This window comes from Pontibacter anaerobius (genome assembly GCF_026241195.1).
Lineage (GTDB): Bacteria > Bacteroidota > Bacteroidia > Cytophagales > Hymenobacteraceae > Pontibacter > Pontibacter anaerobius.
The window spans coordinates 346030-403700 of the sequence record NZ_JAPFQO010000003.1; the positions used below are offsets into that span (position 1 = coordinate 346030).

The following is a 57671-nucleotide window of genomic DNA, read 5'->3' on the forward strand; positions in this document are numbered from 1 at the left end:
AGGTGATGCACGTGGCTGAGAAGCAGGACGCCATGAACGAGTGGGGCTCTATTGTAGCACTGTCGTACATAGCGGCGCAGCGTGTGTTCCCTGATTACACCGACATGTCGCATGCCAAGGCGGTGCTGGAGTCTATTGCCCGCAACTATGGCTACCGCTTCGGAAAGATGAAGAAGGTGCGTGTAAACACGGTTTCTCAGTCTCCGACCAAAACTACAGCCGGTACTGGCGTAGGCGGTTTCGACGCGTTCTACGATTATGCCGATAAGATGTCGCCGCTGGGTAACGCCTCTGCCGAAGATTGCGCCAATTACACCATCACCCTGTTCTCAGACCTTACCCGTATGGTAACCATGCAGAACCTGATGCACGACGGCGGTTTCTCCTACATGGGTATCTCTGAGGATATCGTGGACATGATCTCCAAGTAACTTGAATATTGGGGCATAACGCTCTAATCCTGAAGTATAAAAAAGTCCCCTGCCATACTTTGGTAGGGGACTTTTGTTTCTGAGCTGTTCCTTCGCTCGCGTCCCGCGAGTGTGAGTTATGGAGAGGCCTCCGGCCGACCTATACTTCTATAAAGTATAAATGCATGCTCATCAGAGCGTGGCGAGACGCCACCGGATACAGTACACTCGCTTCCCGCAAGCGAGGGGATTAGATCACACGTTGTTGGGGCATCTCCAAATTTATACCTATTCCTCCTCCCGGTGCACGGCGTTAAAGTCGAAGGCGGGGATGCAGATAGACCAGTACTCGGTTTCGTGGTCAAAGGGGTTGGAGTAGCGGATGCGGGCACCAGCCTTTATAAGTATAGACTCGCCTGCTTTTACCTCCATCTCCTCACCGTCAATCTCAATCAGCTTTTTGCCGCGCGTAACGATGGTAATTTCATCAAACTCCGGCGTCTGGTGTGGCTCGCCCCAGTGCGGGGGCGCTATCATGTGGGCCACGCTGAAGGCATTGGTGTGCGTAGAGGCGTTCCCGAAATGCTCCTCAATCAGTTTTCCGTCGGTGGTAGGCACCCGGAAAGGCTTGGTCTGCTTAAAGTATTTTTTCTCGCTCATAATTGTTGCTCTTGAAGTATAACTTACTGCTTATCTTCGCAGGCGCCCTGGGTGTAGGAGGTAACGCCGGCTTTGTCGGCCATGCAGGGGTTGCTGTAGGTCTTGCCGTCGCAGCCACACACAGGGTCGTACTGCATGGTGCAGATAGCATCAGGGTCTATTTTGGCGGGGTCGATGCAGGTGCTTTGCGGCGTGCTGTTATTAACGCAGGAGGCCAGGCTGGCGAACACAAAAACGGAAGCGGCAATTACTTTTTTCATAGTATAGGATTAATTAGATTATCTACGTAAACGGCAGAAATGCGGGCTTAAACTAACCTGTAAGGGCTCACGCCGTATGTATCTGCAAGTACAAAAATATAGAAATTAGAACGGATTCAGCCTGTCTTTTGGTGTGATCTGTTTGAACCCTATTTTTACAAGATAACAGTTAACAAAAAACTATGAATCAGATCAATAAAGACAGTGACAAGATATTAATAGCCACGCTTGCCGGTATAGGGTTAGGCGTAGCGGCAGGGGTGCTGTTAGCGCCGAAAAACGGACGCGATGCCAGAGAAGAACTGATGCGCCATCTAAACAGAGCCAGCGATGAGGTGAACAGCAACGTAAAACGCTGGACGGCCAACCTGAAGAGCAAGCGCAGCAAAGACAACGGAACGCCTCCGCAGGAAGACTATGACCTGGTGATGCACGGCTCCTGGGATGACGTTAGAAGACAACTCCGCAATAACTACTCTGAACTGACCGAGGAGGACCTGGAGTATCAGCAAGGGCAGGAGAGTGAGCTGATGGATCGCCTGCAGCGCAAAATAGGTAAAACCAGAGACGAGATTCAGCGCATGCTGTCTGACCTCAACTTTAAACTGTAAGGTGCTGCAAACAAACAATTTCCGATCAGGTTTATGCTTCTGGAGCAACTATAATAGAATCTTTTAGTATAGGTATAACTTAATGCTATATTAATCGTTATATCACCACACGATAGTTAAATTGATTTTAAGATTTAAATAATAACAAAAGACTATGAAAGACAATAGCGGAAAAGTTTTGCTGGCTATGCTGGCTGGCGCCAGTGCCGGTGTAATCGCAGGTTTACTGATGGCCCCAGATACAGGCGAGGTTACCCGTAACAGCGTTAAGAAATGGGCCGGCAAAATGAGCAAAGACCTGGAGAAAAACCTTCAGGATGGTTTAGAAGAGATCAAGAAGATGAGCGGCGATACGTTTGGCAAGTCTGCAGAAGCCAATAGAGGTGCTAACAAAAGTGGCAGCACTGGCAGCACGACAACAGGCGGTACGACTACTGGCACCACAGGTGGCTCCGCAACAGGCAGCACTGGCGGAAACGCTTAAGCAGCATTAACCGAGGCGCTACTATAGCCAAAGCTGTGGCTTTTATACTATGGCTTGCTGAGGAGGTTATTTGTAACGCCTGCGGAAGCGCCTGTCCCAAAAGGGCAGGCGCTTTTGTTTTTAGGAGTAGCTATGTCAACTTAAAACGCTTGTTCGCGTTATAAAATACATAGTGATGCCTTCTTAGGAAGGCTTTTATGTATCAATAAAAACAAGAACCAAACTATGAGAACTCATATGGAATGCCGCTCCCTAGGCGAGCACAAGTCTAATTACAGCACACATGAGTCTGTACGCCAGATAAGACAAAAAGGAACCAACCAGAGAAGCAATATAAGAAAGAGCAACAGTGGGGGAGGCGGCCAGGTAGTTGCCGGGCTTATCGCAGGTGCCGCCGCAGGTGTAATCGCCGGTATGATGCTGGCTCCTGAAAAGGGCACTGTGATGCGTAAAAAAGTATCAGACCAGGCTACCAAACTGGGCGACCAGGTGAACAAAGGCTACAGCAGCACCAAAGGCAAAGTTAGCGACTGGACAAGCAAGATGAAGAGTGACAAATCTCGCAGCCAGACTGAGGGAAATGTAAAGAAAAGCCCTTACACGGACACTAACAAGTGGGATGACCAGGAGAGCAGAAACATGGCCAACACAGCCAGAAATACCCCTGGCGTATAAAGGTCTCAAGTATAAAAGCAAAAGCCGCTCTATAAAACTTCAGAGCGGCTTTTTTATGTTTAAAAGCGAGAGTTACTTCTTCTCTTCTTCTTTCTTGTCCTGCTTTTCCGGCTTCATCTGCGGGAAGAACAGCACATCCTGGATCGACTGGGAGTTGGTCATGATCATGCTCAGGCGGTCGATGCCCACACCCAGGCCAGCTGTTGGCGGCATACCATACTCCAGTGCACGCAGGAAGTCTTCGTCAAGGGCCATGGCCTCTACGTCGCCGCGGCGGGCCAGCTCCAGCTGCTCCTCAAAGCGGGCACGCTGGTCAACCGGGTCGTTCAGCTCTGAGAAAGCGTTGCAAATCTCCTTACCGTTGCAGATCGCCTCGAAGCGCTCTACCAGGCCTGGCTTGCTGCGGTGTTTCTTTGCCAGCGGGCTCATCTCCACTGGGTAATCCGTAATGAAAGTTGGCTGGATCAGGTATGGCTCCGATGTCTCCCCAAAAATCTCGTCTATCAGCTTGGCCTTACCCATGGTTGGGTCGGTATGGATGCCCAGTTTCTCTGCTGTCTGGCGCAGTTCCGCCTCATCCATGTTAGAGATATCGATCTTCGTGAAGTGCTCAATAGCCTCGAACATAGTATAGCGCTTCCATGGCCGCTGGAAATCGATGATGTTGTCACCAACCTGTACTTTAGTGGTGCCGTGTAGCGCCAGGGCTACTTTCTCCACCATTTCCTCCACCAACTCCATCATCCAGTTATAGTCCTTGTAAGTAACGTAAAGCTCCATTACGGTGAATTCCGGATTGTGGAAGCGGCTCATGCCTTCGTTGCGGAAGTCTTTGGCAAACTCGAACACGCCATCAAAGCCACCTACTATCAGGCGCTTTAAGTATAGCTCGTTGGCGATGCGCAGGTACAGCGTCATGTCCAGTGTGTTGTGGTGCGTTTTAAACGGACGGGCCGCCGCGCCACCGTGGATAGGCTGCAGGATCGGGGTTTCCACCTCCAGGTAGCCTTTATCTGACAGGAAGCCACGCATGGTGTTTACCAGCTTGGTGCGTTTTTGGAACGTTTCGCGCACATGCGGGTTCACGATCAGGTCTACATAGCGCTGGCGGTAGCGCAGCTCCGGGTCGTTAAAGGCATCGTATACATGCTCCACGCCGTTCTCATCCACCTCGCGCTTTACAATTGGCAGCGGCCTCAGCGATTTGGCCAGCACTGTAAGTTCGGTAACGTGCACCGAAATCTCGCCCACCTGGGTCACGAAGGCATAGCCTTTGATGCCGATAAAGTCGCCGATGTCGAGCATCTTCTTGAACACCGTGTTGTACAGGTCCTTGTTCTCGCCCGGTGCAACATCATCGCGCGACACGTAAATCTGGATACGGCCTGTGCTGTCCATGAGCTCTGCAAACGAGGCTTTACCCATAATACGGCGGCTCATCAGGCGGCCTGCCAGGCTTACTTCCTGATAGTTGCCCTTCTCCTTATCAAAATTATCCTTTATCTCCTTGGCCGTGGCCGTAACTTCAAATGTCTCAGAGGGATAAGGGTTGATGCCCATTTTCTCCAGCTCTTCGCGCTCATGGCGTCTGCGTAGTTCCTGTTCGCTCAGTTGCATGCGATTTATACTATAAGTGATGTGTTCAGATCAAGCTGCAAAATTCGGAAATAATCGGCAGCTTTTAAAGGGGAACCAATGATTAAAAGTGATTTAACTGATTTGAGCGATTACGGCGTTCCTGATTTGCGCTTGTGCTGAACGGATAAGACGGAATTGTGGCCTTAAGAAGTATAAGTTTAGTTAGGATTCCAGTTATTAGATCCTGCCTATGGAGACCCGGTTCGCTTTCTTTTTTCTGCTATTCTGTCATGATCAAGAAATAAATCAAAACCCTTCATCACCGGTACAAAAGAAAAGCTCCTGCAAGTATAACCTGCAGGAGCCAAAGAAGAAGGGAAAGTATACATTATGCCGCCTGGCCCAGCTCGAAATCCTGGTCGCCGAGCAGCGGTTTGATTTGCTGTTGCAGCCTGGCTTCCACAAAGGAGCCTTGTAGGTATTTGGGTAACTGCTGCACCAAATCCTCATACTTTTGTAGGCCAACTGCCTGTGCTACATAACATTCGTGTATACCGTTCAGGTAGCTCACAATCTGCAGCAGCGACTCATGGAAAAGCTTAAAATCTATATCGGCCAGCACAAAGCGCTCAATCTCCCGGTGGGTGGAGGAGATGCGCAGGCGAGCCATCAAATCAAACAGGGTAGTATAGCCTACGCGCCACGTTAGCTGCTGCCAGTGCTGCGGGCTAAATTTCTGAAGCACCTCACCGCTCTTGCTGCTGCGTATGGCTGTGGCGGCGTTGGCCTGCACCTGCTGCCTCACGGCCTTAGCCTTTTGGCGGCGCGTAGTGCATAAAAACTGCCCGATCTGTGCCTGTGCTTCCAGCTCCTTGCCCGCAATCTGCAGGCCCGGCTTGTAGTGCGCCAACGGCAGGCGGTGTACCTTAAAATCATCGTAGTGGCCTGAGGCGTAGAAGCCCATTGCTCTCGGGTAGGCATTCTTTACTACCAAACGACCTGCCTCGCGTAGTATCCAGGCTTCGTTGCTGGTCTTCACATCGCGGGTATACAGAAAGGCCTGCAAGCCGGCAAACACGGCATAGTAAGCCTGCGGGAAAGTCCAGTGCAGGGCGTTACGCATATAAGCCTCATCGCCGAGTTCGGCGGTGGCACGCAGCGCGTACTCTGTACTCCAGCTGTTTAGTAGCAGCCGCTTTACTGCCTCCAGGTCCTGCTCGTTCAGCTCCGGCTTTTGCTCATGCAGTAGCGGCAGCTGCCCCGGCGCAATAGTACCTGCGTGCTGGATGTGGTAATTTATAGCAAAAAAGTAGTTTAGAAACACCTGTGCAGGTATGGATTTCTGCCATACTTTATCGGTATTTTGTGTTCCCTCCGGATACAGGGAAAGCACCTTCTCTTCATCTCTCTCTTTCATATATACTAAACAAATCTGAGGCTGCATCAGTTGCATAAAATCATGAAAATACCCTCTATTTTTTGATTTTAGTTGTCTGTAAACCAGTGGTTTATGTAGTAATTTGTAGTTTGCTTAAATAAAGTGCAGGATCAGGTTTTAGACAGGAAATAAGCGCAACGGGAGCTAAGTTTTAAAAGACTTGGAAGAGGTTTAGTGAATTGTACTATACCAGTTTAATTAGCTTCTTTGGGAGGGTGTGGTTGTACTCAGCGGATTCTTAAGAATACAGTAACACAACCTAACCGAATCATGCCTATTTTTGTGGGATATGTCAGGCGCCTTACCTACAGCTTATTTTTATACTTTTCCCTTCTTGGCAGCAGAAGCGCCCGATGCCGTGTTTGTTATCAATCCAAATCTATCCAATATTTTATGAGTAAACATTTACAAAAGCTGGGAGCTCTTGTGGCGGGCTTTGCTTTGTTTGGCAGCACGCAGGTGCTGGGGCAGGCAAATCCGGTGCCGCAAAGCCTCCCTTACAACCAGAACTTTGAGTCTATCAGTGAGGCTGCTGTTAACTATCCTGTCGGAATAGCAGGCTGGCTGGCAGCATACAACAACTCAAAAGAGAAGGCTGAGACTTCAGTTGCTGCCGGTGATGCTATCCTTAAAGTTACCAACAAAGCTGAATCGAGTGGCGGCAACATCTATTTGCATAGTTCCGGAACCAACAGCCAGCTTTATATTCAGCTGACAGGCAACTCCAGCAACGGTTCTAACCAGTTAGCTTCTGCTGTCAATACTGTAGGGGCTGAGCAGGTGGCTGTAAAGTATAAAATAGAATTGCTGAACGATCAGGCAAGATCTGTTGGCGTGGCGCTCCAGTACAGAGTAGGAGAGACAGGTGACTGGGCTACAGTTGATAACTCGGAGTTCACCAGCGTAGAGAAAGCACTAAGCCACTCACAGGAGTTCGATCTTGTACTACCAGTTGCTGCAGCAAACAAAGAGTTGGTGCAGCTGCGCTGGATCACGTTTGAGAATGTGGTAAGTGGCGTTTCGGGTAGCCGGGATGGCATCGGTATCGATAACATCAGCATTTTATCAAGCTCCGATCCTGCACCAGCCGACGAAACAGCTCCGTCTGTGGTAAGTTTCTCGCCAGATAATGGGGCAGAAGGTGCATCCGTTAACAGCAAACTGGTGCTTACGTTTAACGAGCCGGTAGTGGCAGGTGATGCTGGTACTATAACTATCGTGAACACCACAGCCGGCACTACTACTGAGGTAGCAGCGAACGACGCAGGCAAAGTAAATATAAACGGTGGCACCGTTACCATTGGCTATACGTTGGCACCGGAGAGCAGCTACAGTGTAGCTGTAGAAGCCGGTTCGTTTAAGGATGCGGCCGGGAATGCTACTGGCGCAGTAGCGGCTAGTGCCTGGGCTTTCACAACGCAGGGGATAGGTCTTCCAGTGGCTGATAGCTACACAGAGAACTTTGACAACTGCTCTCCAAACGGCAGCACCACGCTTTCCGGCAACTGGATGCACTACAGCGTAGCCGGGTCAGAAACCTGGGCTTGTTCAGAGTATGGCCAGGACAATACCTTTGGTGTGCAGATGAATGGTTATAACGGCGGCGCAAAGCAAAACGAGGACTGGCTTATTTCCCCGGCTTATAATATGCAGGAATTCAACCTGCCGGTAATGTCGGTTAACTACATTACAAAGTATGGCGGGCCCGGGCTGCAGGTAAAAGTGTCTGCTGACTACAGCGGTTCGGGCGATCCGGCTGCTGCCACCTGGACCGACCTGATCACCCTGCCATCAGACAACGCCGATGCTTGGCAGCTGCTGCAGCACATCAACCTGTCGGAATACAAGTCGGCCGGTACCCATATAGCCTTCGTGTATACCTCTACAACCCAGGCTGCCGCCCGCTGGACACTGGATAACTTCAAAATTGAGAATGCCTCCAACATACTTACGGTTGGCCCGCTTAACTTTAATTTTGGACAGGTTAATGTAGGAAGCGCCTCCGACGTATCAGAGTTCACGTTTAGTGCCGTTGGCTATGAGCAGGAGGTTGTGATCACTGCCCCGGCTGGCTTTGAGCTGTCTACAGACAACAGCACTTTTGCCCAGAGCCTAACTTATACTTCGGAGGAGGCTGCGGCCCAGAACAAAGTATACGTGCGCTTTAAGCCTGAAACAGCTGCTGTTTTTGCCGGAGCTGTTTCGTTTGTGAGCGGTACTGCCTTAAACGAGGAGAAAGGTATGCTGCAAGGCTCTTCGCTTAACTCAGACAATACCCTTGATATTGCCACCTGGAACCTGGAGTGGTTTGGGTCAACAAGCAATGGCCCTAGCAATGAGGAACAGCAGTATGCAAACGCCAAAAAGATAATCACCGAACTGGATGCCGATATTATTGCGGTGCAGGAAATTGTGGATGTGGACAAGATAATCCAACTGGCTGAGGAGCTTGGCTACAAGTATGAGGACATGGATACGGAGTGGCTATACAGTAACTCCCAGCGCACCGGCGTACTATACAGGCCGGAGATCCTGAAGGTGAAGAAAGAGAAAACCCTGCTATCCGTGCTTTATGCTGATATCAAAGCAGGAAGAACAACACTGGCTGGTTACCCTGCCAGCAGCTCTACTTTCTGGGCAAGCGGGCGCCTGCCATACCTGGTCCAGTTTGAGGCCAACATCAACGGTGTGCGCCAGTACATCAACATCGTAAACATACACGCCAAGGCAAACAGCGGTGACGACATTACGCAGTATGACCGACGCAAGTATGACGTGCAGGTACTGAAGGACTCGTTAGATGCGCAGTATGCCAACACAAACCTGGTGCTGCTGGGCGATTATAACGACGACATCGATGAGTCTGTAGTGGCTGGCGCAGGAGCTTCGTCTTACAGCATGTATGTGCAGGATGCTAATTACAAAGCCCTGACCTACGAGTTGAGCCAGACGGGCGCCTACAACCTGGTGGGTTCTTACAAGAGCTTTCTGGATCATATCATCATATCTCAAAACTTTGTGGATGAGTATATTGCCAACTCCATTGCCATCCGCAACGACTTCCTGAGCAGCATTGATAACTACGGAAGCACCACCTCAGACCACTTGCCGGTAATGGCCCGTTTCGAGCTTGTTACCAGCGACCCTGAGCAGGAGACACCGACGCCAACAGGCATTGCGGATGCCACCAAAGGCCAATTCAGCGTATACCCTAACCCGGTGCAGCGCTTTGCAAGATTGGTGCTGCCAGAGCGCGTGCGCGGCTTCCAACACATCACGTTGGTTGCTTATGGCATAGATGGGCGTGTACTGTTCTCTGTTAAAGGCTCTCTGGAAGGTGTAGAGCAGGAACTGAACACACAGGTAGGCACTCTGAAGCAAGGTATGTATATTCTGAAAGTTGAGGCTGGAAAAGAGGTGTTCGTAAGCCGAATGCTGAAGAAATAAGTAGCTTTAAACCGTACACTTACTGAAGAAGCCTGCCGCTTAGCGGCAGGCTTCTTTGCGTTTATACTTGCCGCTAAAGTATAACCAAGCATGGCTGAAGGCGGTAAACGAAGTATAAAACTTATACTTGAGATGAATATTACAGATAGACCAGATATAGCCAACAATGCCCATGCAGCTGTACTTATCGGTGCAGGACTAACGAGCTACTTCCTGAACGAGAACAGGCCGAAAACAGCGCTCATACCGCCCCTGGCAGGAGGCGCCTTGCTATTGCTCAGCTCCGGCATCAAGTCCGGCGACAGAACGGTGGCGCATGCGGCAGTGGGCGTAACCTCGCTCCTGAGCGTGATGACGGGTGTACTGTTCTCCAAAGCCATTGCCCCATCCGAAGAAACAAAGCAAAAGTTTAAGCCCGAAGTACGGCAGCGCAGGGCCAGCGTATTCGGGCTTATGACATTAACGGGCTTAGCCGCTGTGGGTGTGTACGTGGCCGGCTTTATCCAGAAAAGGAAGCAGGCGGAAAGAATGGCTTAGAACCCAACTGCGGCATCGTCGCCACGCGGGTCGGCACCGCCCTCCAGCTTACCATCCGGTAGCACCAGTATGGCATCTACCCGGCCAAACTGTCCACGCTGCTTTAAAACATAACCTTTGCTTTGCAGTTCAGCGCGCACCGGGGCAGGTATGGCATCTTCTGTATGCTGGATCTCGTCGGGGAGCCACTGGTGGTGGAAGCGTGGTGCGGCTACTGCCTGTTGCATGGTCATGTCGTGCTCCAGCACGTTCAGGATCGTCTGGAATACCGAAGTGATGATAGTGGAGCCACCTGGCGTACCGACTACCATAAACAGCTTTCCGTCTTTCTCCAGTATGGTTGGGGTCATGGAGCTGAGCATGCGCTTGTTGGGCTGTATGGCATTTGCCTTGCCGCCAACCAGGCCAAACATATTGGGTACGCCCGGCTTGGCGCTGAAGTCATCCATTTCGTTGTTGAGCAGGAAGCCGGCTTCCTCCACCACTACTTTGGAGCCGTAGCCGCCGTTAAGTGTGGTGGTGATGGATACCGCGTTACCAGCAGGGTCTACCACGCTAAAATGTGTTGTCTGCTCTGTTTCATACACAGGCAGCTCACCGGCTTTTACTTCTGATGATGGTGTGGCTTGGGCCATACTCATTGTGCCCATACGGTTTTTCAGGTACTCTTCGTTCAGCAGCTCTTCAAGTGGCACCTCCACAAAGTCGGGGTCGCCGAGGTACTTGGCGCGGTCGGCGTACACGCGGCGCTCGGCCTCCGTCATCACCTGTATGGTTTTAGTGCTTTGCCAGCCATAGTCGCGCAGGTCGTAAGGCGTTACCATCTTGAGAAGCTGCAGCAGCGCTATGCCTCCGCTGGAAGGCGGTGCCATCGAAATAACTTTATAGCCTTTATAGTCGCCCACTACAGGCTCGCGCCAGACAGCGGTATACTTTGCCAGGTCTTCGTGCGTGATGATGCCTGTGCCGCGCTGCATCTCTTTTACCAGCAGGTCAGCGGTCTCGCCTGCATAGAAACCCTCGCGGCCTTTATCGCGGATGCGCTCCAGGGTGCGTGCCAGGTCGAGGTGGCGCAGTGTATCGCCAGCCTGCCATACTTTGTTGCGTACCAGGTAGGGCACGTGTTTGTTGTTCTCCAGGAAAGCTTCCTTGGTGTAGTTAAGGCCGCTTGCTTCTTTCTCGGTAAGCACCACGCCGTTACGGGCCAGGTCTATGGAAGGCTGCACCAACTCTGCCCACGGCAATGAGCCCATTTTCTGATGAATCCTTACCATACCATCCACGGCACCCGGCACACCTACAGCCAAATGGCCATCGGTGCTCAGGCCGTCTACCACATTGCCTAAGCTGTCCTGGTACATGGTTTCTGTGGCTGCCCCGGGTGCGGTCTCCCTGAAATCGAGCGTAGCAATATCGCCGGAGGCACTTCTGCTCACCATAAAACCGCCGCCGCCAATGTTACCTGCCACCGGAAAGGCTACTGCAAGGGCAAATTGCGTGGCTATGGCTGCATCGTAGGCATTGCCGCCTTTTCGCATAACTTCCATACCTATACGCGAGGCATCCGGGTGTGCCGACACCACCATGGCTTTATCGGAGATAACACCACGCGCGGCGGCAGGTGTATCTACAGGTTTTTTGGTGGCACAACCGCTAAACAGGGTAGGGAGCAAGGCAACCAGCAAGAGCCATACGTGGAGCCTGGCCATTCGGGGAGAGTTCAGGAGCATTTTGTCTATGTTGAAGTTTGGGCACTTAAGATATAAAAAACGCCAGCTATTTCACATAGCTGGCGTTTCTGTTACGGAATGACAAAGGCTTACTTCAGGTCTTGCTGGATGATGGCCACGGCCTCCTCCACATACACGTCCTGCTTCAGGCTTTTCATAAACTCTTTGTTGCGGGCAAGTTTAGCAGTGTCGGTGCCGAGGGCTTGCAGGTCTTGCTGCAGGCGTTTTACGTTTAGTACCGGCACCTCTTTCTGTGCTGCTTCCAGGCGTTTGGCTTCAGCCTCTGCCTTTTCTTGCTCTGCTTTATACTTATCCAGCTGCAGTGAGCGGGTAGTGTTGTCAGACTGCTTTTTCAGGCGCTCTGCACTTTGCGCAATCAACCCGAAACTCTCGTTCTGCCCTACGCGCTGCTGGCTATGCGCTTTCACCTGCGACAGGTTAAGCTTGCCGTTGTTCCACACTTTATACTTGGCTGGAGAGATCTCATCAAACGGAAGCGCGAAGTCCTGCTCTTTCTCGCCAAACTCCAGGTAAGCGTAAGCATCCGGCAACACAACATCAGGCGTTACGCCACGCAGCTGCGTGGTGCCGCCGTTAATGCGGTAGAATTTCTGGGTTGTCAGCTTAAGTGCACCGAATGGCTTGTAGGGGTTAAACTGCGCAGGCAGGGCCTCATCCAGCTCAAAGAACTGCTGCACAGTACCTTTGCCAAACGTAGGGCTACCCACAATCACGGCGCGCTTGTAATCCTGCATGGCGGCTGCCAGAATCTCAGAGGCGGAGGCGCTGTTGGAGTTTACCAGTACCACCAGCGGGCCACCATACTGTACCTGCGTGTCGCGGTCGTCAAGCACTACAGCTTTGCCGGAAGCAGTTTTTACCTGCACAACCGGACCTTGCTCTATAAACAGGCCAGCCATTTCCACAGCATCAGCCAGGGAGCCGCCGCCGTTGTTACGCAGGTCCAGGATCAGGCCTTTCATGCCGGCTGTTTTCAGTTTCTCAACCTCCTTCTTTACATCGGCACCGCTAAAACGGCCGTTCTTGTTCTCAAAGTCGGCGTAGAAGCCCGGTAGTTTTATGTAACCGATCTTGTCTTTGTCCTCGATCAGGGCAGACTGTGCATAAGTTTCCTCAAATACGATAACGTCGCGGATAATCGGGATGATTTTGTTAGATCCGTCTGGCTTTTTAACCGTCAGGCGCACCTCTGTACCCTTTTTACCCCGGATATACTGGATCGCATCGTCCAGGCGCATGCCCTCAACCAAAATTGGCTCTTCTGAACCCTGGCCTACTTTCTGGATAATATCGCCTGGCTTCAACTCGCCTTGTAAGTATGACGGGCTTCCTGGTACAATCTCCATTACCCTGATCTGGCCATCACGCTCCTGCAGCGAGGCGCCTATACCTTCCAAGCGGCCGGTAAAGTTGATGTCGAAGTCAGCTTTGGCTTTTGGCGGGAAGTAGCCTGTATGCGGGTCGTACACATTGGTAACGGCGTTGATATACGTGGCACGGTGATCGTCGCGATTGATTTTAGCCAGTCGCTGGTACAGGTCGTCGTAGGTTTTGCGTACTTTCTCACGGGCATCTTTCTCGAGTTGCTCAACAGACTTCTGCTCCGCCTTCGGGTCCTTCTCCAGTTTTTTCTTCTGCTCTTCCTGCATGTCAACCAGGCGTACCAGTGTCTGGTACTTCAGCTGCTTGCGCCATGCCTCCTTCAGTTCCTCCTTGTTCTTGGCGTAGGTAAGCTTCTCGCCATCCAGCTCAATCTGCTCGTTCTGAGAAAAGTCGAATGGCTTGGCCAGTATTTCCTTATAGAAAGCCTCCGAATCTTTCACGCGCTGCTCGTAAATATCGGCAGACAGGTTGAAAAACTGGAACGAACCTTGGCGCAATTCATCGTCTATGGCAGTTTCATACTTACGAAGCTGCTGCACATCGGGCTCCATCAGGAACTTCTTGTTATAGTCGAGGCGCTCCAGGTACAGGTCAAACACCTTCTTGGAGAAGCTATCGTCTACTTTCTCTGGCTGATAGTGGCCGGTGTTAAGCCCCTGCATCAAGGCCTTTATCAGGATCTCGTTCTTACCCTCTGGCGTATCGCCTTTTTTGTAGAGTATGAAGGAGCCTGTAACCAGGATAACAGCCAATACCGACAGTATTATTTTAAAGCGAGTTGTCAATGATATCATCTATTTTATAAGTTGAACTACAGGTTAGATTACAAAAGTAATGCCGCTTATACGCTGCGGAGTAGCTTTAATGTGTAATGTAGGAGAAAAAAACTTTTTATCATAGTGGCTAAGGCCAGCTGCCTACAGCACAAAGCTTTAAAGTACTACATACGTGGCGCAGCAACTAATATTATAACTCATACGCAAGTTTTTTCGTTTCCGTAAGTATAAACCAAACTTTGAATAGCTATGAATAACAACGAAAGAGCGATAGATGTTTTACAGGAACTGAACCAGTTCGTGAATGATAGAATTGAAGGCTACGAACGCGCCGCCAAGAACACGCACGACCCGGCGCACCAGTCTTACTACAAAGACCTGATGAACCAGAGCCGCCAGTTCTCAAACGAGATTAATAGCTCTATCAGCAGCCTGGGCGGTACTACACAGAATAACACCACGGCTAAGGGTAAGATCTTCCGGGGCTGGATGGATGTAAAATCGACTGTGACCGGCAACGATGAAGAGGCCCTGATAAAGTCTAATATTACCGGTGAGGAGTGGGCACAGAAAGCCTACAATGATGCACTGGACCATAGAACCGAGCTTCCGCAGAATGTGGTGCAGCTGGTAGAGAAGCAGAAGCAAGCCTCCATGGCTACCTGCGAGCGCCTGCGCCAGATGGAAAAAGCTGCTGATTAAAAGTATAAGCTTAAACTTAAACTATGAAAGGGTTGCCAACCAATGGCAACCCTTTTTGTTTTACAAAGTATGGCAAAGCGATTTACTGTTTAGAAGAGGAAAGAAGCTACATGAAAAACATACTGATATTCGGGGATAGCCTGACGGCTGGCTACGGTTTACCTGCCGCGCAGGCTTACCCCAGCCTGATACAGGAGCAGCTAAGGCAAGAGGGGTATACGGATTACAAGGTGCTGAACGGTGGCCTCAGCGGCGACACAACAGCCGGTGGCGTGCACCGCATTGACCGCTGGCTGCATGAGCCTATCGCTATTTTTATACTTGCCTTAGGGGCTAACGACGGGCTGCGCGGCATCCCGGCCCGCGAGACAACCCAAAACCTGCAGGAGATCATCCATAAGGTACAGCACAAGTACCCGGAGGTGAAGATCATACTTTCAGGTATGGAGATACCAGACATTGTGCCCGGGCGCTATGCAGCAGAGTTTCGGAAGCTGTTCCGGGAGTTGGCCCTGCAAAACAACATTCATTTTATACCTTTTCTGCTGGAAGGAGTAGCCGGTAACCGCCACCTGAACCTGCCAGATGGAGTGCATCCAAACGCTGAGGGGCAGAAGCTATTGGCGCAACACACATGGGCCAAACTGAAAGAGGTTTTGGCCTATAAAGGATAAACTGCAAGAGGGCGGGAACTAACTTCCCGCCCTCTTGCAGTTTTAAGGTACAAGTATACTTAATTATCGTTCTCCAGGTTCAGGCCTGTATCTCGCCGTTTAAGCTCTACTTCTCTGCCTTTGGCTTGCTCGTACTGTGCACGCAGCTCTTTTAGGGTGTTGCGTGCCCAAAACGAAAACGGTGTCGCTGCGGCTTCATCCACGTCTTTCAGGCCGTCTTCGAACTCCTCAATGGCATCATTCTGTGCTTCTGTAAGCCTGTCCCAGTACTCGCCGTCAAACCCTTCCGCTTTTGCCTCGCGCAGCTTGTTCAGGTGCTCATTTTCTTCCTCCTCCAATTGCTGGGGCAGGGTTACACTATAATCTTGTGCCAGTTTCTGAAGTTCTTCTTGTTTGGTTGTATACCAATCCACCAGGTCCTGGCCATAGGCTTTCAGGCTGTCTGAAGTGCCCTGGGCTGCGGCCATTTTGCCAAGCTCTATTTGCAGCAAATTGTTGCGTGCTGCAAACTTCATCAGCTCTTTGTTGTCTTCCGTAATGGAAGTGTCTGTGGCAGCTGTTGTGGCTGTTTCAGTGGTGGTATCGGTGGTTTGGTCGCCGGAGCCGGAGTCGCAGGAACTAAATAGTAAAGCGCCTGCTGCGCACCAGAGAGCTATCATTTTATTTCTCATAGTCTGTTGTTATATTAGGATATACATTATTATACCCTAAGCATACGAAACTATGGCAAATTGTTTTCTGCACGGGTGTTATCCTGCAGGGCAAGTATGTTGTTAAGCGTTGGAAGTGACAGGGGCTTCGATATAAACCCGACTACCACCTCATACTTCTGGACGCGGTTCAGGTGGTCCTGCTCATCGGAGGAAGTAAACATGGAAATGAAGGTTTTGTGGCGCTCGTTGTACCCTAAGGCATAGTAGCGGTCCAGAAAATCAAATCCATCCATGGTGGGCATACTTATATCCAACAGGATAAGGTCAGGGAAAGCGGTGTTGAACGTGGTTTCTGCATCACGTAAAAAATCAAGCGCTTCAGGCACACTGTGGCACACAGATACCAGGCTGGTTACATCAGCATCCTCCAAAACGATTTGAGAGAACAGGTTATTTATCTGATCATCATCAATGATCAGGATATGGTTGAGTTTATACATTGTAAATCTTTGGCTAAAGTTGGTGCAGGGCACTGCCTCCGGGAAAATCTTTTATCAGAAATAGTGCCACATGCCTGAAACCAAGCATGGATAAGTATACTTGGTTTTGTGTTATAACGACAGAGTTGCGTTCTATTGTATAAGCAATGCCCTAAATAAACTATTTTTGATTCAATTATTTAAGAATAGCTCTTTTTATAAGAAACATAGAAATACTTTATACTTGCTGTGTGTTTTTTAAGTATAGAGCTGTAAACAATCATCTTTAAGGTAAAAAGAAAAGCGCCTGGCACTGCTCTAAGTTGGCAGTACCAGGCGCTTTTTTTTAAGGGGAGTTACCTATTAATAATAGATATGCTCGCCTCTGTTTTTCTGGAAATGCGTATCGAAGTAACGGGCATCTTCCGGGTTGTGAGGCTTAAAGCCCAGCACAATGTTACCCTCTTTTACGCCAGTCTCATATACTTTAGCGCGCTCCTCAGGAATACCGGCACCAATCAGTGCACCGATCAGGCCACCTGTTAAGCCACCAGCACCAGCGCCAGCCAAACCGGCTGCCAAGGGGCCAGCCACTACCAGGCCAAGGCCAGGGATTGCTACCGAAGTACCAATAGCTGCCACGGCACCTACAATGGCACCTAGTGTACCACCAATGGCCGAACCTGCACCTGTACCTTCAAGCGACTTGTTGCCAAGCTCCGTGGTGTCATCTGCGTCCTCGTCTCCGAAGTGGCGCTTTCTGCCCTCGTCAGACATTACTACATTGATTTCATCTTTATCATAGCCGCGTGCACGCAATTCGTCGTAAGCACGCTCTGCACTTTCTCTGTCTCTAAACATGGCGGTCATCATGCCCGCCTTATCAGTTGTGTTTACCATAGCTTTTTTATTTTTGGTTTTTACGTTCATATAAAACCGGCAAGTACAATATAGCATTTGCCGGCTTTGTTAATTATAACGGGTCAGTTGGATTATAGTTACGGGTAACCGGCTTTGGCAACAAGGAGGCTATTTTAGTGCCTGTTGTTATTGCACTGCCTTTGCTATATACTATTCTGATGGTGGGGCCAGCACCCTGTCTATTATATGCACAACTCCGTTTGAGGCCTGCACGTCCGGTACGCGAATACTTGCGTCGCCTACTTTGATGCTATTGCCTTGGCGGGAGACAATAACCTCGTCGCCCTGGGCGGTTAGCATAGGTGTGCCATCTTTCATCTCATCCGTAGATATTCGGTTTGGAAGCACATGCGCCTGGATAATCCTCCTAAGCTCTAGCTTGTTATCAGGGCTTTTTAGGGCCTCTACTGTGCCGGCAGGTAAGGCGGCAAAGGCTTCGTTGGTTGGGGCAAACACGGTGTAAGGGGCAGGGCTCTCCAGTACAGTAACCATATCTGCTGCTTTAATGAGCTCCAGAAAAGTAGAAAGCTCCGGCGTTTGCTGGGCCAGTGCTACAATACTTGGTTTTCGACCCAACGGGTTATCGGCTGAAACCACGTCACGGGCAGGGTCTTCTTCCGACATGTCTGTATCTGGGTCCATAGGGGCTTGTGAGGCGTCTGTTTCAAGCTCTGCCTGCTGGTCTTCCAGCGCGTTAGCGGCGTCGCCCTCAGCACTCACTGTGCTGTTCATACTTGCGTTTGTATCGGAACCGGCACAACTCCAGAAAAGAGATGCTGCCATTAGGGCAAACGGTACTATCTTCAGTTTTTTCATAGTCTATAGGTTTGTTTTATTAATTTTTACATGATTCTGCCGCAAAATGTTAATCAGGTCAGTTCGGTTAGCTAGCAAAGGCAGGCGCCCTTCCACAACAGGAAGGGCGCCTGCCTAATTTCTGTACAAGTTGCCAGCCTAAAACTGATCTATGGTATCCACGATCGGTGCGATCACTTTATCCACTACATGCAGCACCCCGTTAGAAGCGTCTACATCTGCTTTCACAATGCTGGCGCCTCCAATAGTTACACCTGAGCCGCTATCGGCTATATCTACCATAATATACTCTCCTCCGCCGGTTTCTAGGCGCTGGCTGCTGTTAAAACCCGCCGAGTTTACTTTGCCAGGCAGTAAGTGGGCCTGTAGCAGTTTGATCAACTGTGCTTTGTTTTCGGTCTTCATTAGCGTGTTCAGAGAGTCCTGGGGCCATTGGGCGAAGGCCTGGTTGGTTGGGGCAAACACTGTAAAGGGCTCCTCCCGCTGCATCAGGGCGTCAGACAGTTCTGCCTGCTCTACCAATGTTGCAAAAGTAGACAGGTTCGGGTCCATTTTGGCCAGCGTTACTAGGTCGAACTGTGCTGTGTTGGCTACGCTGGTATACATCTGGCTGTAGTCAACATCCCTGGCACTACTGTCTATACTTGCCCCGGTGTGGGCCTCAGTTCCTGTTGTATCACTGGCCATTGTCTGCGCCTCGTTCACGTTCATGTTGTCCTGTGTGGTGTCGCTGGAGCTTGCGCAGCTAAACAGGCCTCCTGACACTATACCTGCAACTATAAGGGTTTGGGGGAATAGCTTTATCATATGCTGAATAGTTAAGTTAAAAGCGATAGCTATACTTTAAACGTGTGGTCTATAAAAAAGAAAGCTCTCTTAAAAATAAGAGAGCTTTCAACGTATCTAAGCTTAGTCAGGTTTAGTACCCAACATTATCGCCTTCCTGCACATCTTCAGGAAGTATAACACTATCGATCACATGGATGACACCATTCGATCCTTCAATGTTAGGGCGAATCACCTGGGCGCCGCCTACACGGATATTGGTATTGTTTACACCCACCTCAACCGGGATATAAGAATCCTCTGACATCTGGATGCGTGAGTTATTCTGGAACTGCATGGAAGATACCTCGCTAGGCAGTACGTGCGCCTGCAATACCCTCATCAACTGGGCTTTATTCTCAGACAGGAGCAGTGATTCCAGTTTCTCCTTAGGTATCTTCGCGAAGGCCTCGTTAGTAGGGGCGAACAGGGTGTATTCTTCTAACCTGTCAAGATCACTTTTCAGGTTAGCCTGTTCCATGAGTGTTACAAAAGTTGACAGGTTTGGTTCCATTTTAGCCAGTTCCAGCACATCGTACTGTTCTGTATCATCAATGTTCTCAAACATGTTATCAATCTCCACGGTGTTTTCCAGGGATAGGGAAGTTGTGGATAAGGTAGCAACTGGGGCAACGGCCACTACAGACTCTTCTACCACTACTGCATCCGCATCTTCAGTGTTACCAGCCATCGTCTGGGTTTCGCTCATGGTCATGTCGCTGTCCATGGCAGTGGTATCGTCCATTGTGTCGCTCGAACTCGCGCAGCCAAAGCCAAACAGCATGGTCGCAGCAAGAGCCATAGGTATGATTGTTCTCTTTTTCATAGCTTTCAGTTTATTATATTAGTGTTCAAAATAATATGGTAGCTCAGAAGCTCTGAGTACCTGTTTCACTTAATAATATAACTGAACTGCGCTGAAAATGTTGAGGTAACCTATTGGTTTTTCATTAGTTAAGAACAATTAAAGGCTGGTTGGACTTAAAGGTTACGCTACTCTGCTAATTAATTATATACTTTCACCACAAATACATGGTCTTGCAGCTTTTTGAGTTGCTGTGGTCTGTTTTGGGCTGAAAGAGTATTATTTTTGGGCAACGTTAACGGCTGCACCTGTCCGGTTATGGCTAGTTCATTGATCAGCTGAAGCAGGTAAGCGGATTTGATGGCAAATGCAGCACCTTCCTGTCCTGCCTGTTTGCCACTGATCACCCCGATCAGGTTACCCTTGTCATCCAGTAGCGGACCACCGCTGTTGCCGGGGTTCAGCGGAATCGAGATCTGGTAAGCCGTGGTATCGCCCTCGAAGCCAGAGGCAGAGCTAAGGGAGCCTTCTCCAAAAACAATATCCTCGCGTGGGTAACCAAGCGTAAACACACGCTCACCCAACTCGCTCTCCGTGTTCTTAAACGTGTAAGGCAGTTTGCCAAACCCTGCAAAATTTCCTTCAGATACCTTAAGTATGGATAGGTCATGTATCTCGTCGCGGTAAATCTCGCTTACTTTATACTTCAGGCCGGCCTTGTTCTCGATCATAATAGAGTCGGCGCCTTCTACTACGTGTGAGCTGGTCACCACATACCCATCGGAGGAGATGGCAAAGCCGGTACCGCTAAAAGCAGCCGGACGCGGCGCAGGTTTGCTGGCGTCGTTTATACCGTTGATAATGGCGGTTTGCGCTTTCTTGAGGCGCTCTACCTCGCGGCGCAACTCTACGTAGCGGGCTGTCTGCTGCTGCACAGGGGCTTTCATCTGCTGCACACTCCAGAGCGTACCAAATACCGAGAGTAACGACACACTGGCAGCCACTGCCACCGTTTGCTTGTGGCGGTTCCAGTATACTGTCCAGCCGTTTGGTGCGGCTGGCTGCTGCTCGGCCTCCATCTGGCTGTGAATATTGTTCAGTTGCTGGCGCAGGTCTCTGCGCTGGCCAAAGCCCTTCAGGGCCTGCAGCATTTGCCTGTGTTCGCGTACCTGCTCAGCCAGGCGTGCATCGGTGCGCAGCAGTGCCTCAAAGCCTGCCCTTTCCTCAGCGGCCATCTGCCCGTTCAGGTAACGTTCAATCTCTTCGTATGCGCGGTATTCTAACATGGTAGTCTTCTCCCAGAAAGTGTTTGCCTGATCAAACTTCAGGCTTATAGGTAGCAAAAAATATCTTCTTCAGGCGTTGCAGGCATTTATACTTCTGGTTCTTGGCTGTGTCGGTGTTGGTGTAGCCAAACTTGTCAGTAATGTCCTGCATGTTCTGCATGCGTATGTAATAATCCTCAATCAGGCTGCGGCACGGCTCGCCGAGCTGCTCCAGCGCATCACCCATCACCCCGAACTGCTTTTCCTGCTCCTCGTGGTGCAGGGTGTCTTCCTCAACGGGTACAAAGCTGTCGGTCTCATCCAGCCGGGTGGCGTAGCGGCCTTTCTCAGCCAGGCGCTTTAGCCAGAGCCTTCTGCACACCGAGTAGAGGTAAGTCTTTATCTGGCAGGTCAGCTCCAGGTTATTGTCCTTTATCTTCTCGTAAAAAACGATAACGCCTTCCTGGTAAATGTCCTTGGCCTCGTCATCGGTTCCGCTGTTACTCAAAATAAAGTGAGAAATCATTGGGAAGTATAGTTTGTACAGGTGGGCCAGCGCTCTTTCGTCGCTGCGCCGGATGCCCTCTATAACCGCCTCATCCGTCTCATACAAACTCTTCTTCATTCCAGTCAAATTTTAATACGCTTGCGGGCGTTTTGTAACCCATCAAAAAAATAATTTTAAAAATTTTCAGAAAGCAGGGTTACCTCTTCCCGTTTTCGGTATGAAGTTCAAAATCGAAACCAAAACACTTAATCACAAACACAAAAATGAAAAATTTATTCAAATTCGCTATCGTAGCCCTTGCTCTTGTTACTTTCACTGCTTGCAACGAAGAAGCAACTACTGAGACTGAAGCTGTTGAGACTGAAGTTGTAGAAGAGACTCCAGTTGTTGAGGAAGAAGTAGTAGTAGAAGAAGATTCTGCTGCTGTTGAGGCTGACTCTGCTACTGTAGTTGAGTAGTTATAAGTAAGGACTACAGCGAATAGCTTATAGTTCCGAAACACATCATCGGGCCTCGTGCATCTGCGCGAGGCCCGATGCTTTTTAGGCCAGCGCAAAACACGCCAGCGCTTGTATAAAAGCAGCAAGGCCAGCTAAAGTATAGCTGGCCTTGCTGCTTTTATACTTTAGCGTTTTGCTGCCTTACGGCGTTCTATTTCACTTTGGATCAGGCTAAACTCGCGGCTGCTCTGCCCGGCTATAGCTGTGTTCTCATTGGCGCGGCGCAGCAGGTAAGGCATCACCTCTACCACCGGGCCGTATGGTACGTACTTGGCTACGTTGTAACCGGCGTTTGCCAGGTTATAGGAGAGGTTGTCGCTCATGCCGAAGAGCTGGGCAAAGTATACGCGCGGGTCGTTCGGGGCAATGTTGTGCTCGGCCATCAGCTCCATCAGCAGGTAACAACTGGCCTCGTTGTGGGTGCCGTTGCAGAAGGCGATGCGGTCAATATGATCCACGCAGAAGCGCAGCGCATTGTCAAACAGCTTATCGCTAGCCTCTTTGGTCGGGTTGATTGGGCTCTCGTACCCTTCCAGCTGCGCGCGCTTTCGCTCCTTCTCCATGTAGGCGCCGCGCACCAGCTTGGCACCCATGTAGTAGCCGCCCTTTATGGCATTCTCGTAATCGCGCTGGAGTACGTCGAGCCTATCGTGGCGGTAGAGTTGGTATGTGTTGTAGATGTTAGCCTTCTCCTTGTTATAGAGCTCCATCATCTCGTAGGTCAGGTTATCGATGGTATCCTGAATCCAGCTTTCCTCCGCATCTATAAACACGCGTACATCGCGTTTGTAACAACGCTCACAGATCTCGTTCACGCGGTCGCGGCCACGCTCAAAGGCGGCACGCTCGGTAACGGAAAGCTCCTGCTTCTTCTGCACCTTCTCCAACAGGTTAATGTCGATCAGGCCGGTGATTTTGAAGACCGAGAACGGGATATTTTTATTGCCGTGGGCTTTCTCGATGCCGTGCAGCAGTTCGTCGCGGGTGGCGTCGAAGCTTTTCTCATCGCCCTCGCCCTCCACCGAGTAATCCAGAATAGTGCCGATGTTATACTTTGCCAGCTCCTGCACCGCGCGCTCCGACTCCTCAATGGTTTCGCCGCCGCAGAAGTGGTTGAAGATAGTTGGCTTGATCAGGAATTTAACGGGGAGATGCAGGTTTAGGGCCGTGTTCAGCAGGGCGCCGCCAGCCTTCACAAAAGTGTTGCTGTTCATGGCCTTAAACAGCAGGTACATCTTAAACAGCTCAGTATCGGATTTGGATGAAAAAGCGACTGCTGTATCGTCGAAAGAGACTTTGGTAATCAGGTTCATGTAAGGTTGTATTAGCGGTGCAAAGATAGTGCTTCGGGCCTAGTACACAACCATAAACAACGGCTGCATCAGGTAAATTTATACTTTGCCGTAAGTATAAACCACACGCACTGTTTTGCTGTTTAGCTTTAAGGGCGATGCTGGCCCGGCCGGCCGGGTTAATTTATACTTTAACGGCTGCCTTTTTTGCGCCGCATCGGCTACCTTTGTAACAATACATGCAATTGATGAAGTTTAATCCTACGAAGTCTTTTTTCACGGAGCTGCAGGCAGGGCAGGGGCACCCGCTTGTAATTGCCGGCCCGTGCAGTGCCGAAACCGAGGAGCAGGTGATGCAAACGGCCGCGGCGCTGAAGCAGCAGAACGTCCACTTGTTCAGGGCCGGTATCTGGAAGCCGCGCACGCGCCCGGGCAGTTTTGAGGGCGTGGGCTCCAAAGGGCTGGCCTGGCTGAACCGCGTAAAGCGTGAGCTGGGGATGCGGGTGGCCATCGAGGTAGCCACCGCCCGCCATGTGGAGGAAGCGTTGAAGCAGGAGATAGATGTGCTCTGGATCGGTGCCCGCACGACCGTGAACCCCTTTGCCGTGCAGGAGATAGCCGATGCGCTGCAAGGTGTGAATGTGCCGGTGATGGTGAAGAACCCCGTGAACCCGGACCTAGCGCTGTGGATCGGGGCCATCGAGCGGATGTACCATGCAGGCGTTACAGATTTAGCGGCCATTCATCGCGGCTTTTCCTCTTACCAGAAATCAAAGTATAGGAATGTGCCGGTGTGGCAGATCCCGATCGAGCTGAAGGCGCGTTACCAGAGCCTGCCGATGATCGTGGACCCTAGCCACATCGGGGGCAAGCGCGACCTGATCTTCCCGGTGTCGCAGAAGGCGCTGGACCTGGGCTACGACGGTATGATGATAGAAACGCACCTGACCCCGGACAAGGCGCTGAGCGATGCGGAGCAGCAGGTAACCCCCGATGCCCTGAAAGCCATACTTGCCAAACTGCAGGTACGTAAAACAAATTACGATGATGCCGAGCTGGTGAATCGGGCCGAGGAACTTCGCCTGCAGATAGACGCTGCCGACCACGACATTATTGCGGCCCTGGGCCGGCGCATGGCGCTGGTGGAGCAGATAGGGGAGTATAAAAAACTGAACAACGTGCAGGTGCTGCAGCTGGAGCGCTGGAAGGAAATCTTCCGGAGCCGCGGCGAGTGGGCCGAGGATGCCGGCCTGAACCATGCCTTCATTGAAGAGCTTTACAAACTGATCCACGTGGAATCCATCCGAAAGCAAACCCAGATTTTAGACGGGGACCGGTGATTAAAGGGAATATCTGGTGATTAAGGAGGTTTTTTTAGATTAAATAAGGTTTCTTAATCAGATATAATAAGCATAATTTATGCATTGAAATTAAACGGATTAAGTTTGATTGACAGATTTCTTAATCAATCCTAATCTATAAAGTCACTTTAATCTGTGGTCTTACTATGACTGAATCGATACATATTGGCCACGATGCGCTGAAGGAACTGCCGGAACTGCTGAAGAACCGGGCGTTCAGCAAGGTGGCGGTGCTGGTGGATGAGAACACGCTGCATCACTGCTACCCTTTGTTGAAGCCATACTTGCCTGAGCACGACCTCATCCAGATTAAGAGCGGCGAGGAACACAAAACGCTGCAAACATGTGAGCAGATCTGGCAGCGCATGACCGAGCTGAACCTGGACCGCTGGTCGGTGCTGGTAAACCTGGGCGGCGGCGTGATCGGCGATATGGGTGGTTTCTGTGCGGCCGTTTTTAAGCGCGGGATTTTCTTTGTGCAGGTGCCCACCACGCTGCTGGCGCAGGTTGATGCCAGTGTGGGCGGCAAAACCGGCATCGACTTTCATGGGCTCAAGAACCATATCGGCGTGTACCAGGAGCCGCAGGCGGTGTTCATAAACCCTGCTTTCCTGCAGACACTGCTGCAGCGCGAACTGAAATCCGGCTATGCCGAGATCATCAAACACTGGCTGATCGCTGACAAGGATGCCTTTATGGAGCAGCGCCACATCGGCTTGTTCACAGAGGATTGGGAGGGGCTCATTCGTCACTCCGTACGTATAAAATCCAGTGTGGTGGAGCAGGACCCGCTGGAGGGCGGCCTGCGCAAGATTCTGAACTTCGGGCATACGGTGGGCCATGCCGTGGAAAGTTACCTGCTTGAGAGGCCAGAGCGCGCGCTGCTGCACGGCGAGGCCGTGGCCGTTGGCATGCTCTGCGAGGCCTGGATCAGCAAAAAGCATGAACTGCTGCAGGCAGATGAACTGGATAAGATCGAGACATTCCTGGTTTCTATTTACGAGAAGGTGAAGCTGTCGGAAGAGGATATCCAGCATATAGCCCAGCTGGCGCTCCAGGACAAGAAGAACACCCGCTCCACCATCAACTGCACCTTGCTGCAAGGCATCGGCAAAGCCGTGTACGACCAGCCCATAACGGTGCAGGAAATCGTTGAATCCTTACGCTACTACACCTTACTATGAGCCAGAGCCTCACCCTTAGCCACCCCACCGGTAAATTGAATGGAAGTATAAAACTGCCGGCTTCCAAAAGCGAGGCCAACCGTGCCCTCATCATTGCGGCGCTGTCGGGACAGGAGTCGCAGCTGCACAACCTTTCCGAAGCCAACGATACCCAACTGTTGCAGCGCCTGCTGCAGAGCGATGCCGAAACCATAGATGCCGAGGACGCCGGCACGGTGATGCGCTTCCTGACCGCCTATTACGCCGTTACCGGCCAGAAAAAGACGCTTACAGGCACGGACCGCATGTGCCAGCGGCCCATTAAAATTCTGGTGGAGGCGCTGCGGAAGTTAGGTGCAAATATAGATTACCTGGGAGAGGAGGGGTATCCACCTTTAAAAATCAATGGTTTTACGGGCACCGGCCAAAAGCACCTGAAAGTCCGCAGCGACATCAGCAGCCAGTATATCTCGGCTTTGCTCATGATTGCGCCCCTGCTGCCAGAGGGGCTGGAGCTGGAACTGGAAGGCAAAATCGGATCGCGGCCATACATTGAGATGACGCTCTCGCTGATGCAGCACTTTGGCGTAAGAGCTGATTTCTCCGGAAACACCATCTCTGTAAAGCCCCAAAAGTATACATGCGCAGCGTTTACGGTAGAGTCCGACTGGTCGGCGGCGAGCTATTGGTACAGTCTGGTGGCGCTGGCAAATGAGGCGGAAATCACCCTGCTGGGCCTGAAAGAGCAATCGTTTCAGGGCGACCGGGCCATTGCGGACATTATGTACCGGCTGGGCGTGTACACCGAGTTTACCGCAGAGGGGGTTCGGCTACTGAAAAAGGAGCACGAGCGGCACATTTCGTTAGACTTCTCGGATTGTCCGGACCTGGCGCAGACCGTGGTGGCTTTGTGTGCCGGCATTGGTGTAACCGTGGATATGACGGGGCTGGAAAGCTTGCGCATAAAAGAAACAGACCGCATTCAGGCCCTTCAGATTGAGGTGCTAAGTATGAATTCGTCGCTGCGGGAGGTTACGCCGGGTGTTTTCCGCCTGGAGCCTGACATCCTCCAGAAAAAGCAACTGAGTTTCCGCACGTACCAGGATCACCGCATGGCCATGGCCTTTGCCCCGCTTGCCCTGCTGCAACCCGTGGAGATTCAGGAGCCGGGCGTGGTGCGCAAATCCTACCCAAGGTTTTGGGAGGACCTGGAGAAGGTGGGTTTTGAGATAAAGTATAAAATATAAAGTATAGCCGGCTTATGCAGGAGCGGAAATTATACGGAGACGCCAGACTTATAAAAGAGCGCCTGAACGAGATGCAGCTGATGGAAGAGGCGGCAGGCGGCTGGGCGGCTGTGTACAAGGATGCCGCTGCGGGCAGGTTCTGGATGAAGTGCTACACCACAGCCGGCGAGCAGTCTGACGGTGGCTACGAGCTGCTTATCAAATTGCCTCTGCCTTCCACAGGCGAGTTGATTGCTGCCGCGCTAGATTCCCCGTTTGAGGATGAGGCCGTGGCTGCTGTAATGCGGTTACTGGAGGAGGAGGCCGTGGAGAAAAAGGATTTTCGGGAGCAGCTGCTGCAGCAACTGGAGGCACCGGACCTGGCAAGTATAACCGATGAACAGAAGCAGCGGCTCCGGAAGATCATCACGCTTACTTCTTTAGCAGACCCTATGAACAAACGGGAGGTGAAAGGCAAGACCGCTGAAGAGGTGGAGGCAGACGCCGCATACTTCGAGGCGGTGTCGGAGCGGGCGCGAAAGCTGCTCCGGAAGTTGTAACCTTAGTTCTGCCGCAAGTTTAGCGATAGCGCAAATGTGGGTATGCATGATGCAAGATTTCGACTTTCTTTCTGTGAAGCAGAAAAACAGGTAGTAGGTATAAGTATAAGGCAGTTGCAGGTGTTGTCTCGCTGTAGCGGATTTGTAACCACAGCTGTTCCGGATTTGCAATCCGGAACTCGGCTAGTAGCGGATTTGTAATCCGCGAGCTTGCTAGTAGCTGTTGCCTTTGCTACTGAAGATTACAAATCCGCTACAGCTGTGTATCCTCAAGCAAGCATAAGTATAGAGCTAATGCCGCTGCAGGTTTTGCTTTTGCAAAGCAAAGAAGCTGAAAGCTTCTGCCATGTACAACCACATTTCGCTATCGCTAAACTTGCGGCAGTGCCAGATTTATACTTATACCTCTAACTCCCGCTTCACCTCCTCTACTACCTGCTGCAGGTAAGCAGGTGCTTTTACCAGTCTGCTGCCGTACCAGCTGAACATCTCGCCATCCACCACTTTTATACTTGCCTGCGGGCACAGCTCCTGAAATTCCTGTATATGCTTCTCCTTAAAAGGATAGGGCTCCGAGGATAGAAGTATAAGCTGCGGAGCAGCCTGCTGCAGCTGTTCCGGCGAAATCTCGGGGTAGCGCTCCAGATCAGCGAAGACATTGGAAAACCCGCAGCGGCCCAGCATATGATCGATGATGTTGTGGCTGCCTACGGCCATGTAAGGATTGCGCCAGATGAAATAAGACGTTTTTATACCTGGCTGCATCGGCTGCAGCTGCTCAAAACCAGCTTTTATACGTTGCTCCAGTTCTGCGGCTATGGCCTCGGTGCCGGTTAGCTGCCCCACCTGCTGCAGCATCTGCAGCGCATCCGCCAAAGTATAAATATCGCTCATCCATACCTTATACTTTGCCTGTAAAGCTTCAATGCCCTCCTTATAGTTCTCTTCTTTGTTGCCGATAATCAGGTCTGGCTGCAGTTCATCGATCTTATCGAAATGGAAATTCTTGGTGCCGCCGATCTTTACCTTTTGCTTTACCTGCTCTTTTGGGTGGATACAGAATTTGGTAACCCCTACAATCTTATCGGCTAAGCCAAGGTCAAATAAAAGCTCGGTTTGGGAAGGCACTAAAGAGACGATGCGCTGCGGGGGATGCGGCAGCATAATCTGGTGGCCCATTTGGTCAGTAAAAGTCACGGAGATAAAAGTATAAATGGTTTTAAGCTATCTGAACATACGCAGGACCGGGCAGAAAAACAAAAACCTCACAGGCCAATGGTTGGCACTGCGAGGTTCTATATACTCGGCTAAAAGTATGAAATCTTAGGTCAGGTAGCGGAAATCCTGCTTGTCCTGAATTTTAAGTATCGTTTCGTAGATCATCTTGATCACATTGTCCACATCGTCTTTGTGCACGGTCTCCACAGTGGTGTGCATGTACTTCAGCGGCAGCGAGATAAGGGCAGAGGCCACGCCGGCATTGGAGTAGGCAAAGGCATCTGTATCGGTGCCGGTAGCACGTGAAACAGCCGAGCGCTGGAACGGAATCTCTTTTTCCTGCGCCGTGCGGATGATCAGGTCGCGGAGGTTGTTCTGTACGGCCGGGCCATAGGCGATCACCGGACCTTTGCCGCAGTGGATGTCGCCGCTGTTCTTCTTGTCATACATCGGTGACTGCGTATCATGGGTAACATCGGTGATGATCGCTACATTGGGCTTAATGCGGTGCGCAATCATCTCGGCACCACGCAAGCCTATCTCTTCCTGCACAGAGTTAACAATGTACAGGCCGAACGGCAACTGCTGGCCTTCCTCCTTTAAGCGGCGTGCCACCTCGGCAATCATAAAGCCACCGATGCGGTTATCCAGCGCGCGACCCACGTAGTAGCGGTCGTTCATTACGGTAAACTCATCCTCGAAGGTAGCTACGCAGCCCACGTGTATACCCATTTTCTCCACTTCCTCGCGGTTGCTGGCGCCGCAGTCCAGGAACACGGTCTCAATGGTTGGGGCCTTGTCGTTCTCCACCTTACGCACGTGTATGGCCGGCCACCCGAAAACAGCTTTCACAACACCTTTGGCAGTATAAATGTTCACGCGCTTGGATGGCGCTATCAGCGCATCGGAGCCGCCGTTGCGCTTCAGGTAAATGTAACCCTCTGGCGTTATGTAGTTTACAAACCATGAGATCTCGTCGGCATGGGCCTCAATCACCACTTTATACTCTGCCTCCGGGTTGATAACGCCTACTACGGTGCCGTAAGTATCTACAAGATATTCGTCAATGTATGGCTTCATGTACTCCAGCCACAGTTTCTGGCCCTCCGACTCAAAGCCGGTAGGGGAGGAGTTATTCAGGTATTTCTGCAGAAAATCAAAAGATTCTTGTCTCATGTGTAAGGTGGTGGTTGTTAAGTTAGCGTTTGATTTCATATTAGGCCCGTGCATCTTTAAAACTCACCCCTGCACACAGGCCAAAAGTATACTATAAGCTTTAATTATAACGGAATGTTTCCGTGCTTCTTGCGTGGCAGCGTTACTGCCTTGTTTTCCAGCATCTTAAATGCCTTTATCAATTTAGCCCTGGTCTCTGATGGCATGATCACCTCGTCGATAAAGCCACGGTGGGCGGCACGATAAGGCGTGGCGAATTTCTCCTTATACTCCTGCACCTTCTCGGCCAGTTTTGCCTCCGGGTCCTCGGCGGTGGCGATCTCACGCTTAAAGATGATCTCGGCAGCGCCCTGCGCGCCCATTACGGCGATCTCGGCGGTTGGCCAGGCAAAGTTCATGTCGGCGCCGATGTGCTTGGAGTTCATCACGTCGTAAGCACCGCCGTAAGCCTTACGGGTAATCACCGTGATGCGCGGAACCGTGGCCTCGCAGAAGGCATATAGCAGCTTGGCACCGTTGGTAATGATGCCGCGCCACTCCTGGTCGGTGCCCGGCAGGAAGCCCGGAACATCTTCCAGCACCAGCAGCGGCACGTTAAAGCTGTCGCAGAAGCGCACAAAGCGGGCGGCCTTGGTGCTGGCGTTAATGTCGAGCACACCGGCGAGCACGGCTGGCTGGTTCCCCACAATGCCTATACTTCTGCCACCCAATCGGGCAAAGCCCACCACAATATTATCTCCGAAGTTTTTGTGCACCTCAAAGAAGGAGTCTGCATCTATAATGCCCTCTATCACCTCACGGATGTCGTAAGGTTGGTTCGGGTTCTCCGGTATGATGGAATCGAGTACGTGGCGTGTTTCGTCGGCCTGCGGCTCGTATGGCAGCGATGGTGGCAGCTCCTCGCAGTTCTGCGGAATGTAGCTGAGCAGTTTTTTGATGTAGGTGATGCACTCTACCTCGTTGGCGCAGGAGAAGTGCGTTACGCCGCTCTTGGTGCTGTGGGTGCTGGCGCCGCCCAGTTCCTCAGAGGTTACGTTCTCGTGCGTTACCGTTTTTACCACGTTTGGTCCGGTCACGAACATATAAGACGTGTCCTCCACCATCATGATAAAATCGGTGATGGCCGGGGAGTATACGGCACCGCCAGCGCATGGGCCCATGATGGCTGAAATTTGTGGGATAACGCCGGAGGCCAGCGTGTTGCGGTAGAAAATATCGGCATAGCCACCCAACGACACCACACCCTCCTGGATCCGCGCGCCGCCGGAGTCATTCAGGCCGATAACCGGGGCTCCGTTCTTCATCGCCAGCTCCATGATCTTTACGATCTTCTCGGCGTGTGTCTCAGAGAGCGAACCGCCCAACACGGTAAAGTCTTGGGAGAAAACATACACCAGGCGGCCGTTGATGGTGCCGTAGCCGGTTACCACGCCATCGCCCAGGAAGTACTGCTTGTCCAGGCCGAAGTCCTTGGAGCGGTGCATCACAAACTTACCGATCTCCTCAAACGAGCCTTCATCCATCAGCAGGTGTATACGCTCACGGGCGGTTAACTTGCCTTTTTTATGCTGTGCTTCAATTCTTTCCTTTCCACCGCCAAGTAAGGCTTCGGCATTTTTGCGCTCAAGGGTTTCTATCTGGGCCTGTCTGGTTTCTCCTGCCATGTTATGGATATAAATGTATGTACAGTTCTTAGGTTAGTTTCCTCAAATTTATAAACTCTGTCGCTAATTATGGTACAGTTGTAGCATTTTTTGGATACAGGGTTGATGATGTCGTAACATCGCCCGGGCAGGTAGAAGATATTGGGTTTCCGGGATGCGGTAGAAAAAGCGCTGCCAGTGTGCTCAGAAGTATAAACTTAGGTTGTCGGGCTTGTACTTGCAGCCACCCCGGATAGGGTATAAAAGGCAATTTCTGTCACTCTCGTTCTTAATTAACTGCAGATGTGCTATTTTTGGGGCCTTGAAAAGATGGTAGCGGAACCTAAACCCTGTTCCGAGCCTTTTATGTACATTATGGCCAACGAAGTCAATAACCCAGTAAAAAGAAAGCGAAAAGAGAAGAGCAAGCTGGTGCCCAGCCTGATCGTGCTGTTCCTGTTCCTGTTTGTGAGCTTCTCTTACTATGCTTACCAGATCGTGTACACGGCAAACGTGGATACGAAAGAGCGCGAAGTATACGTGCTCATCCCCACAGGAGCCACCTACGAGCAAGCCATGGACTCTGTGGAAGCCAGCGGCGTGATTATCGACAGGCTGTCGCTGCGCTTTATGTCCAAACTGATGGATTACGATAAGCTCGTGAAGCCAGGCCGCTACAAACTTGAAAACGGCTGGAACAACCGCCAGTTGATCGGGGTGCTGCGCCTGGGCCAGCAAATGCCGCTTAACCTCACCTTCAGCAATGTGCGCTTGCGCAGCCAGCTGGCCGAGAAACTGGCTACTGACCTGGAGGCAAGCGAGCAGGAGCTGGACAGCCTGCTCAACGACCCGGTATACCTGCAGACCTTGGGCTTCGACACGACTAACATCGTGAGCATGTTCATCCCGAACACCTATGAAGTATACTGGACCACCACGGCGCCGGAGCTTATGCAGCGCATGAAAACGGAGTACGACAAGTTCTGGACAGATGAGCGCAAGGCTAAGGCGGAGCAACTGGGCCTGACGCCGCAGCAGGTGTCTACGCTGGCCTCTATTGTGCAAGCCGAAACACTGAAAAGCGACGAGAAACCGCGTGTGGCCGGCGTTTACCTGAACCGCCTGCAGCGCGGCATGCTGCTGCAAGCCGACCCGACCGTGGTATTTGCCGTGCGTGACTTCACCATTCGTCGCGTGCTCAACAAGCACCTTACCCACGATTCTCCTTACAACACCTATAAGTATAAAGGCTTGCCACCGGGGCCTATTAACGTGCCGGTTATCTCCAGCATAGATGCGGTGCTGAACCCTGAGCAGCACAAGTATATATATTTCTGCGCCAAAGACGATTTCTCCGGTTACCATGCGTTTGCTTCTACGGTGGCTGAGCACCAGGCAAACGCCCGCCGTTTTCACCGTGCCCTGAACGAGCGCAACATTATGAAGTAGAGTTGTTTGTTGTTCCTTACCCGTATCAGCAGTATGGGCATAATTTGAAAATATAGGGAGCGGGAGTATAGTAAAGTATAATTTGGCCGGACCGACAGCTTGACGGAAAATTCGTTATACTTAACTTGTCTTTCGTCGTAATATCCGCCAATAACCAGCAACTAAGATGTTCGAATCAGAAGTACAGATACGTGTGCGTTACGCCGAAACCGATCAGATGGGCTATGTATACCATGGTAACTACGCCGCCTACTATGAGGTGACGCGCACCGAGGTATTCCGCCGGCTGGGCATAGAGTACAAGGAGATGGAGGCGACCGGCACCATGATGCCGGTGCTGGAGCTGAAGAGCAAGTTTATCCGCCCGGCAAAGTATGACGACCTGCTTACCATAAAACTGCTCTTGAAAAGCAAACCGCATGGTACACGTATAAAGTTTGAGTACGAGGTGTACAATGAGGAGGGCACGCTGCTAACCCTGGGTGAGACCCTGATGGTGTTCGTGGATATGAAGACCGGCCGCCCCACAGAGGTGCCCGCCCTCATCCACGGTAAGTTAGACGAGTATTTTAGTTAATGAGGCTAAACCAGCAATACCTGAAGCGCCGCCGCGCCTACCGCCAATTCATCGTTTTCCTGAAACGGTGGCGGTTCAACAATGGCAGGTCTTCGTTGTATGATGTGGCTGACGTGCTGATAGGGGAGTTGCGCCTGGATTCTATCACCAAGCGGGCCTCGTACATGGCCTTTAACTTCACGCTGGCAACCTTCCCGACTATCATCTTCCTTTTTACGCTCATCCCATATATACCCAGCATTTTGTCGCTGGACCTGGGCGAGAGCATCCTCGACTTTATGGCCGACTTTATGCCCGGAGAGATGTATGCGGTGGCCTACGGCACGATTGAGGATATCGTAAATAAACCGCGCGGGGGCCTTCTTTCCTTTGGTTTCCTGTTCGCGCTGGTGCTCTCTACCAACGGTATTATGTCGCTAATGGACGCTTTCGACAAGAAATACCATACTTTCTACAAGCGCACTTACCTGCGTAAGCGGCTCATCGCAACCATACTTACCGCGGTGCTGAGCATGATTCTGCTCACGGCAGTGGCGGCGATCTTTTTTGGGCAGTGGATTTTGGATGTGTTGGTTTTCTATGAGGTTGTGACGGAGAGTTATACCTATACCTTACTGGTGGTGCTCAAGTATGTCGCCATTATTATGCTGTTCCTGCTGGCCACCTCGCTCATTTACTACTTTGTGCCAGCCATAGAGGACAAATGGCCATTCTTCTCGGCAGGTGCTGTGGTGGCTACCGGACTTATCTTTCTGGTGTCGATGGGCTTCTCGCTCTACATCAGCGCTTTCGATACGTACAACAAGTTCTACGGTTCCATCGGCGCCCTCATCGGTCTGATGATCTGGCTTGATTTTGTATCCATGATCCTTATACTTGGTTTCGAGATAAACGTCAGCATTGACACCGTGACCAAACGATTGGTGCGTACGCCCACCACACACTCGGGCAAAATGGCGAAAGCGAAAGTATAGTTCTGATACAGCTTGCTTTGATGTATTCCCTATTTTTTTACCCTACAGGGAAGTATAAACGGAGGGAGAAGTATGGTAAGCACACCGGCACGTGTTACTATCCTGCCGCAATAAATATTTTTTCTTGTGAGGATCAATGGGTTGAGAAACCTAGGGCACAAACCGGAGAAAAATTTTGACGTATAGTTTTGATAATTCAGGGCAGTGCCCTACTTTTGTACACGAATTAAGACAGAGAGTTGGCGGAGTGGTCGAACGCGGCGGTCTTGAAAACCGTTGACTGTAACAGGTCCGGGGGTTCGAATCCCTCACTCTCTGCAAAGCCTGCAAGCGAACGCTTGCAGGCTTTTTTGTTTTTACCGTGGGCCTGAATTTTGCACCTTTTCTAATACTTTAAGTGAGTTGCCCGGTGAGTCCCTTGAAAGGCCTTAAAGAACAAGTTTATGGGGAAAGTAGAGAGGCAGGACGTTGGTGGAGGTTTTCCAGGAGCATAACGCCAAAGTAGCGGCCCTAATAAAGGATGAGGTTGCTCCCGTTACGTTTTTGTAAGAACCCCTTCAGCGCCTTCTCCAGGTTCTCTTGTGCCTGCTCAGATAAACCTTCCTTTAACCCCCACTTATATCCTTGTATGCCAAGTATGAATGCCTGTGGCCGCACATTGTAAAGCTGCTGACTAAGGTATACGATACTTTCAGGTGATAATTGGTGGGTTGAAAAATCGGCACCCGCATCTGGCATGCATTTACGGAATGAGTAGCCATTAGGAAGCTCTCCCTTATGTGCATCCACAAAAAGAACCCGCTTATACTTTGTTACTAGCTCTGCATCCTCCAGGTTTAGCTGGAACCGGTACAGGCAATCACCCTTAAATAGCCCCTCTTGCTCTACTCGTTCCACAAAAGCCCAGCCCAGTCCGTCGTCCTCTCGGGCAGAGTTGCCAATGCCAACCAGCAGCGATCTTTTAACTTCTTGTGCGTTCATCGAGCAGTTTGCCTTCCGCATCAAATAAAGTAATCTTTAGCGGCATTTGCCCCAGCGCATGGGTGGCGCAGCTAAGGCAGGGGTCGAAGGTGCGGATGGCGGTTTCCACCTGGTTCAGCAGCGCTTCGGTAATTTCCGGTTTCCCGTCCAATACATTATTGGCCACCCACTTTACCGCCTGGTTCATGGGCTCATTATTGTGCGTAGTCGAAACGATCAGGTTACACTTTGTGATCATGCCGTTATCGTCTACTTCATAGTGATGGATCAGTGTACCGCGCGGTGCTTCGATCACGCCGATGCCCAGGTTGCGGTGCTTTCCCTGCCGCACCAACTCCCCCTTGTCCAAAGTATCATCCTCCAGCAATAACTTCATCTGCTCAGCACAATGCAGCACTTCGATCATGCGGGCCAGGTGCGTGTGCATAGAACTGTTGTTGGGCTTGTTATCCGTAAGAGATTTAAAGTACTGCCGTTCCCGTTCTGCCAGCGGACTCGGAATATAATTGCACACGTTCAGGCGGGCCAGCGGACCAACCCGGCTCCACCCTTTCTCGCGCCCAAGGCTTTTGAGGTATGGAAATTTCAGGTAGGTCCATACTTCGGTGGCCTCACCAAAAAGCTCCTGGTAACGTGTGTCTGGTTCCTGATCTATAATGGTTTTACCCATTGCATCTATAGCCCGGAAATTACCATCGTATAGCTCCAATGCACCGTTAGGTGTTACCAGGCCTAAATGGTTGGACGGGAAAGCAGCAAAGCTGTCCAGCCACTCCTGGTTCTTGCTGCGGTACTCCTTCAGAAAAGCCACCATTTCCAGCGACCACCGGATCATGGTATCGACAGAAGGCACAGCCTTGCCATCTAAAAAGAACTGCCTTTCCTCTTTCCTCAGGCCCTTGTGCACACCACCCGGCGTTACTGATATGCCGTGTATCTTTTTGCCTGCAATGGCCTGTATCAGCTCCTGCCCAAACTTGCGCATCTGAATGCCCTTTAGCGCCAGCTCTTTATTGTTTACCGCCACCTCCATAATGCTCCTCTTCTCCGCCGGGGCATCGGTGCCGAAAAGCAGGTCCGGGGACGCCAGGTAAAAGAAGTGCGTGGCATGCGACTGAAACACCTGGGCATAATGTAGTAGCCTCCTGATTTTAGTAGCAGTTTCTGGAAGGTCCTGCGGGTCAACCCCCACGATCTGATCCACGGCTTTTCCAGCCGTCAGGTGATGGCTTACCGGGCAGATGCCGCACAGGCGCTGTACTAACAGCGGCGCTTCCCAATACGGATGACCCTTCACAAAGCTCTCAAAGCCCCGGAACTCCACGATGTGGAAGCGCGCCTCCTTTACCCGGTTATTTTCGTCCAGGTGCAGCGTCACCTTTCCATGTCCCTCTACCCGTGTGATGGGATCTATTGCTATTTTCCGGTTCATCGCTTTGCCTTTAGTCATACTTAAACTCCTCGTAGGGCACCTTAAAGTCTGTTCCAAAAAGCAGGTTCTGCACTACCTTGTAAATATGGTCTCCTCCCGGCGGACAACCAGGTATGAAGTAGTCGATCTTTACCACCTCGTGGCAGGGGTATACTTTGTCCAGTATCTTCGGCAGGTCCTCGTGGTGCGGAATCAGGGCTGTTGTGTCTATGGTAGGCGTTTCAAGGTATGCTTCCCGCAGCGTCTGCTCCAGCGGCATCCAGTTGCGTAGCGCCGGCAGGTTTCCGTTTATGGCACAGGCCCCTACCGATACCAGTATATCGCAACTCTCCCTGAACTTCCGGAGCACCTCCACATTCTCATCGCTGCAGCAGCCTCCCTCGATCAATCCTACATCGCAGCGTTGCGTAAACTCTTTAATATCTGTGAAGGGAGAGCGGTTAAACGACACCACCTCGATCAAATCCAGCAGGTTAAGGTCCATGTCCAGCATCGACATGTGGCAGCCGAAGCAACCCGCCAGCGAAACGGTGGCCACCACTTTTTTCTTTACCTCGGCAGGTGATATTTCCTGTTGATGCTTTGCTTCTTTCTCAGGCAGTTTTTCAGAGATCGGCACTTTATCATACTTCCGGAAGCCGGGTGTCTCCACTGTATCTTCTTTCAATAGTATGGTTCCGACAGGGCAGATCTCCATCGCTCGGTGTGCCTGCTCGTACGATAGCTTCGCCTCCTGCTCATAGTCCACGGCTACAAAAGTCTCCTTGCCCCGCTGCTGAAAATAGAACACCGGCTTGCCCTCATCTGTAAACACATCCTCTACACAGCGCTTACACTGGATGCAGCGGTGGTTCTCCATAATGATGTGCTTCGGCTTGTAGTCAATAACCCGGTTCGGGAAAGTATAGGGAAAGCGTGGCGTTTCCATCCCCATCTCATAACCCAGCGCCTGCAACACGCATTTGCCGCTTTTCTCGCAAAGCGGGCAGATGTGGTTGCCTTCCGTGAACAGCATCTCCACCACGGCTTTGCGGTGGTCCAGCAGCTCCGGCGTCATCACTTCCACCTCCAATCCCTCCTTAGCATTAACCTGGCAGCCGGCGGTATACTTGCCTTTCACTTTCACGGTGCAAACGCGGCAGGTGCCCAGCGGCGGGTCCACGTGGTCGAAGTAGCAGAGTGCAGGTATAAAAACTTCATTCGCCTGTGCCACTTTCAGCAGGTTCTCCCCTTCCCGGCATTTTATACTTTTGCCATCCAGTATGATCGTTACCTCTTTCTTACCCTTTGCCATGCGTTAAAATATTATATGCTTCGGTGGCCTTTTCCAAACTGAATTCACGGTTAAAATTGTCGTCGCGCACCAACTTCTTTTTGAACAGATGCGGAAACTTTTGAATCGCCTGCTCTAAGGAGTTTGGAGCTGTTTGGCCAAGTCCGCACCGGCTGTTGTGTTTAACGATAGCCGACCATTGCAGGGCCTTCTCTACATCACCGGGTGCTGCTTTACCCTGCATCATCCGCTCAATCATGTGCAGCAGTTGTGGATTACCCGCCCGGCACGGCGTACACAAACCGCAGGACTCATAGGTGAAGAAGCGGGAGAAGTTTTGAAGTATGGTGAACAGGTCACGCTGTTTATTGAAGATCATCACGGAGCCGCCACAACGGATGTCTTCCAGGGAAATGACCCGCTCTCTTTCCTCCACCGAGATAAGCTCACCCGAAGGGCCACTCATTTGTATATACTTTGTGTCTTCGGCTCCGCATAAATCCAGCAGTTCCCCCAAACGTATGCCCCATTCTATTTCATACAGCCCCGGGCGTTTACAGTCGCCGGCTATACTGAGCAGCTTGGTACCGGTAGATTTTTCGGTGCCTAAGCCTTTAAACTTCTCCACTCCCAGTTCTATGATGCGGGCAGCAGCACAGAAGGTCTCCACGTTATTGATGACGGTAGGTTTACCCAGAAAGCCTTTATCCGTCGGAAAAACATTCTTGAGCCTCGGTTCTCCGCGTTTCCCCTCCAGTGACTCCAGCAAAGCCGTTTCCTCTCCGCAGATATAAGCACCAGCCCCCAGTTGCACCCGGATATCGAATTTATACTTGCCCAACCCTTTTATACTTTGACCTAAGTAGCCTTTCTGGCGGTAGTCCTGCAGCGCAGCATTCAGCTTCGGGAGCAGCCAGGTGTACTCTGCTCGCAGGTAAATAATGCCTTCAGTTGCCCCTACAGCATACCCTGCCACGATCATGCCTTCTATCAGCAGCCCTGGCAATAGGTTGAGTAACGCCCTGTCTTTAAAGGTTCCCGGCTCTCCTTCATCTGCATTGCAGACAATGTATTTCACCGTGCCTTTTGCTTTGCGGGCAAACTCCCACTTCATCCCGGTCGGAAAAAATGCGCCTCCCCTGCCTGACAAGCCGGCTTCCTTGATCATGTCGACTACCTGGTCCGGTGAGTATTCCTTGAGCTTCTCAATAGCTTTACCCGGCTCAAAATCCCTGAGAAGTATAGTTTTGTCCTCTTCAGGTTTATACTGCACCTTTTCCTCTACCGTGTCTGCCAGCTCTGCCGGCGATTTTCCATCTTTAAGACCGTTGATGATGCGCTTTACCTTCTGTGGCGTGAGCTTTGTAAAAGGGTGAAAATTGATGAGTGCTGCCGGTTCCCTGTCGCTGAGGCCGATGCAGGAGGTTTCGAAAAAGCCGAAAGTGCCGGTCGGATCTGTTCCTCCTATGGCAGCACCTGTTTCTTTTTCAAAGGCAGCTTTTACCCTATCAAATCCATGAAACCAGGAGAGAATACTGTTGTTCAGGTAGATGGTATACTTTCCGGTTGGCTGCCTGTGAAAGAAATGGTAAAAGCCTGTTACGCCTTCCACATCTACCGGGGAGATACCAAACTCTGCCGCTGCCTGCAAAATATCTGCATCGCCCAGATAACCGCGGGCATTTTGCAGCTCCCAAAGCCTGTCCAGTAAGTATGTTCTTTCCTTTATTTTCATAGCAATTATGAGTGGGCACCGGAACATTACATATCAACATTCGTTCTTATTAACGTTATAAAAAATGTCAGGATAGTGATTACTTTCATTTATCTGACTCTCTAACACAGCCCCAAACCCCGTGCATGAACTGTCGATTGCGCTGAGCATTGTAGAAACCGCCGAAGAAGAGGTAAGGAATGCAGGCGGCAGGCAGGTGGAAGAGATCGTGCTGGAGATCGGGGACTTGGCCGGAGTAGAACAAGATGCGCTCGACTTTGCCTGGAAAGAAGCCGTGAAGGAGACAGTGCTGGAGCAGGCAAAGTGTGTAATCGAAAATAAAGCAGGTAAAGCCAGGTGCCTTAACTGCCAGTATGAGTTTGCCCTGACCTATATCTACGATATCTGCCCTTCCTGCAGCGATTTCAGAAAAGAGCTGATGCAGGGCAAGGAAATCAAAATCAAAAGTATAACCATCATCTAAAACGAAAGCTATGTGTACTACCTGCGGATGCAGCTCAGATGAGCCAGCCCAAATTAAAAAACCTGGTTTTCAAGCGAAATCGCTGGCTATTGCCGGACCACCCCAAAAGCAGCTTCACTTGCTGGAGCGAGATGTGCTGCACAAAAATGACCATGATGCGGCACACAACCGTCAGCATTTTGAGAAGAAGCATGTGCTGGCCATAAATCTTGTCAGCTCGCCGGGGTCTGGTAAAACAACGCTGCTGGAAAAGACCATCGAAGCACTGAAAAACGAAGTCCTTTTTCATGTGCTGGAAGGTGACCAGCAAACGTCTCTGGACGCAAACAGAATTGAAGCTACGGGTGCACCTGTTTTACAAATTAACACAGGCAAAGGCTGTCATCTGGACGCTTCGATGGTGCACCGCGCCCTGCACACCATGCCCCCTGCCGAACATTCTGTCCTGATGATTGAGAACGTGGGTAACCTGGTTTGCCCGGCCCTGTTTGATCTGGGTGAAAAATACCGCGTGGTGATCATCAGCGTAACTGAAGGCGAAGACAAACCCCTAAAGTACCCCAACATGTTCGAGAGTGCCGACATCTGCATCATCAACAAAACAGACCTGCTGCCTTACGTGGAGTTTGATGTGGAGAAGGCAAAAGAGTATGCGCTGCGGGTGAACCATAAATTAACTTTTTTCGAACTGTCAGCCACGAAAGGACAAGGAATGAATAACTGGCTGAACTGGCTTAGGCAGGAGCATGCAGCCATACCTGTTTAGTAAATAGTGCCGACCTATTCCATACATATCGCAGGGCAAGTACAAGGAATTGGGTTCAGGCCCTATGCATATCGCCTTGCCAAAAAGTATGGCTTAAACGGCTGGGTAAGAAACCAGGCTGATGGCGTACATATGAAAGTGCAGGGACACGAGCAGCAGGTGCAAAGTTTTTACGAAGAACTAACCACACAGGCCCCTGACCTGGCCAAAATACAGTCTTCAAGTATAAAACAGGTAGAAAATAAAGTTTTTCAGGGCTTTGAGATACGGAAAGAAACAAAAGGCACTACGGCTAATTTAATGCTCACCCCAGACCTGGCTATGTGTGATGCCTGCCGCCAGGAGATGAATGATAGTAAGAACAGGCGCTTTGGCTATGCCTTTACCACCTGCACTTCCTGCGGACCCAGGTACTCTATCATGGCAAAGCTGCCTTATGAGCGGGAGCACACGACCATGGCTCCCTTTACGATGTGTGCAGCCTGCGAAAAAGAGTATCATGACCCGGAAAATCGCCGCTACTACTCCCAAACCAACTCTTGCCCCGTCTGCCCTGTTACGCTCGGTTTGTATGATATGCAGCAGCAGTTACTATCAGATGATCAGCAGGAAAGTATAGCAGTCACAGTAAACTTATTAGCAGCAGGTAAAATAGTAGCTGTAAAAGGTTTAGGCGGTTATTTGCTGATGGCAGATGCTACCAATGCACAAACCATTCAAACGCTGCGGGAAAGAAAACATCGTGCGGCCAAGCCTTTTGCCCTGATGTATCCTGACCTGGAAATGGCACAACAGGATGTGTTACTACAGGAAGATGAGCAAGAACTGCTGCTTTCGTCAGTATCTCCCATAGTTTTAGCGCAGAAGAAAACAGAACCCGCTTCAGGAATAAAAGCTGATCTTATTGCTCCCCAACTAAACAAACTTGGACTGATGCTGCCTTACACACCTTTGTTCGAATTGCTGTTAGCACAACTTCAGAAGCCGGTTATTGCAACCAGCGCCAACCGCCACGGGACCCACATCATTTACAAAGACACAGATGCTTTTGAGCAATTAGCAAGTATAGCCGATTACATATTACTGCACAACAGAGAAATTCTGGTTTCGCAGGATGATTCTGTTGTACAGTTTACTCCCAAGCACCGCCAGCGAATCATGCTGCGCAGGTCACGTGGCTATGCTCCGTCTTTTGTAGGTGGAGCACCTGACCAACAGTCCTGGTTAGCCACAGGAGCAGACATGAAAAGCACCTTTGCCTTCACGACGCAAGGCAACAGTTACGTCAGCCAGTATTTAGGTGATCTGTCTGTTTATGATAACACACTCAACTTCGAGCACAGCCTGCAGCATCTGAAAAAGCTTTTAGACTTCCACCCTTCCCTGCTCCTGACTGACAAGCATCCAGGTTATACTTCCGTGCGGCTTGGTAAAGAGCTGACGCAAAAGTATAAGGTGCCCCATGTGCAGGTGCAGCACCACGAAGCCCACTTTGCTGATGTATTAGCCGAAAATGAGCTGCTAAATAGTGATGAACCGGTACTGGGCGTGATCTGGGATGGCACCGGATATGGCAATGATAAGCTTATTCGGGGTGGAGAGTTTTTCCTGTATCAAGACCTGCAGATCTCTCCCTTAGCACAAATGGAACCCTACCCGCACCTGTCAGGCGACAAAATGGCGAAAGAGCCACGCCTTGCAGCCTTAGCGCTTTGCTTCGGTTTAAAAGACGCAGATATACTCATTAAGCCATACTTTACCGAAGCAGAATGGAAGTTTTACCAAAGTATACTTGATACCGATAAGTATAAACTGCAGACCACCAGCATGGGGCGTGAGTTCGATGCTGTAGCTGCACTTCTTGGCCTGTGTGGGCGCATGAGTTACGAAGGAGAAGCCGCCATGCTTTTAGAGTCTCTGGCTGCTCAGGAACCTGCTATTTATGATTTGCAGGATTATACACTTGCAGAATTTAACGGGAATGAAATACCCTTTAAAACTATACTTGGGCAGATGCTGGCAGATGTTCGGCAAGGCGAAAACAAAGTAAGGATTGCGGCACGATTTCATGTGACGTTGGTTAAAATAGTGAGCCTGGTGGCAGAACACTACTCCATAAAAAAGCTGTCCTTTAGCGGTGGCGTATTTCAGAACAGCCTGCTCGTAGACTTGCTCATCGATAAGTTGTCACCTGAATTCAAACTATACTTTCACAAGCAGCTTTCGCCAAACGATGAATGCATTTCCTTTGGGCAACTGGCATGGATGCAACTGAAGTATAAAACAGTGGCTGCTCCAGAAGAACAGCACACAGTACATCATACTCTAAAAATCTGATCATGTGTTTAGGTATCCCGGCAAAACTTGATTCAATAGATGAAACAGCAGACGACTTCTTCCGCACCGGAAAGATTTCCTTTGGGGGAATTTCCAGAACCGTGAGTCTGGCCATGCTAACAGATGCAAAACCGGGTGATTATGTGCTGGTGCATGCCGGCGTGGCGCTGAGCGTTATCACAGAGCAGGAGGCAGCAACGGTTTTTGAATACCTGAAAATGTCTGGGGAACTGGATGAAGAAGGGTTGCCGGATACGTAGTGTATTTATATTGCTGATACGGACTTCATAGTCCGAATCCTATCTGAAGCGGATTTCCTAATCCGCATTAAACGGAACACGGGGATTAGGAAATCCCCATCAGTTTGCTTCCGGACTGGGAAGTCCGGAAGAGCAATAAAAAGAGCAACAGAATTGGGTCAGAGGCCCAAGCTATAGTAGACATGGGTCGCAGATACAGAACGAGGACATTCTCGCCACTATAATTAGACAAGTATTTGAACATGAAATACATCTCTGAATACCGAAACGCTGGGGTGGTAAAGAAGCTTTTAGCAGAAATAGAAGCTACTGTTACCCGTGCCTGGATGCTGATGGAAGTGTGCGGAGGACAAACGCACAGTTTGGTGAAAAACGGTATTCTGAACATGCTGCCTGATAAAATTACGATGGTGCATGGCCCGGGCTGCCCTGTTTGTGTCACGCCAAAGTCCATGATCGATCAGGCAGTTGCGCTTGCCCTAAGGCAGGATGTGATTATGTGCTCATTCGGGGATATGGTGCGGGTGCCGGGCAGCAGCAAAAGCCTGATGCAGGCCCGGTCTGAAGGCGGCAACTTACGTGTAGTATACTCTCCCTTGGATGCAATAAAAATAGCCAGAGAAAACCCTGATAAAGAGGTGATATTCTTTGCTGTCGGTTTTGAAACAACTGCCCCTGCCAATGCGCTGGCGGTGCTGCAGGCGGCAAAACTTAACCTTAACAACTTTTCTGTGCTTGTCTCGCATGTACTGGTGCCGCCTGCCATGGAAGCCATACTTTCTGATGAGTTTAACACCATCAATGGCTTTCTGGGTGCCGGTCATGTATGCTCTGTGATGGGCCTTCACGAGTACTACCCACTGGCAGAAAAGTATAAGATACCTATCGTGGTTACAGGCTTCGAACCCGTTGATTTGTTAGAGGGAATTCTAATGGCTGTACGACAATTGGAGGCAGGCATAGCCACAGTAGAAAACCAGTATGCGCGGGTAGTGCGGAACACTGGAAACCTGCAGGCACAGGCGGTGATACAGGAAGTTTTTAAAGTGGCAGACCGGGAATGGCGCGGCATCGGGGTGATACCACAAAGCGGCTATAAAGTGCGGGAAAAGTACCAGCTTTTTGATGCCGAGCATAAATTCAGCGAAACAAAGAATATTAAAGTTCAGGAACTGGATGCAGGATGTATAGCCGGTGAAATATTGCGGGGCATCAAAAAGCCCGTGCAATGCCCGCATTTCGGCAAAGGCTGCACTCCTTTAAACCCTTTAGGCGCACCAATGGTATCATCAGAAGGTGCTTGCGCGGCTTATTTTCACTTTTCCCAAGCCTATGAAACAACATCCTAACTTATGGAAAAAACCACAGAACGTTTTACCATAGCCCATGGCAGCGGCGGTGAGCTGACAAATCAGCTACTGGAAAGTGAGACCTTTGAGATCCTGCAGAATGAGTACCTGCAAAAAAAGCACGATGGAGCAGTATTCGAACTATCGGGCAAACTCGCTTTTACTACTGACAGCTATGTGGTTTCCCCCCTGTTCTTTCCGGGCGGCAACATTGGTGACCTGGCTGTAAACGGTACGGTAAACGATCTGGCTATGTGTGGGGCAAGAGCGAAGTATCTCTCCCTTAGTTTTATTCTGGAAGAAGGGTTCAGCATTGATGAGTTTCATACTATATTATTGTCTATCCGAAAAGCAGCTGACAAGGCAGATGTACTGATCGTAACCGGTGATACCAAAGTAGTGGAACGCGGCAAAGGAGACAAGATCTTCATCAACACTTCCGGTATCGGTCAGGTACACCCTAACGCAAACATTGATGCTGCTAACATCGAAATTGGCGATAAGATCCTGATCAGCGGCCCGGTTGCCAGCCATGGTATGGCTATTATGTCGGTGCGGGAAGGCCTGGAGTTTGAATCGCAGATACGCAGCGACACAGCCAGCGTGCAGGAACAGGTTATGACGTTACTGGATGAGTTTGGGCAGGATATTCATTTCCTGCGGGACCCAACACGTGGGGGTGTCGCTACTGTTCTCAATGAAATAGCCAGGCAAATGCATTTGGGAATATCCGTTGATGAGCGAAAGATTCCAGTAAGGGAGCAGGTGCGGTCGGCTTGTGAAATGCTGGGCATTGATCCGCTCTATGTGGCTAATGAAGGAACATTTCTGGTATGGGTTAAGGCAGAGGCAAGCGAAATGGCTTTGGAAAAATTACAGGCTGTTCTACCAACAGGACAACAGGCAGCTGTCATTGGGTCTGTTGTTGCAGAGCATCCCGGGCAAGTAATTATACGGACTGAAATTGGAGGCCGAAGAGTGGTCGCAATGCCTTCCGGGGAGCAGTTGCCCAGAATATGTTAAAGACAAAAAGTCACTTTCCTATGCTACAACAAATCTCATGTAGCCTCACACCTTGTGGGGTGTATACAGTGGTTTATTAAGCGGTGTAACCTGCTGAGGCAGGGCTGCCACAGAACAGGAAAGCGGTGCAGGAAAACACCTACACTGCTTTACCGCATCCGGTTGGAATGGGCCAACCTCTGGAACCTGCTGGTCCTTTCCCTTCAAACTCCAGGGTAATTTAAGTTTTTGGTTTTTACGAAGCTCTTAAAACCTGCCAGCTCTCTCCTCCTGGGTCTGCTGCAGAGATGCAGGATATGTGTGTTTAAAGCAACAAGGTCAACGTCAGCAGTAGCCATACTTAACTAAAATAATCGTAATTTGTAGAAAAGTGCGGGATATCGAACCTGCGATCAACCTTGCCCGGATTGGGTGGCTATAGTAAATGCGCCCCGATTCAACTATTTCTTACTTCCGATAATGAAAAAGAAGCTGCTTATTAGTGATATCGCCAAACAACTAAATGTTTCTATCACAACCGTATCCTTCATCCTGAATGGAAAGGCAAAAGAGAAAAGAATCAGTGATGATTTAACGGAAAGAGTACAGAAACTGGTGGAAGAGGTAGGCTACAGGCCCAATCAGTTAGCCCAAAGCCTGCGCACAGGAAAAACCAGAACCATAGGCCTCATGGTAGAGGATATCTCCAACCCGTTCTTTGCCAACATTGCACGCCTGATAGAAGAAAGGGCTTACCAGGAGGGCTATAAAATAGTATACTGCAGCACCGAAGACGACTCTGACAGGACAAAAGAACTTATCAGCATGTTCAGGGATATGCACGTTGATGGCTACATCATCACACCGCCTCAAGGGGTAGAAGAAGATGTAGAAAAGCTGATCAAGGATGGCTTCCCGGTTGTTTTAGTGGACCGCCAGGTTGCTGGCATTCATACCCATTGTGTAATTGTTGATAACTTATCCGGGGCCTACAACGCTACAGCGCATTTAATGGAGCAGGGCTACCAGAACATAGCCTTTGTTACCACCGACTCCAGGCAAAGCCAGATGCTCCAGCGGCTAGAAGGATACAGGAAGGCGCTAGCAGAAAAACAGCTAGAGCCAGCGGTTCTGGAAGTGCCGTACCGCTATGACGCAAAACAGATGCTTCGGAAAATAGTGTCGTTCTTTGAAGAAACAGAAAGTATAGACGCTGTGCTGTTTGCCACAAACTACATGGCGGTTAGGGGGCTGGAGGCAATTTCTCAGTTTAACCCGCAAGGTTTGCCTGCCAACCTGGGCGTGGCTTCTTATGATGACCATGATGTGTTCAAGCTGCTCAAGCCTACCATTACAGCCGTTGCACAGCCAACCGAGGCAATTGCAAACCATGTGATCAATCTTATGCTGCACCTGCTGAATCCGAAAAATAAAACTTCGGAAGCTGATACCATAGTTCTGCCAACACAACTCATCATCAGAAATTCTACCCCTCGCAAAGAAGTAGTGGCCTAACCTTGCTCCTATTGAGGAGCTGTGTTTTTGGTGTTATAGATGACTAATCACTTACTTTAAGCGATATTTTAGAAATTAAGCTTTTCTTGTAAGGTAAAATTTCTAAATTTGAATATAAGTACCAGTTAATGTTACAGGGAGAGATGGCATTTACATGCTCTTTTCATGCTGTTATCATAGTCTGGTAAGTATACTTATACCTTCGGATAAGCTTTTAGAGACGTCGGTCAGAGACTACCGCTACTCTAAAAGTATAAATCTGGAGGTTTTAACATAGTTTATCCGCTAAATCCTTTTAGCAAATAAGTATGAGATTTACAATCAGTGATTTACGTGTGCTTTGATCAGCTTAGCTCGGCTCACCTCTTGGTGGCTGTTTTAAACCTGCTTCATTTGTGCACTCTTTAATAATACAGTACCAGGTTGTCTGGTATAGCAGCAAGATTTAATATGTCTGATAAAATTGTTCTGGGGGTTGACATAGGAGGGACGCACATCACGGCTGCCCTGGTAGACTTAGAGACGAAATCCATACTTCCGGAAACAAAGAAAAGGGCGCAGGTTAACTCGCAAGGCACGGTGCGGGAGGTGATAGAAACGTGGGGTGATGTCATTAAAAAAGCCTTGGGTACACACCCAGCCGCCAATACAAAACTAGGTGTAGCCATACCTGGCCCTTTTGATTACGAGCAGGGAATCTGCCAGTTCCGGAACCAAAACAAGTATGATAGCTTGTATGGGCTGAACGTAAAGGAGTTGCTTGCAGAGCAGCTAGGGGCCAAGGTTGGAAATATCAGGTTGGTGAACGATGCGGCCTGCTTTCTGAGAGGGGAGGTGTTTGCGGGAACTGCAAAAGATGCTTCCTCAGCCATAGGTTTAACGCTAGGTACCGGCCTTGGGTCAGCCATACTTCAGAATGGGGTTGCCGAAGATGCAAAGTTATGGTGCGCGCCTTTTAAAGACAGCATCGCCGAGGAGTATCTCTCTACCCGGGCTTTTCTGCGCGCTTACGAGCGGCTTACAGGTAAAGCGGCTACGGATGTAAAGCAATTAGCTGCGCTGTATCCGCAAAATGCTGCGGTCCGACAGGTGTTTGAAGATTTTGCGGAGAACCTGGCGTTGTTTCTGGCGCCTTACCTGCGGGAGGTGAAGCCTGAAATGGTGGTGATTGGCGGTAACATCGCCAATGCCTGGGAGCTTTTCATCCCAACTACCACAGAGCGGCTGAGGGCTATGGGTATAGAAGCGCCGATCCATAAAGTGGCGTTAGCCGAGGAGGCCGCACTGATTGGCGCAGCTAGTTATTGGCACGAAACGTTGCCTGAACTTAAACAAGGCGATAGCTGAGTTACAGTTAAATGCCTGCCAAAGTATAACCTTTACGGTTAGAAAAGCGATAATCACGAGATCTAAGTATAAAATGGGTATAAAGAAAACAGTGATCACCCTGCTAAGCAGCTTTATATGCACCGCTACCCTGGCGCAGGCAGTTTTAGTTGATAAAGTCACCGATCCGGTGGAGTGGGTAAATCCGCTGGTAGGCACTGACTCCAAGCACAGCCTTTCCAACGGCAACACTTACCCAGCCATTGCCCTGCCCTGGGGTATGAATTTCTGGATGCCGCAGACAGGTAAGATGGGCGATGGCTGGGGCTACATGTACAGTGCCGACAAGATCCGCGGGTTCAAACAAACGCACCAGCCATCGCCGTGGATGAATGACTATGGCCAGTTTGCCATCATGCCGGTAACAGGTAGGCTGCGCTTCGACCAGGACAGCCGTGCCAGCTGGTTCTCGCATAAGGCGGAGGTAGCCAAGCCATACTACTACAGTGTGTATCTGGCCGACCACAACGTGACCACCGAGATTACCCCAACCGAGCGGGCGGCCAGCTTCCGCTTCACCTTCCCAAAAACCGACAGCGCCTATGTCGTTATTGATGCCTTCGACAAGGGCTCCTACGTCAAGATCATACCTGCTGAAAACAAGATCATCGGGTACACAACCAAGAACAGCGGTGGCGTGCCGGAGAACTTCAAGAACTATTTCGTCATCGTATTCGATAAGCCGTTTGCCAATACCCATACCTGGAGCGACACCCTGCTAAGTAGCAAGCAGGAGCTGCAGGCTAACCATGTGGGCGCTGTAGTGGGCTTCAAAACGAAGAAAGGAGAGCAGGTAAATGCCCGCGTGGCTTCCTCGTTCATCAGCCCGGAGCAGGCCGAGCGTAACCTGCAGGAAATCGGGAGCGATGATTTTGAAAGTATAAAAGCGAAAGGCAAGCAGGCCTGGAACAAGCAGCTGAGCCGTGTGGCTGTGGAGGGCGGCACTCCGGAGCAGATGCGGACCTTCTACTCCAACCTTTACCGCACGCTGCTCTTTCCGCGCAAATTCTATGAGATAGATGCCAATGGCAAGGTGGTGCACTACAGCCCATACAACGGCAAGGTGCTGCCTGGCTTTATGTATACCGATACCGGTTTCTGGGATACCTTTCGGGCGCTGTTCCCCTTCCTGAACCTGATGTATCCATCGGTGAATGCGGAGATACAGGAGGGACTGGCCAATACCTTTAAAGAAGGCGGGTGGTTGCCGGAATGGGCCAGTCCGGGTTACCGTAACGTTATGGTGGGCAACAACTCGGCCTCGGTGGTGGCAGATGCGTACCTGAAGGGCATTCGCGGGCAGGATATGAAGGCGCTGTATGAGGCGGTGCTGAAGGGCGCCAACAATGCGGGCCCACTGACAGCAGTTGGCCGTGCCGGGGCAGATTACTACACCAAGTTGGGTTACGTGCCATACGATGTGAAGATCAACGAGAACGCAGCCCGGACGCTGGAGTATGCTTATGATGACTTTGCCATCTACCAGTTAGCCAAAGCCCTGAAGCGCCCGAAAAAAGAGATAAACCTTTACGCAAAGCGTGCCCTGAACTACCGCCATCTCTACGATTCTGCTACCGGGCTGATGCGCGGTAAGAACCAGGATGGCACGTTTCAGGCTCCTTTCAATCCTTTTAAATGGGGCGATGCCTTTACCGAAGGCAACAGCTGGCATTACAGTTGGTCGGTGTTCCATGATGTGCAGGGCCTGATCGACCTGATGGGCGGCAAGGAAAACTTTACCGCAAAGCTGGATTCTGTATTCACCCTTCCGCCAGTGTATGACGAGAGTTACTACGGAGCCGTGATTCATGAGATCAGGGAGATGCAGATCGCTAACATGGGGCAGTATGCGCACGGCAACCAGCCCATCCAGCACATGATCTACCTTTACAACTATGCCGGCGAGCCCTGGAAGGCACAGTATTGGGTGCGCGAAACAATGAACCGTATGTACACGCCTGCCCCGGATGGCTACTGCGGCGATGAGGATAACGGACAGACCTCTGCCTGGTACGTGTTCTCAGCACTTGGCTTTTACCCGGTAACGCCAGCCACAGACCAGTATGTGCTGGGTGCGCCACTGTTCAAAAAAGCCACGCTACAACTGGAAAACGGAAAGCAGCTGGTGATCAACGCGCCACAAAACAGCGACGGGAACAGGTACATCCAAAGTATGCGCCTCAACGGTAAAACCTACGACAAAAACTGGCTGAGCCACTCAGAGTTAATGAAGGGAGCAAGTATAGATGTGGAGATGTCGCCAACACCGAATAAGGAGCGAGGCACCCAAGAGGGCGCATTCCCGTACTCACTATCGAACGAGAAATAGAGACACGATATATTTTGTTAAACCAAGTTCACTCCAACTAAAAACAGGTATATGATTAAATGTAAAACCAAACCGTTGCGTGGCGTTTTGCTGACGGGTATTGCACTGATATACAGTACCGGTATATCTCTGGCGCAGTCTGCAGCGCCTCAGACTACGGCCATCCCCCTCGATAATTTGTCCTCCTTCCAGAATCCGGGAAAGAGCTGGCAGGTTGCCGGTGATGTGACAGCCAAACTTGACAAAGAAAACGAGCTGGATGTTAAGGAAGGAACCGGCATTCTGGTGAACGAGCCCAGCAGGAAGAAGAAAGGCGTAGATCTTCTCACCAATTTTGAGCATGGAGACATCGACCTGGAGCTGGACTATATGATGGCTAAGGGCTCTAACTCCGGTATATACCTGCAAGGCCGTTACGAAGTCCAGTTAGAGGATAGCTGGGGCGTGAAAAAGCCTACTTCGGCCAACAACGGTGCGGTGTATGAGCGTTGGGACGAAAGCCGTGCAAATGGCCAAAAAGGTTTTGAAGGTTATGCCCCCCGCCAGAACGTGAGCCGGGCACCCGGCCTGTGGCAGCACCTGAAAGTATCGTTTCAGGCACCTCGCTTTGATGCCAGCGGCAAGAAAGTAGAGAACGCCAAAATCCTGCGTGCTGAACTGAACGGCGTAACCATACATGAGAACGTAGAGCTTTTTGGGCCAACACGCGGTGCCCTAGGAAGTAATGAGGTGGCTATGGGGCCGCTGCGCCTACAGGGCGACCACGGAGCCGTGGCATTCCGCGACATCAAAATAACGAACTATGGCAAGCCGCGCCCTGAGCTTGTTAACCTGAAGTACCAGGTTTTCAAGGGCAAGTACGAGGCGGAGCCTCGGTACGACAGCATCCCGCCAGAGGCCGAGGGCACATCAGTGGCGTTGACCTCAGAAATAAGCCCTTTCCAGAAAGATTTCTTGGTTCGCTATACCGGCACACTGCGTGTAAAGGAGCCGGGAGAGTATACCTTTAACCTGAATACGAACGGTGGCGGAGGGTTGATGCGAATCAACAATAAAGTGGTTGTTCCGATAGAGGGCAGAAACAGGAGAGGCACTGTTACACTACCCGCAGGCGACATGCCGTTCGAGCTGGTTTACTCAAAAGTAGTGGAGTGGGGAAGACCTGCGCTGGGTATTGCCGTGGTAGGCCCTGGTATCCGCGAGTACCTGATCGGAGACCCTGCTGGCGGGGGAAACAACGACTCGCAGGGACCAATTATGGTGGATGCACCGGTAAACACCATACTTCGGAGCTTCATGGACCTGCCTGTTCCGGGCAAAAACGGCAAGAGGAACACCAGAGTGGTGCATGCCGTGAATGTAGGAAGCCCAGACCAGGTGCACTATACTTATGACCTAGACAATGGAAACGTGATACAAGTATGGCGAGGGGGGTTCCTGGATGCCACGCCGATGTGGTATAGCCGAGGCGACGGATCGTCCCGCCCGGTTGGGGCTGTGCAGCATTTCGGCCAGCCAGCCTTTACACTGGCTAAGCTTGCCAATCCGGAGGCAGCCTGGGTAGCAGACACGGCAGGTACAGGATTTCGTGCTGAGGGGTACGATTTAGACAAGGCTGATCAGCCTACTTTCAGCTACCAGGTATATGGTACAAATGTGCAGGATGCCATCAGGGTAGTGGAAGGTGGCAAAGGCTTTAGCCGTGAACTAACGGTGCAAAACCCTGCAGAAAACCTGTACGCACGCCTGGCGGCAGGTAGCAGCATCGAGGCCCTATCGAAAAATATGTACCTGATAGACGGCAAGTCCTATTATGTCAGGATAGACGATGACGGCGGACAAAAGCCTGTAGTGCGAGATGCTAACGGCCAGAAAGAGCTGATTGTGCCAATGCGCAACAAGCTACGCTATACTATCATTTTCTAATATCAGACTGCTTTTACTCATGAACTATACAGATAGAAAATCATACAGGAAGGCCATATCCAGTTTCTTGCTGACGGCCGCCACTATTGCAGGTTTCAGTGCGCCGGCCCTGGCGCAGGAATCTCCTATGGAGGAGGATTACTTCAGGATTATGGGCGTTAGCTCTCCGGAAGGCGCGTTGCTGGAAGTGGGAGGCCTTACGGTGCTGCCATCAGGGGACCTGGGCATTTCCACACGCCGCGGAGATGTTTACATTGTGGAGAACCCGACAAGCCAGCGGCCATACTTCCGTAAGTTTGCCACCGGCCTGCACGAGATCCTTGGCTTGGCTTATAAGGATGGCGCGCTGTACGCTGCCCAACGCGGAGAGCTTACGAAACTGGTTGACACGGACATGGACGGCAAGGCTGACAAGTATAAAACCGTTTATGCCTGGCCGATTTCGGGGCATTACCATGAGTACAGCTTTGGTCCAAAAATAGCCCCGGACGGTAGCTTTTTTGTTACCGGCAACGTGGCCTTTGGTGATGAGGAATGGTGGCGCGGCGAAAGCCGGGTGCCATGGCGTGGCTGGACGATGAAGATCAGTGAAGACGGCAAAATGGAGCCATGGGCTACAGGCATGCGCTCCCCGGCAGGGCCAGGTGTTATTGATGGAGAGCTGTTTTATACAGACAACCAGGGAGATTGGATGGGCTCAGGCGGGCTTTGGCACGTAACGAAGGGATCATTTACTGGGCACCCTGCAGGCTTGCGCTGGAGCAACATGCCAAACTCACCGGTTAAAACGACGGAGGAGCAACTATTCGCGCAAGTGGACCAACGCAAGGTAAGGGGGGAGAACGGACGATACATCAAGCCAGAGAACGTGGTAGATGAAGAGTTCAAGATGCTTTACGAGGTTAAAGAGGCTATTCCTGAACTGCGCCTGCCGGCCGTGTGGTTGCCTCATGGTATACTAGGGGTATCTAACTCAGAGCCGATTAAGATTCCGGAAGAGAACTTCGGTCCATTTGGCGGACAGGTATTGGTAGGTGACCAGGGCATGAGCCTTATTTCACGTGTGTTCCTGGAGAAAGTGAATGGAGAGTTTCAGGGAGCTGCCTTCCTGTTCCGGACCGGTTTTCAGTCGGGTGTGCTCCGCATGGCCTGGGCCAAAGATGGCTCCCTGTTTGTAGGGGAGACAAATCGTGGATGGGGCTCGGCTGGTGATGCCAACCAGGGACTGCAACGCCTGGTATGGAACAACAGAGTCCCATTCGAAATGAGAGCGGTGCGTGCTATGCCGGATGGGTTTGAAATTGAGTTTACCAAACCTGTTGATAAGAAATCTGCAGAGAACCCAGAGTCTTACAGTGTGTCGAGCTTCATTTACAAATACCACCCGGTTTACGGAAGCCCTCCTGTGAACACAGAAGAGTGTACTGTAAAGGGAGTCAAAGTATCGGAAGATGGAATGAAGGCCCGTATAGTGGTGGATAATCTGCGCCGCTATTATATCCACAACATCACCCTTGGCGGAGTACGGGAGCGGGACAATTCCCACTCACTGGTGCACCCCACAGCATACTACACGCTGAACAACATCCCGGAAGGGCAGAAGCTGTCACTAAGTGAACTGAGCACCAAAAGCACTGCTGCGGCAACTACGAAGAAAGCAACTGGGGCAAAAAAAGCTACAACTTCAAAAAGAGCCGCTACGGCTAAGCCTGCTACGAAAAAAGCAACTGCCAGCGCTACTGCTAAATCTGCCGCACCAACATACAACGAGGTGAAGGGCTTGCTGGCAAAGTATACTTGCCTTGCCTGCCATACCACAGATAAACGTCAGGTTGGCCCGGCTTATGTGGATGTGGCTAAACGCGGTTACACACCGGAAAAAATTGTGGAGCTGATCCATAACCCGGAGCCTGAGAACTGGCCGGATTATGCCACGGAAATGCCACCTATGCCACAGGTGCCGAAGGAGGATGCCCTCAAGATCGCCAAATGGATCAACTCGCTTGCCCCAGCCGGCAAAGGTGCTTCTAAATAAATAGGGCCTCGGCTACTTTGTTTGCCTAATTTCTGGTTATGTGTGCTGCTTTTTCAAATTGAAAAGCAGCACACATAACCTTCATGCGGCTGCAGGTCGATACCTCTTAACTGACTTTACGCCGCTTTAAATGCATCCCTTCATTAAACTATCAGCATCAATGAAAAGAATTTATACGCTGCTGGCGCTTTTGGCTACAGCCCTTTTTGCATATGCATGTGCCTCTGGAACAGGCGGTAGCTCCTCCAAAGCCGAAAACGCGTTAACCCGTAAAGAAAAGGCTGATGGATGGGTGCTGCTTTTCGACGGAAAGAGCATGGAGCACTGGAGAGGCTTCAAAAAAGATGCCGTGCCGGCCGCGTGGCAAATTGAGGATGGAGCCATTGCGCTTGTAGGCAAAGGAGGGGGAGACATCGTGACCAAAGAAGAGTACCAGGACTTTGAACTGATGCTGGACTGGAAGATCTCGGAAGGAGGAAACAGCGGGATCTTTTTCAATGTATCGGAAGAGCCTAAATTCAGATATACTTTTCAGACGGGGCCGGAGATGCAGATTATAGACGACGAAAGGCATCCGGATGCCAAGCAGGGCAAAAACGGAAACCGTAAAGCGGGCACCAATTACGACCTGCACCCTCTCTCAGAGCCTGCCGTGAAGCCTGCTGGGGAGTACAATACAGTCCGCCTCGTAGTGAAGGGCGGAAATGTGGAGCAGTACCTGAACGGGAAAAAGGTGGTGGAGTACGCACTCTGGAGCCCTGAGTGGGAGCACATGGTGCAGGAAAGTAAGTTTGTCAGTATGCCGGACTACGGACGCTACAAGCGCGGCCACATCGCCCTGCAGGACCACGGCGACAAAGTGTGGTTCAAGAACATTAAAATACGTCCACTATAAGCTGTAACAGTATGAGAGTTCTGCTTATCCTTTGTTTTATACTTTGTGTTAACCTGCAGGCGTACGCCCAGAAGAAAAGCGAACCTGCACCGAAAACGCAGCCCGATAGCAAGACATCGGGTAATCCGATATTTCCCGGTTGGTATGCCGATCCGGAAGGCATCATTTTTGGGGATAAGTATTGGGTGTATCCTACTTACTCTGCACCTTATGAACAGCAGGTCTTCATGGACGCATTCTCCTCTCCGGACCTGGTGAACTGGACGAAGCACAACAGTATCATAGACACTGCCAGTGTAAAGTGGGCGCATAAAGCCATGTGGGCTCCCTCTATCATCGAGAAAGACAAAAAATACTACCTGTTCTTCGGGGCAAACGATATACAGAGTAACAGCGAGCTGGGCGGCATAGGAGTAGCCGTGGCTGATAACCCGGAAGGCCCCTTCAAGGACCACCTCGGTAAACCACTCATCGGGCAGTTTCACAACGGAGCCCAGCCTATTGATCAGTTTGTGTTCAAAGACAAGGACGGCCAGCACTACCTGATCTACGGCGGGTGGAGACACTGTAATATAGCCAAGTTAAATGATGACTTCACTGGCTTTGTACCTTTCGAAGACGGCACTACCTTCAGGGAAATAACCCCGGAAGGGTATGTGGAGGGGCCGTTCATGTTCCGTAAAAATGGGAAGTATTATTTCATGTGGTCGGAAGGCGGATGGGGCGGACCTAATTACCGGGTGGCTTATGCCATCAGTGATTCGCCTTTAGGGCCGTTCAAACGTGTGGATACCATTCTGAAGCAGGACCCAGCGGTTGCAACCGGAGCCGGACACCACTCTGTGATTCATAATGCAACTCAAGGTCAGTGGTTTATCGTCTACCACAGAAGGCCGCTGGGTGAGACTGATGCCAACCATAGGGTTACTTGCATCGATAAAATGGAATTCGACTCAAAAGGATTTATTAAGCCTGTGAAGATTACTACGACAGGTGTGCCGAGCCTTCAATTGAAGTAGGTCGCCCCTGCAAAGCCTTTTACCCTTTCAAAGCACCTGTAGTTTAATGTAATAGCATGGTATACCTCCATGCTATTACTCTTTCACCATCCTTGTCAGGTGTTAAGTTGCATACCACTTTCAAACTTATATGCAACCTAAATGCCGCCTATGCCACAGGTGCCTAAAGAA

The 57671-nt window shown here is 50.7% G+C and carries 51 protein-coding genes and 1 tRNA gene (1 of these 52 running past the window's edge); 30 read left to right on the plus strand and 22 right to left on the minus strand.

Translation table 11 applies throughout. From position 1 onward, the window contains the following. Nucleotides 1-431, plus strand: the 3' portion of a protein-coding gene (locus tag OO017_RS07025) for an enoyl-ACP reductase FabI (protein ID WP_266051753.1). Its footprint begins 382 nt before the window's first position; 431 of the gene's 813 nt are visible here — the last part of the coding sequence; its start codon lies beyond the left edge, outside the window; it ends in the stop codon at nt 429-431. A 267-nt stretch (nt 432-698) separates the two neighbouring features. Here the strand turns inward: OO017_RS07025 and OO017_RS07030 are convergent, their stop codons facing one another. Both OO017_RS07030 and OO017_RS07035 read right to left on the minus strand, forming a co-directional pair. Next, nucleotides 699-1070 (minus strand): cupin domain-containing protein, encoded by a 372-nt coding sequence (locus OO017_RS07030; protein ID WP_266051754.1) that lies wholly within the window; start codon nt 1068-1070, stop codon nt 699-701. Between the two features lie 23 nt (nt 1071-1093). Further along, nucleotides 1094-1330: a Kazal-type serine protease inhibitor domain-containing protein gene (locus OO017_RS07035; protein ID WP_266051755.1), complete on the minus strand. Its 237-nt coding sequence runs from the start codon at nt 1328-1330 to the stop codon at nt 1094-1096. A 182-nt stretch (nt 1331-1512) separates the two neighbouring features. Here OO017_RS07035 and OO017_RS07040 point away from each other — a divergent pair, with 182 nt between their 5' ends. The 3 genes from OO017_RS07040 to OO017_RS07050 all read left to right on the plus strand — a co-directional run bounded on the left by OO017_RS07040 (nt 1513) and on the right by OO017_RS07050 (nt 3100). Next, a complete protein-coding gene (locus OO017_RS07040) occupies nt 1513-1941 on the plus strand; it encodes a YtxH domain-containing protein (RefSeq protein ID WP_266051756.1) in 429 nt (142 codons plus the stop codon). 154 nt (nt 1942-2095) lie between these two features. Further along, nucleotides 2096-2425, plus strand: a complete 330-nt coding sequence (locus OO017_RS07045) for a YtxH domain-containing protein (protein WP_266051757.1) — start codon at nt 2096-2098, stop codon at nt 2423-2425. A gap of 225 nt (nt 2426-2650) precedes the next feature. Beyond that, entirely contained in the window at nt 2651-3100 is a 450-nt protein-coding gene (locus OO017_RS07050; RefSeq protein ID WP_266051758.1) for a YtxH domain-containing protein, read from the plus strand. Nucleotides 3101-3172: 72 nt separating this feature from the next. Here the strand turns inward: OO017_RS07050 and lysS are convergent, their stop codons facing one another. Both lysS and OO017_RS07060 read right to left on the minus strand, forming a co-directional pair. After that, a complete protein-coding gene (gene lysS / locus OO017_RS07055; protein ID WP_266051759.1) occupies nt 3173-4717 on the minus strand; it encodes a lysine--tRNA ligase in 1545 nt (514 codons plus the stop codon). A gap of 349 nt (nt 4718-5066) precedes the next feature. Next, entirely contained in the window at nt 5067-6095 is a 1029-nt protein-coding gene (locus OO017_RS07060) for a hypothetical protein (RefSeq protein WP_266051760.1), read from the minus strand. 414 nt (nt 6096-6509) lie between these two features. Between OO017_RS07060 and OO017_RS07065 the strand changes: the two genes are divergently transcribed. Beyond that, on the plus strand, nt 6510-9563 hold the full coding sequence (locus tag OO017_RS07065) for an Ig-like domain-containing protein (RefSeq protein ID WP_266051761.1): 3054 nt from the start codon (nt 6510-6512) through the stop codon (nt 9561-9563). A gap of 90 nt (nt 9564-9653) precedes the next feature. Next, nucleotides 9654-10100 (plus strand): hypothetical protein, encoded by a 447-nt coding sequence (locus OO017_RS07070; protein WP_266051762.1) that lies wholly within the window; start codon nt 9654-9656, stop codon nt 10098-10100. Here the strand turns inward: OO017_RS07070 and ggt are convergent. Together ggt and OO017_RS07080 are read right to left on the minus strand one after the other, a co-directional pair. Then, complete coding sequence (gene ggt / locus OO017_RS07075) at nt 10097-11809, minus strand: gamma-glutamyltransferase (protein ID WP_439651298.1); 1713 nt, start codon at nt 11807-11809, stop codon at nt 10097-10099. The two genes, OO017_RS07070 and ggt, sit on opposite strands and share 4 nt — an antisense overlap. 110 nt (nt 11810-11919) lie before the next feature. After that, nucleotides 11920-14028, minus strand: a complete 2109-nt coding sequence (locus OO017_RS07080) for a carboxy terminal-processing peptidase (RefSeq protein ID WP_266051763.1) — start codon at nt 14026-14028, stop codon at nt 11920-11922. Nucleotides 14029-14259: 231 nt separating this feature from the next. On the opposite strand from OO017_RS07080, the gene OO017_RS07085 reads away from it, so the two are divergent. Beyond that, the gene (locus OO017_RS07085) at nt 14260-14712 is read left to right on the plus strand and encodes a PA2169 family four-helix-bundle protein (RefSeq protein WP_266051764.1); all 453 of its coding nucleotides are present in this window, start codon (nt 14260-14262) and stop codon (nt 14710-14712) included. Between the two features lie 110 nt (nt 14713-14822). Further along, the gene (locus tag OO017_RS07090; RefSeq protein WP_266051765.1) at nt 14823-15386 is read left to right on the plus strand and encodes an arylesterase; all 564 of its coding nucleotides are present in this window, start codon (nt 14823-14825) and stop codon (nt 15384-15386) included. Nucleotides 15387-15445: 59 nt separating this feature from the next. Here OO017_RS07090 and OO017_RS07095 read toward each other — a convergent pair whose 3' ends face one another. From OO017_RS07095 to OO017_RS07130, 8 genes are all read right to left on the minus strand, one after another. Continuing rightward, entirely contained in the window at nt 15446-16057 is a 612-nt protein-coding gene (locus OO017_RS07095; RefSeq protein ID WP_266051766.1) for a DUF4142 domain-containing protein, read from the minus strand. Between the two features lie 50 nt (nt 16058-16107). Continuing rightward, entirely contained in the window at nt 16108-16539 is a 432-nt protein-coding gene (locus OO017_RS07100) for a response regulator (protein WP_266051767.1), read from the minus strand. Between the two features lie 342 nt (nt 16540-16881). Next, entirely contained in the window at nt 16882-17418 is a 537-nt protein-coding gene (locus tag OO017_RS07105; protein WP_266051768.1) for a hypothetical protein, read from the minus strand. A gap of 171 nt (nt 17419-17589) precedes the next feature. Further along, entirely contained in the window at nt 17590-18255 is a 666-nt protein-coding gene (locus OO017_RS07110) for a fasciclin domain-containing protein (RefSeq protein ID WP_266051769.1), read from the minus strand. Nucleotides 18256-18393: 138 nt separating this feature from the next. Then, entirely contained in the window at nt 18394-19062 is a 669-nt protein-coding gene (locus OO017_RS07115; protein WP_266051770.1) for a fasciclin domain-containing protein, read from the minus strand. A gap of 112 nt (nt 19063-19174) precedes the next feature. Further along, nucleotides 19175-19906 (minus strand): fasciclin domain-containing protein, encoded by a 732-nt coding sequence (locus OO017_RS07120; protein ID WP_266051771.1) that lies wholly within the window; start codon nt 19904-19906, stop codon nt 19175-19177. Between the two features lie 179 nt (nt 19907-20085). Beyond that, nucleotides 20086-21171 (minus strand): S1C family serine protease, encoded by a 1086-nt coding sequence (locus OO017_RS07125; RefSeq protein ID WP_266051772.1) that lies wholly within the window; start codon nt 21169-21171, stop codon nt 20086-20088. 31 nt (nt 21172-21202) lie between these two features. After that, nucleotides 21203-21775: an RNA polymerase sigma factor gene (locus OO017_RS07130; protein ID WP_266051773.1), complete on the minus strand. Its 573-nt coding sequence runs from the start codon at nt 21773-21775 to the stop codon at nt 21203-21205. Between the two features lie 146 nt (nt 21776-21921). Between OO017_RS07130 and OO017_RS07135 the strand changes: the two genes are divergently transcribed. Beyond that, nucleotides 21922-22116: a hypothetical protein gene (locus tag OO017_RS07135; protein WP_266051774.1), complete on the plus strand. Its 195-nt coding sequence runs from the start codon at nt 21922-21924 to the stop codon at nt 22114-22116. A 167-nt stretch (nt 22117-22283) separates the two neighbouring features. Here OO017_RS07135 and OO017_RS07140 read toward each other — a convergent pair whose 3' ends face one another. Continuing rightward, the gene (locus OO017_RS07140; protein WP_266051775.1) at nt 22284-23471 is read right to left on the minus strand and encodes a proline dehydrogenase family protein; all 1188 of its coding nucleotides are present in this window, start codon (nt 23469-23471) and stop codon (nt 22284-22286) included. Between the two features lie 227 nt (nt 23472-23698). On the opposite strand from OO017_RS07140, the gene OO017_RS07145 reads away from it, so the two are divergent. The 4 genes from OO017_RS07145 to OO017_RS07160 all read left to right on the plus strand — a co-directional run bounded on the left by OO017_RS07145 (nt 23699) and on the right by OO017_RS07160 (nt 27760). Further along, nucleotides 23699-24790 carry a chorismate mutase gene (locus OO017_RS07145; RefSeq protein WP_439651299.1) on the plus strand — a complete coding sequence of 364 codons (1092 nt, stop codon included), beginning with the start codon at nt 23699-23701 and terminating at the stop codon, nt 24788-24790. Between the two features lie 167 nt (nt 24791-24957). Beyond that, nucleotides 24958-25995, plus strand: coding sequence for a 3-dehydroquinate synthase (gene aroB / locus OO017_RS07150; protein WP_266051777.1), 1038 nt, complete (start codon nt 24958-24960; stop codon nt 25993-25995). After that, entirely contained in the window at nt 25992-27221 is a 1230-nt protein-coding gene (locus tag OO017_RS07155) for a 3-phosphoshikimate 1-carboxyvinyltransferase (RefSeq protein WP_266051778.1), read from the plus strand. The genes aroB and OO017_RS07155 overlap by 4 nt, the downstream gene beginning before the upstream one ends. Nucleotides 27222-27235: 14 nt before the next feature. Then, nucleotides 27236-27760: a hypothetical protein gene (locus OO017_RS07160; RefSeq protein WP_266051779.1), complete on the plus strand. Its 525-nt coding sequence runs from the start codon at nt 27236-27238 to the stop codon at nt 27758-27760. A 399-nt stretch (nt 27761-28159) separates the two neighbouring features. Here OO017_RS07160 and OO017_RS07165 read toward each other — a convergent pair whose 3' ends face one another. The 3 genes from OO017_RS07165 to OO017_RS07175 form a co-directional block, all read right to left on the minus strand. Continuing rightward, on the minus strand, nt 28160-28939 hold the full coding sequence (locus OO017_RS07165) for a helical backbone metal receptor (protein WP_266051847.1): 780 nt from the start codon (nt 28937-28939) through the stop codon (nt 28160-28162). Between the two features lie 144 nt (nt 28940-29083). Then, entirely contained in the window at nt 29084-30154 is a 1071-nt protein-coding gene (locus OO017_RS07170; RefSeq protein WP_266051780.1) for a M42 family metallopeptidase, read from the minus strand. Between the two features lie 104 nt (nt 30155-30258). Next, complete coding sequence (locus tag OO017_RS07175) at nt 30259-31818, minus strand: acyl-CoA carboxylase subunit beta (RefSeq protein WP_266051781.1); 1560 nt, start codon at nt 31816-31818, stop codon at nt 30259-30261. A gap of 354 nt (nt 31819-32172) precedes the next feature. Here OO017_RS07175 and mltG point away from each other — a divergent pair, with 354 nt between their 5' ends. From mltG to OO017_RS07195, 4 genes are all read left to right on the plus strand, one after another. Continuing rightward, the gene (mltG, locus tag OO017_RS07180; RefSeq protein WP_266051782.1) at nt 32173-33246 is read left to right on the plus strand and encodes an endolytic transglycosylase MltG; all 1074 of its coding nucleotides are present in this window, start codon (nt 32173-32175) and stop codon (nt 33244-33246) included. Nucleotides 33247-33412: 166 nt separating this feature from the next. Beyond that, on the plus strand, nt 33413-33823 hold the full coding sequence (locus OO017_RS07185; RefSeq protein WP_266051783.1) for an acyl-CoA thioesterase: 411 nt from the start codon (nt 33413-33415) through the stop codon (nt 33821-33823). Beyond that, nucleotides 33823-34797: a YihY/virulence factor BrkB family protein gene (locus tag OO017_RS07190; protein WP_266051784.1), complete on the plus strand. Its 975-nt coding sequence runs from the start codon at nt 33823-33825 to the stop codon at nt 34795-34797. Before OO017_RS07185 ends, OO017_RS07190 begins: the two co-directional genes overlap by 1 nt. Nucleotides 34798-35030: 233 nt before the next feature. Then, nucleotides 35031-35115: transfer RNA gene (locus OO017_RS07195), tRNA-Ser, on the plus strand. A 192-nt stretch (nt 35116-35307) separates the two neighbouring features. Here the strand turns inward: OO017_RS07195 and OO017_RS07200 are convergent. The 4 genes from OO017_RS07200 to OO017_RS07215 are packed head-to-tail and all read right to left on the minus strand — an operon-like array spanning nt 35308 to nt 40218. Then, nucleotides 35308-35778, minus strand: coding sequence for a hydrogenase maturation protease (locus OO017_RS07200; RefSeq protein ID WP_266051785.1), 471 nt, complete (start codon nt 35776-35778; stop codon nt 35308-35310). Further along, nucleotides 35759-37228 (minus strand): Ni/Fe hydrogenase subunit alpha, encoded by a 1470-nt coding sequence (locus tag OO017_RS07205; RefSeq protein WP_266051786.1) that lies wholly within the window; start codon nt 37226-37228, stop codon nt 35759-35761. Before OO017_RS07205 ends, OO017_RS07200 begins: the two co-directional genes overlap by 20 nt. Continuing rightward, nucleotides 37221-38504 (minus strand): NADH-quinone oxidoreductase subunit B family protein, encoded by a 1284-nt coding sequence (locus OO017_RS07210; RefSeq protein ID WP_266051787.1) that lies wholly within the window; start codon nt 38502-38504, stop codon nt 37221-37223. The genes OO017_RS07205 and OO017_RS07210 overlap by 8 nt, the downstream gene beginning before the upstream one ends. Continuing rightward, nucleotides 38491-40218, minus strand: a complete 1728-nt coding sequence (locus OO017_RS07215) for an NAD(P)H-dependent oxidoreductase subunit E (protein ID WP_266051788.1) — start codon at nt 40216-40218, stop codon at nt 38491-38493. The genes OO017_RS07210 and OO017_RS07215 overlap by 14 nt, the downstream gene beginning before the upstream one ends. 121 nt (nt 40219-40339) lie before the next feature. On the opposite strand from OO017_RS07215, the gene hypA reads away from it, so the two are divergent. The 13 genes from hypA to OO017_RS07280 all read left to right on the plus strand — a co-directional run bounded on the left by hypA (nt 40340) and on the right by OO017_RS07280 (nt 57500). After that, the gene (gene hypA / locus OO017_RS07220; RefSeq protein WP_266051789.1) at nt 40340-40681 is read left to right on the plus strand and encodes a hydrogenase maturation nickel metallochaperone HypA; all 342 of its coding nucleotides are present in this window, start codon (nt 40340-40342) and stop codon (nt 40679-40681) included. Nucleotides 40682-40691: 10 nt separating this feature from the next. Then, nucleotides 40692-41447, plus strand: a complete 756-nt coding sequence (hypB, locus tag OO017_RS07225) for a hydrogenase nickel incorporation protein HypB (protein ID WP_266051790.1) — start codon at nt 40692-40694, stop codon at nt 41445-41447. Nucleotides 41448-41453: 6 nt separating this feature from the next. Then, the gene (gene hypF, locus OO017_RS07230; protein WP_266051791.1) at nt 41454-43784 is read left to right on the plus strand and encodes a carbamoyltransferase HypF; all 2331 of its coding nucleotides are present in this window, start codon (nt 41454-41456) and stop codon (nt 43782-43784) included. 2 nt (nt 43785-43786) lie between these two features. After that, the gene (locus OO017_RS07235) at nt 43787-44044 is read left to right on the plus strand and encodes a HypC/HybG/HupF family hydrogenase formation chaperone (RefSeq protein ID WP_266051792.1); all 258 of its coding nucleotides are present in this window, start codon (nt 43787-43789) and stop codon (nt 44042-44044) included. A 242-nt stretch (nt 44045-44286) separates the two neighbouring features. Beyond that, nucleotides 44287-45393 carry a hydrogenase formation protein HypD gene (hypD, locus tag OO017_RS07240; protein ID WP_266051793.1) on the plus strand — a complete coding sequence of 369 codons (1107 nt, stop codon included), beginning with the start codon at nt 44287-44289 and terminating at the stop codon, nt 45391-45393. 3 nt (nt 45394-45396) lie between these two features. Continuing rightward, a complete protein-coding gene (gene hypE / locus OO017_RS07245; RefSeq protein WP_266051794.1) occupies nt 45397-46416 on the plus strand; it encodes a hydrogenase expression/formation protein HypE in 1020 nt (339 codons plus the stop codon). A gap of 459 nt (nt 46417-46875) precedes the next feature. Further along, a complete protein-coding gene (locus OO017_RS07250) occupies nt 46876-47910 on the plus strand; it encodes a LacI family DNA-binding transcriptional regulator (RefSeq protein WP_266051795.1) in 1035 nt (344 codons plus the stop codon). A 450-nt stretch (nt 47911-48360) separates the two neighbouring features. Further along, nucleotides 48361-49257, plus strand: coding sequence for an ROK family protein (locus OO017_RS07255; protein WP_266051796.1), 897 nt, complete (start codon nt 48361-48363; stop codon nt 49255-49257). Between the two features lie 73 nt (nt 49258-49330). Beyond that, entirely contained in the window at nt 49331-51625 is a 2295-nt protein-coding gene (locus tag OO017_RS07260; protein ID WP_304608444.1) for a GH92 family glycosyl hydrolase, read from the plus strand. A gap of 51 nt (nt 51626-51676) precedes the next feature. Further along, nucleotides 51677-53551, plus strand: a complete 1875-nt coding sequence (locus tag OO017_RS07265; RefSeq protein WP_266051797.1) for a 3-keto-alpha-glucoside-1,2-lyase-like domain-containing protein — start codon at nt 51677-51679, stop codon at nt 53549-53551. Nucleotides 53552-53570: 19 nt separating this feature from the next. Next, the gene (locus OO017_RS07270; protein WP_266051798.1) at nt 53571-55586 is read left to right on the plus strand and encodes a hypothetical protein; all 2016 of its coding nucleotides are present in this window, start codon (nt 53571-53573) and stop codon (nt 55584-55586) included. 160 nt (nt 55587-55746) lie between these two features. Next, a complete protein-coding gene (locus OO017_RS07275; protein WP_266051799.1) occupies nt 55747-56481 on the plus strand; it encodes a 3-keto-disaccharide hydrolase in 735 nt (244 codons plus the stop codon). A gap of 11 nt (nt 56482-56492) precedes the next feature. After that, entirely contained in the window at nt 56493-57500 is a 1008-nt protein-coding gene (locus tag OO017_RS07280) for a glycoside hydrolase family 43 protein (protein WP_266051800.1), read from the plus strand. Nucleotides 57501-57671: the final 171 nt, after the last annotated feature.

Bases quoted from the DNA above. Each gene is read 5' to 3' on its own strand.
- OO017_RS07155 (WP_266051778.1), top strand. From the start codon at position 25,992: ATGAGCCAGAGCCTCACCCTTAGCCACCCCACCGGTAAATTGAATGGA.
- OO017_RS07215 (WP_266051788.1), bottom strand. From the start codon at position 40,218: ATGAAAATAAAGGAAAGAACATACTTACTGGACAGGCTTTGGGAGCTG.
- OO017_RS07085 (WP_266051764.1), top strand. From the start codon at position 14,260: ATGAATAACAACGAAAGAGCGATAGATGTTTTACAGGAACTGAACCAG.
- OO017_RS07255 (WP_266051796.1), top strand. From the start codon at position 48,361: ATGTCTGATAAAATTGTTCTGGGGGTTGACATAGGAGGGACGCACATC.
- OO017_RS07165 (WP_266051847.1), bottom strand. From the start codon at position 28,939: ATGGGCCACCAGATTATGCTGCCGCATCCCCCGCAGCGCATCGTCTCT.
- ggt (WP_439651298.1), bottom strand. From the start codon at position 11,809: ATGGCCAGGCTCCACGTATGGCTCTTGCTGGTTGCCTTGCTCCCTACC.
- OO017_RS07200 (WP_266051785.1), bottom strand. From the start codon at position 35,778: ATGAACGCACAAGAAGTTAAAAGATCGCTGCTGGTTGGCATTGGCAAC.
- OO017_RS07145 (WP_439651299.1), top strand. From the start codon at position 23,699: ATGAAGTTTAATCCTACGAAGTCTTTTTTCACGGAGCTGCAGGCAGGG.
- OO017_RS07250 (WP_266051795.1), top strand. From the start codon at position 46,876: ATGAAAAAGAAGCTGCTTATTAGTGATATCGCCAAACAACTAAATGTT.
- hypD (WP_266051793.1), top strand. From the start codon at position 44,287: ATGAAATACATCTCTGAATACCGAAACGCTGGGGTGGTAAAGAAGCTT.
- OO017_RS07235 (WP_266051792.1), top strand. From the start codon at position 43,787: ATGTGTTTAGGTATCCCGGCAAAACTTGATTCAATAGATGAAACAGCA.
- mltG (WP_266051782.1), top strand. From the start codon at position 32,173: ATGGCCAACGAAGTCAATAACCCAGTAAAAAGAAAGCGAAAAGAGAAG.
- OO017_RS07185 (WP_266051783.1), top strand. From the start codon at position 33,413: ATGTTCGAATCAGAAGTACAGATACGTGTGCGTTACGCCGAAACCGAT.
- OO017_RS07105 (WP_266051768.1), bottom strand. From the start codon at position 17,418: ATGGTAAACACAACTGATAAGGCGGGCATGATGACCGCCATGTTTAGA.
- OO017_RS07205 (WP_266051786.1), bottom strand. From the start codon at position 37,228: ATGACTAAAGGCAAAGCGATGAACCGGAAAATAGCAATAGATCCCATC.
- OO017_RS07280 (WP_266051800.1), top strand. From the start codon at position 56,493: ATGAGAGTTCTGCTTATCCTTTGTTTTATACTTTGTGTTAACCTGCAG.
- OO017_RS07125 (WP_266051772.1), bottom strand. From the start codon at position 21,171: ATGTTAGAATACCGCGCATACGAAGAGATTGAACGTTACCTGAACGGG.
- OO017_RS07100 (WP_266051767.1), bottom strand. From the start codon at position 16,539: ATGTATAAACTCAACCATATCCTGATCATTGATGATGATCAGATAAAT.
- lysS (WP_266051759.1), bottom strand. From the start codon at position 4,717: ATGCAACTGAGCGAACAGGAACTACGCAGACGCCATGAGCGCGAAGAG.
- OO017_RS07070 (WP_266051762.1), top strand. From the start codon at position 9,654: ATGGCTGAAGGCGGTAAACGAAGTATAAAACTTATACTTGAGATGAAT.
- OO017_RS07170 (WP_266051780.1), bottom strand. From the start codon at position 30,154: ATGAGACAAGAATCTTTTGATTTTCTGCAGAAATACCTGAATAACTCC.
- OO017_RS07190 (WP_266051784.1), top strand. From the start codon at position 33,823: ATGAGGCTAAACCAGCAATACCTGAAGCGCCGCCGCGCCTACCGCCAA.
- OO017_RS07110 (WP_266051769.1), bottom strand. From the start codon at position 18,255: ATGAAAAAACTGAAGATAGTACCGTTTGCCCTAATGGCAGCATCTCTT.
- OO017_RS07135 (WP_266051774.1), top strand. From the start codon at position 21,922: ATGAAAAATTTATTCAAATTCGCTATCGTAGCCCTTGCTCTTGTTACT.
- OO017_RS07065 (WP_266051761.1), top strand. From the start codon at position 6,510: ATGAGTAAACATTTACAAAAGCTGGGAGCTCTTGTGGCGGGCTTTGCT.
- OO017_RS07050 (WP_266051758.1), top strand. From the start codon at position 2,651: ATGAGAACTCATATGGAATGCCGCTCCCTAGGCGAGCACAAGTCTAAT.
- OO017_RS07045 (WP_266051757.1), top strand. From the start codon at position 2,096: ATGAAAGACAATAGCGGAAAAGTTTTGCTGGCTATGCTGGCTGGCGCC.
- OO017_RS07035 (WP_266051755.1), bottom strand. From the start codon at position 1,330: ATGAAAAAAGTAATTGCCGCTTCCGTTTTTGTGTTCGCCAGCCTGGCC.
- OO017_RS07120 (WP_266051771.1), bottom strand. From the start codon at position 19,906: ATGAAAAAGAGAACAATCATACCTATGGCTCTTGCTGCGACCATGCTG.
- OO017_RS07095 (WP_266051766.1), bottom strand. From the start codon at position 16,057: ATGAGAAATAAAATGATAGCTCTCTGGTGCGCAGCAGGCGCTTTACTA.
- OO017_RS07080 (WP_266051763.1), bottom strand. From the start codon at position 14,028: ATGATATCATTGACAACTCGCTTTAAAATAATACTGTCGGTATTGGCT.
- aroB (WP_266051777.1), top strand. From the start codon at position 24,958: ATGACTGAATCGATACATATTGGCCACGATGCGCTGAAGGAACTGCCG.
- OO017_RS07115 (WP_266051770.1), bottom strand. From the start codon at position 19,062: ATGATAAAGCTATTCCCCCAAACCCTTATAGTTGCAGGTATAGTGTCA.
- OO017_RS07275 (WP_266051799.1), top strand. From the start codon at position 55,747: ATGAAAAGAATTTATACGCTGCTGGCGCTTTTGGCTACAGCCCTTTTT.
- OO017_RS07160 (WP_266051779.1), top strand. From the start codon at position 27,236: ATGCAGGAGCGGAAATTATACGGAGACGCCAGACTTATAAAAGAGCGC.
- OO017_RS07030 (WP_266051754.1), bottom strand. From the start codon at position 1,070: ATGAGCGAGAAAAAATACTTTAAGCAGACCAAGCCTTTCCGGGTGCCT.
- OO017_RS07210 (WP_266051787.1), bottom strand. From the start codon at position 38,504: ATGGCAAAGGGTAAGAAAGAGGTAACGATCATACTGGATGGCAAAAGT.
- OO017_RS07040 (WP_266051756.1), top strand. From the start codon at position 1,513: ATGAATCAGATCAATAAAGACAGTGACAAGATATTAATAGCCACGCTT.
- OO017_RS07265 (WP_266051797.1), top strand. From the start codon at position 51,677: ATGATTAAATGTAAAACCAAACCGTTGCGTGGCGTTTTGCTGACGGGT.
- OO017_RS07260 (WP_304608444.1), top strand. From the start codon at position 49,331: ATGGGTATAAAGAAAACAGTGATCACCCTGCTAAGCAGCTTTATATGC.
- OO017_RS07060 (WP_266051760.1), bottom strand. From the start codon at position 6,095: ATGAAAGAGAGAGATGAAGAGAAGGTGCTTTCCCTGTATCCGGAGGGA.
- OO017_RS07270 (WP_266051798.1), top strand. From the start codon at position 53,571: ATGAACTATACAGATAGAAAATCATACAGGAAGGCCATATCCAGTTTC.
- OO017_RS07090 (WP_266051765.1), top strand. From the start codon at position 14,823: ATGAAAAACATACTGATATTCGGGGATAGCCTGACGGCTGGCTACGGT.
- OO017_RS07130 (WP_266051773.1), bottom strand. From the start codon at position 21,775: ATGAAGAAGAGTTTGTATGAGACGGATGAGGCGGTTATAGAGGGCATC.
- hypE (WP_266051794.1), top strand. From the start codon at position 45,397: ATGGAAAAAACCACAGAACGTTTTACCATAGCCCATGGCAGCGGCGGT.
- OO017_RS07175 (WP_266051781.1), bottom strand. From the start codon at position 31,818: ATGGCAGGAGAAACCAGACAGGCCCAGATAGAAACCCTTGAGCGCAAA.
- OO017_RS07140 (WP_266051775.1), bottom strand. From the start codon at position 23,471: ATGAACCTGATTACCAAAGTCTCTTTCGACGATACAGCAGTCGCTTTT.
- hypB (WP_266051790.1), top strand. From the start codon at position 40,692: ATGTGTACTACCTGCGGATGCAGCTCAGATGAGCCAGCCCAAATTAAA.